The 57671-nt window shown below is 49.8% G+C and carries 54 protein-coding genes and 1 other RNA gene (2 of these 55 only partly in view); 19 read left to right on the top strand and 36 right to left on the bottom strand.

Annotation, left to right across the window (positions count from 1 at the left end; genetic code table 11):
* Together DV711_RS08410 and DV711_RS08405 are read left to right on the top strand one after the other, a co-directional pair.
* On the top strand, nt 1-719 hold the 3' portion of the coding sequence (locus DV711_RS08410) for an ATP-binding protein (protein WP_114695232.1). Its footprint begins 682 nt before the window's first position; 719 of the gene's 1401 nt are visible here — the last part of the coding sequence; its start codon lies beyond the left edge, outside the window; the stop codon is at nt 717-719.
* The gene (locus tag DV711_RS08405; protein ID WP_114695231.1) at nt 709-1437 is read left to right on the top strand and encodes a response regulator; all 729 of its coding nucleotides are present in this window, start codon (nt 709-711) and stop codon (nt 1435-1437) included. Before DV711_RS08410 ends, DV711_RS08405 begins: the two co-directional genes overlap by 11 nt.
* Before the next feature lie 84 nt (nt 1438-1521).
* Here the strand turns inward: DV711_RS08405 and DV711_RS08400 are convergent, their stop codons facing one another.
* On the bottom strand, nt 1522-2628 hold the full coding sequence (locus DV711_RS08400; RefSeq protein ID WP_114695230.1) for a GGDEF domain-containing protein: 1107 nt from the start codon (nt 2626-2628) through the stop codon (nt 1522-1524).
* Between the two features lie 375 nt (nt 2629-3003).
* On the opposite strand from DV711_RS08400, the gene DV711_RS08395 reads away from it, so the two are divergent.
* The 4 genes from DV711_RS08395 (at nt 3004) to DV711_RS08380 (ending at nt 7702) form a co-directional block, all read left to right on the top strand.
* Nucleotides 3004-4635, top strand: coding sequence for a BCCT family transporter (locus DV711_RS08395; RefSeq protein ID WP_114695229.1), 1632 nt, complete (start codon nt 3004-3006; stop codon nt 4633-4635).
* Between the two features lie 131 nt (nt 4636-4766).
* The gene (locus DV711_RS08390; protein ID WP_114695228.1) at nt 4767-6656 is read left to right on the top strand and encodes a DUF294 nucleotidyltransferase-like domain-containing protein; all 1890 of its coding nucleotides are present in this window, start codon (nt 4767-4769) and stop codon (nt 6654-6656) included.
* 14 nt (nt 6657-6670) lie between these two features.
* On the top strand, nt 6671-7411 hold the full coding sequence (locus DV711_RS08385) for a 3'-5' exonuclease (RefSeq protein WP_114695227.1): 741 nt from the start codon (nt 6671-6673) through the stop codon (nt 7409-7411).
* A 75-nt stretch (nt 7412-7486) separates the two neighbouring features.
* On the top strand, nt 7487-7702 hold the full coding sequence (locus tag DV711_RS08380) for a hypothetical protein (RefSeq protein WP_114695226.1): 216 nt from the start codon (nt 7487-7489) through the stop codon (nt 7700-7702).
* 83 nt (nt 7703-7785) lie between these two features.
* Here the strand turns inward: DV711_RS08380 and DV711_RS08375 are convergent, their stop codons facing one another.
* Nucleotides 7786-8391 (bottom strand): LysE family translocator, encoded by a 606-nt coding sequence (locus tag DV711_RS08375; protein ID WP_207802582.1) that lies wholly within the window; start codon nt 8389-8391, stop codon nt 7786-7788.
* 148 nt (nt 8392-8539) lie between these two features.
* Here DV711_RS08375 and DV711_RS08370 point away from each other — a divergent pair, with 148 nt between their 5' ends.
* A complete protein-coding gene (locus tag DV711_RS08370) occupies nt 8540-8998 on the top strand; it encodes an Lrp/AsnC family transcriptional regulator (RefSeq protein WP_207802581.1) in 459 nt (152 codons plus the stop codon).
* Nucleotides 8999-9054: 56 nt separating this feature from the next.
* Here the strand turns inward: DV711_RS08370 and DV711_RS08365 are convergent, their stop codons facing one another.
* Nucleotides 9055-10041, bottom strand: coding sequence for a DMT family transporter (locus tag DV711_RS08365; protein ID WP_114695224.1), 987 nt, complete (start codon nt 10039-10041; stop codon nt 9055-9057).
* Nucleotides 10042-10119: 78 nt separating this feature from the next.
* On the opposite strand from DV711_RS08365, the gene DV711_RS08360 reads away from it, so the two are divergent.
* The 3 genes from DV711_RS08360 to DV711_RS08350 all read left to right on the top strand — a co-directional run bounded on the left by DV711_RS08360 (nt 10120) and on the right by DV711_RS08350 (nt 12385).
* Entirely contained in the window at nt 10120-10995 is an 876-nt protein-coding gene (locus DV711_RS08360) for a LysR family transcriptional regulator (RefSeq protein WP_114695223.1), read from the top strand.
* Between the two features lie 92 nt (nt 10996-11087).
* Nucleotides 11088-11843: a phosphoribosylformimino-5-aminoimidazole carboxamide ribotide isomerase gene (gene hisA, locus DV711_RS08355; RefSeq protein ID WP_114695222.1), complete on the top strand. Its 756-nt coding sequence runs from the start codon at nt 11088-11090 to the stop codon at nt 11841-11843.
* Nucleotides 11844-11866: 23 nt separating this feature from the next.
* The gene (locus DV711_RS08350; RefSeq protein ID WP_114695221.1) at nt 11867-12385 is read left to right on the top strand and encodes a MaoC/PaaZ C-terminal domain-containing protein; all 519 of its coding nucleotides are present in this window, start codon (nt 11867-11869) and stop codon (nt 12383-12385) included.
* Here the strand turns inward: DV711_RS08350 and DV711_RS08345 are convergent.
* The 32 genes from DV711_RS08345 to galE form a co-directional block, all read right to left on the bottom strand.
* The gene (locus DV711_RS08345; protein WP_243633769.1) at nt 12375-13160 is read right to left on the bottom strand and encodes an ABC transporter ATP-binding protein; all 786 of its coding nucleotides are present in this window, start codon (nt 13158-13160) and stop codon (nt 12375-12377) included. The two genes, DV711_RS08350 and DV711_RS08345, sit on opposite strands and share 11 nt — an antisense overlap.
* Nucleotides 13161-13193: 33 nt before the next feature.
* Nucleotides 13194-13973: a substrate-binding periplasmic protein gene (locus DV711_RS08340; protein ID WP_114695220.1), complete on the bottom strand. Its 780-nt coding sequence runs from the start codon at nt 13971-13973 to the stop codon at nt 13194-13196.
* A 131-nt stretch (nt 13974-14104) separates the two neighbouring features.
* The gene (locus DV711_RS08335) at nt 14105-14440 is read right to left on the bottom strand and encodes a Rap1a/Tai family immunity protein (RefSeq protein WP_133297424.1); all 336 of its coding nucleotides are present in this window, start codon (nt 14438-14440) and stop codon (nt 14105-14107) included.
* Nucleotides 14441-14590: 150 nt separating this feature from the next.
* Nucleotides 14591-14687: signal recognition particle sRNA small type (ffs, locus tag DV711_RS08330), an RNA gene on the bottom strand.
* Nucleotides 14688-14757: 70 nt separating this feature from the next.
* On the bottom strand, nt 14758-15357 hold the full coding sequence (locus DV711_RS08325) for a TlpA disulfide reductase family protein (RefSeq protein ID WP_114695218.1): 600 nt from the start codon (nt 15355-15357) through the stop codon (nt 14758-14760).
* Between the two features lie 32 nt (nt 15358-15389).
* Nucleotides 15390-16079, bottom strand: coding sequence for a Crp/Fnr family transcriptional regulator (locus DV711_RS08320; RefSeq protein WP_114695217.1), 690 nt, complete (start codon nt 16077-16079; stop codon nt 15390-15392).
* A gap of 272 nt (nt 16080-16351) precedes the next feature.
* On the bottom strand, nt 16352-17986 hold the full coding sequence (locus tag DV711_RS08315; RefSeq protein ID WP_114695216.1) for a fatty acid--CoA ligase: 1635 nt from the start codon (nt 17984-17986) through the stop codon (nt 16352-16354).
* Nucleotides 17987-18289: 303 nt separating this feature from the next.
* Nucleotides 18290-19702 (bottom strand): mannose-1-phosphate guanylyltransferase/mannose-6-phosphate isomerase, encoded by a 1413-nt coding sequence (locus DV711_RS08310; protein WP_243633768.1) that lies wholly within the window; start codon nt 19700-19702, stop codon nt 18290-18292.
* Between the two features lie 67 nt (nt 19703-19769).
* On the bottom strand, nt 19770-21179 hold the full coding sequence (locus tag DV711_RS08305) for an undecaprenyl-phosphate glucose phosphotransferase (RefSeq protein ID WP_114695215.1): 1410 nt from the start codon (nt 21177-21179) through the stop codon (nt 19770-19772).
* Between the two features lie 517 nt (nt 21180-21696).
* Nucleotides 21697-22383, bottom strand: coding sequence for a WecB/TagA/CpsF family glycosyltransferase (locus DV711_RS08300; RefSeq protein ID WP_114695214.1), 687 nt, complete (start codon nt 22381-22383; stop codon nt 21697-21699).
* A 745-nt stretch (nt 22384-23128) separates the two neighbouring features.
* Complete coding sequence (locus tag DV711_RS19320; protein ID WP_133297423.1) at nt 23129-24301, bottom strand: hypothetical protein; 1173 nt, start codon at nt 24299-24301, stop codon at nt 23129-23131.
* Nucleotides 24302-24376: 75 nt separating this feature from the next.
* Nucleotides 24377-25390 (bottom strand): glycosyltransferase family protein, encoded by a 1014-nt coding sequence (locus DV711_RS08290; protein ID WP_165840044.1) that lies wholly within the window; start codon nt 25388-25390, stop codon nt 24377-24379.
* Nucleotides 25391-25468: 78 nt separating this feature from the next.
* A complete protein-coding gene (locus DV711_RS19315) occupies nt 25469-26611 on the bottom strand; it encodes a glycosyltransferase family protein (protein ID WP_133297422.1) in 1143 nt (380 codons plus the stop codon).
* On the bottom strand, nt 26604-28466 hold the full coding sequence (gene asnB / locus DV711_RS08285; RefSeq protein WP_114695211.1) for an asparagine synthase (glutamine-hydrolyzing): 1863 nt from the start codon (nt 28464-28466) through the stop codon (nt 26604-26606). Before asnB ends, DV711_RS19315 begins: the two co-directional genes overlap by 8 nt.
* A gap of 1 nt (nt 28467) precedes the next feature.
* On the bottom strand, nt 28468-29337 hold the full coding sequence (locus DV711_RS08280; RefSeq protein WP_114695210.1) for a nitroreductase family protein: 870 nt from the start codon (nt 29335-29337) through the stop codon (nt 28468-28470).
* The gene (locus tag DV711_RS08275; RefSeq protein WP_114695209.1) at nt 29324-30709 is read right to left on the bottom strand and encodes a hypothetical protein; all 1386 of its coding nucleotides are present in this window, start codon (nt 30707-30709) and stop codon (nt 29324-29326) included. Before DV711_RS08275 ends, DV711_RS08280 begins: the two co-directional genes overlap by 14 nt.
* 160 nt (nt 30710-30869) lie before the next feature.
* Nucleotides 30870-32366 (bottom strand): oligosaccharide flippase family protein, encoded by a 1497-nt coding sequence (locus DV711_RS08270; protein WP_133297421.1) that lies wholly within the window; start codon nt 32364-32366, stop codon nt 30870-30872.
* A gap of 22 nt (nt 32367-32388) precedes the next feature.
* Nucleotides 32389-33681 carry a BFO_1060 family glycosyltransferase gene (locus tag DV711_RS19310; RefSeq protein WP_133297420.1) on the bottom strand — a complete coding sequence of 431 codons (1293 nt, stop codon included), beginning with the start codon at nt 33679-33681 and terminating at the stop codon, nt 32389-32391.
* Complete coding sequence (locus DV711_RS08265; protein ID WP_114695207.1) at nt 33678-34349, bottom strand: PIG-L deacetylase family protein; 672 nt, start codon at nt 34347-34349, stop codon at nt 33678-33680. The genes DV711_RS19310 and DV711_RS08265 overlap by 4 nt, the downstream gene beginning before the upstream one ends.
* Nucleotides 34342-35391 (bottom strand): pseudaminic acid synthase, encoded by a 1050-nt coding sequence (pseI, locus tag DV711_RS08260; protein WP_114695206.1) that lies wholly within the window; start codon nt 35389-35391, stop codon nt 34342-34344. The genes DV711_RS08265 and pseI overlap by 8 nt, the downstream gene beginning before the upstream one ends.
* Nucleotides 35388-36092, bottom strand: a complete 705-nt coding sequence (locus DV711_RS08255; protein WP_207802580.1) for a formyl transferase — start codon at nt 36090-36092, stop codon at nt 35388-35390. The genes pseI and DV711_RS08255 overlap by 4 nt, the downstream gene beginning before the upstream one ends.
* Nucleotides 36082-36729, bottom strand: a complete 648-nt coding sequence (locus DV711_RS08250) for a formyltransferase family protein (RefSeq protein ID WP_114695205.1) — start codon at nt 36727-36729, stop codon at nt 36082-36084. Before DV711_RS08250 ends, DV711_RS08255 begins: the two co-directional genes overlap by 11 nt.
* Nucleotides 36726-37820, bottom strand: coding sequence for a UDP-2,4-diacetamido-2,4,6-trideoxy-beta-L-altropyranose hydrolase (pseG, locus tag DV711_RS08245; protein WP_114695204.1), 1095 nt, complete (start codon nt 37818-37820; stop codon nt 36726-36728). Before pseG ends, DV711_RS08250 begins: the two co-directional genes overlap by 4 nt.
* Nucleotides 37817-38518, bottom strand: a complete 702-nt coding sequence (gene pseF / locus DV711_RS08240) for a pseudaminic acid cytidylyltransferase (protein ID WP_114695203.1) — start codon at nt 38516-38518, stop codon at nt 37817-37819. The genes pseG and pseF overlap by 4 nt, the downstream gene beginning before the upstream one ends.
* Nucleotides 38515-39684: a UDP-4-amino-4,6-dideoxy-N-acetyl-beta-L-altrosamine transaminase gene (pseC, locus tag DV711_RS08235; protein ID WP_114695202.1), complete on the bottom strand. Its 1170-nt coding sequence runs from the start codon at nt 39682-39684 to the stop codon at nt 38515-38517. Before pseC ends, pseF begins: the two co-directional genes overlap by 4 nt.
* Nucleotides 39681-40694, bottom strand: coding sequence for a UDP-N-acetylglucosamine 4,6-dehydratase (inverting) (pseB, locus tag DV711_RS08230; RefSeq protein WP_114695201.1), 1014 nt, complete (start codon nt 40692-40694; stop codon nt 39681-39683). The genes pseC and pseB overlap by 4 nt, the downstream gene beginning before the upstream one ends.
* A 93-nt stretch (nt 40695-40787) precedes the next feature.
* Nucleotides 40788-41180, bottom strand: a complete 393-nt coding sequence (locus tag DV711_RS08225) for a hypothetical protein (RefSeq protein ID WP_133297419.1) — start codon at nt 41178-41180, stop codon at nt 40788-40790.
* A 296-nt stretch (nt 41181-41476) separates the two neighbouring features.
* The gene (wecC, locus tag DV711_RS08220; RefSeq protein ID WP_114695199.1) at nt 41477-42742 is read right to left on the bottom strand and encodes a UDP-N-acetyl-D-mannosamine dehydrogenase; all 1266 of its coding nucleotides are present in this window, start codon (nt 42740-42742) and stop codon (nt 41477-41479) included.
* An 82-nt stretch (nt 42743-42824) separates the two neighbouring features.
* Nucleotides 42825-43946 (bottom strand): non-hydrolyzing UDP-N-acetylglucosamine 2-epimerase, encoded by a 1122-nt coding sequence (gene wecB / locus DV711_RS08215; protein ID WP_114695198.1) that lies wholly within the window; start codon nt 43944-43946, stop codon nt 42825-42827.
* Between the two features lie 206 nt (nt 43947-44152).
* The gene (locus DV711_RS08210) at nt 44153-45184 is read right to left on the bottom strand and encodes an LPS O-antigen chain length determinant protein WzzB (protein WP_114695197.1); all 1032 of its coding nucleotides are present in this window, start codon (nt 45182-45184) and stop codon (nt 44153-44155) included.
* Between the two features lie 29 nt (nt 45185-45213).
* A complete protein-coding gene (locus tag DV711_RS08205) occupies nt 45214-45837 on the bottom strand; it encodes an L-threonylcarbamoyladenylate synthase (RefSeq protein ID WP_114695196.1) in 624 nt (207 codons plus the stop codon).
* Nucleotides 45838-45946: 109 nt separating this feature from the next.
* Nucleotides 45947-46960 (bottom strand): UDP-glucose 4-epimerase GalE, encoded by a 1014-nt coding sequence (galE, locus tag DV711_RS08200; protein WP_114695195.1) that lies wholly within the window; start codon nt 46958-46960, stop codon nt 45947-45949.
* A gap of 358 nt (nt 46961-47318) precedes the next feature.
* Here galE and DV711_RS08195 point away from each other — a divergent pair, with 358 nt between their 5' ends.
* The 9 genes from DV711_RS08195 (at nt 47319) to DV711_RS08155 (ending at nt 57379) form a co-directional block, all read left to right on the top strand.
* Entirely contained in the window at nt 47319-48116 is a 798-nt protein-coding gene (locus tag DV711_RS08195; protein ID WP_114695194.1) for a putative hydro-lyase, read from the top strand.
* A 163-nt stretch (nt 48117-48279) separates the two neighbouring features.
* On the top strand, nt 48280-49011 hold the full coding sequence (locus tag DV711_RS08190; RefSeq protein ID WP_114695193.1) for a 5-oxoprolinase subunit PxpA: 732 nt from the start codon (nt 48280-48282) through the stop codon (nt 49009-49011).
* 15 nt (nt 49012-49026) lie between these two features.
* Nucleotides 49027-49749 (top strand): 5-oxoprolinase subunit PxpB, encoded by a 723-nt coding sequence (gene pxpB, locus DV711_RS08185; RefSeq protein WP_114695192.1) that lies wholly within the window; start codon nt 49027-49029, stop codon nt 49747-49749.
* Nucleotides 49746-50717, top strand: a complete 972-nt coding sequence (locus DV711_RS08180; protein ID WP_114695191.1) for a 5-oxoprolinase subunit C family protein — start codon at nt 49746-49748, stop codon at nt 50715-50717. The genes pxpB and DV711_RS08180 overlap by 4 nt, the downstream gene beginning before the upstream one ends.
* 49 nt (nt 50718-50766) lie before the next feature.
* A complete protein-coding gene (locus DV711_RS08175) occupies nt 50767-51624 on the top strand; it encodes a DUF4392 domain-containing protein (RefSeq protein WP_114695190.1) in 858 nt (285 codons plus the stop codon).
* A gap of 171 nt (nt 51625-51795) precedes the next feature.
* On the top strand, nt 51796-52668 hold the full coding sequence (locus DV711_RS08170) for a LysR family transcriptional regulator (protein ID WP_114695189.1): 873 nt from the start codon (nt 51796-51798) through the stop codon (nt 52666-52668).
* 154 nt (nt 52669-52822) lie between these two features.
* Complete coding sequence (locus DV711_RS08165; RefSeq protein WP_114695188.1) at nt 52823-53680, top strand: D-amino acid aminotransferase; 858 nt, start codon at nt 52823-52825, stop codon at nt 53678-53680.
* Between the two features lie 194 nt (nt 53681-53874).
* Nucleotides 53875-55008: an alanine racemase gene (alr, locus tag DV711_RS08160; RefSeq protein ID WP_114695187.1), complete on the top strand. Its 1134-nt coding sequence runs from the start codon at nt 53875-53877 to the stop codon at nt 55006-55008.
* Between the two features lie 220 nt (nt 55009-55228).
* A complete protein-coding gene (locus DV711_RS08155) occupies nt 55229-57379 on the top strand; it encodes a putative bifunctional diguanylate cyclase/phosphodiesterase (protein WP_114695186.1) in 2151 nt (716 codons plus the stop codon).
* An 83-nt stretch (nt 57380-57462) separates the two neighbouring features.
* Here DV711_RS08155 and yfbR read toward each other — a convergent pair whose 3' ends face one another.
* Nucleotides 57463-57671, bottom strand: partial view of a 5'-deoxynucleotidase gene (yfbR, locus tag DV711_RS08150; protein ID WP_114695185.1) — the 3' portion only. The gene runs 415 nt beyond the window's last position; the window shows 209 of its 624 coding nt (coding positions 416-624); the start codon falls outside the window, past its right edge; its stop codon occupies nt 57463-57465.

Here is a 57671-nt window from a genome sequence, read left to right as displayed (position 1 = left end):
TCAATCAGCTCGCTACAACCCTGGAGCAGAACGAGCAGGCCCGCCGCAAATGGGTTGAGGATATCTCCCACGAACTGAAGACACCGCTGACCCTGATGCGCGGTGAGATCGAGGCGGTACAGGATGGCCTGCGGGAGATGACTCCCGCCACGCTGGAACTACTGAGCCAGGATATCGACCGGCTCAACCATCTGGTCGACGATCTCAAAGCCTTGTGGCAATCCGAACCGGACGCGCTGCAGCTGGAAACCGCACCCTGCCGGATCGACCAACTGCTGCGCCAATGCGTGGGCAAGTTCGAAACTCAGCTGTCGGCTCAACAACTCAAACTGAGCTGTGAACTCGAGTCGGACATTGAGATCATCGCCGACCAGAAGCGGCTGACCCAGGTAATCGATAACCTGCTGACCAATTCACTGCGCTATACCGATCAGCCCGGCGAGCTAAGCATCCGCCTGCAACGCGCCGACCCCGCTATTCAATTGCTGGTCGAGGATTCCGGCCCCGGCGTCGGCGACGGCGACCTGCCGCATCTGTTTGACCGACTCTACCGGGTCGAACGGTCGCGCAATCGTAGCCTGGGCGGCTTTGGTATCGGTCTGGCGATCTGCCGCAATATTATTCAGGCCCACCAGGGTCGGATCGAGGCCCATCATAGTGAACTTGGGGGCCTTAGAATCGAGATCGAATTACCGGGAGAACTCACCGATGCACGCTAAACAGATTTTGGTGGTCGAAGACGAGCAGCGAGTTGCCGAGCTGCTTCGTGACTACCTGCACCGCGAAGGCTATCAGGTGCATTGCCTGTTCAGCGGCAGCGGCGTAATCGATTGGGTCAAGCAACATCAGCCCGACCTGATTCTGCTGGACCAGATGCTGCCGGAACGCGACGGACTCTCGCTGCTGCAGGAGATGCGAACCTTCACCCCTGTGCCGGTATTGATGGCCACCGCGCGAACCGAAGAGATCGACCGTTTGCTGGGGTTGGAATCCGGCGCCGATGATTACATCTGCAAGCCCTACAGCTTTCGCGAAGTGGTCGCCCGGGTTAAAGCGGTGCTGCGACGCCAGCCCGGCAAGATGGCGGAAACCTCATCGGAAGCCGGTGCCGAAACCGACAGCACCGGAACCAACAGCAAACTGCCGTTGCAACTGGATGAAGGACGCTGCTGCGCTAAGCTCCACGATCGGGAGGTATTGCTGACCGTCATAGAATTCCGACTGCTGCAGGCGTTGCTGCAACGGCCCGGCCAGATACTGACCCGAGAACAATTAATGAACCGGATCTACCCCGACTCACGGATCGTCAGCGACCGGACCATCGACAGCCATATCCGTAAGCTCCGGGCCAAACTGGCCGACGAAGGCGGACGCCCATCGCTGATCCGCTCGGTCTACAGCGCCGGCTACCAACTCGATTTGAATGCGCTGGACTAAGATTCTCTACCGATCCCAGCACGCAACTAAAAGCCCCGAATCAACCGATTCAGGGCTTACTGGAACACTCATACGATAACGGGATCAGGACTGGTAGCGAATACAGTTTTTGCCGTCCCGTTTGGCACGATAAACACCTTCATCGGCCTCTTTGATAAAGGCATCGTAGTTGTCCATGCCCTCATGCCGGCTCGCGACTCCGACGCTGATACTGCCCTTCCAGGCCCCCTCACCAGTAGCGACGGTCAGGCCATTGACTGCTCCCAATAGCTGTTCGGCAACGATGGCGGCACCTTCGACGCCGGTATTCGGGCAGATGATGAAAAACTCATCCCCCCCCAGGCGGGCAACGACGTCATCGGTTCGAACCGAGTTTTTCAGCATGACCGCCAGCTCTTTGAGAACCTTATCGCCACAATCATGACCATAACCGTCGTTGATCTCTTTGAAGTGATCGGCATCGATCATCATGCAGCTCAGCGGCTTTGCTGATGCGATCGCTTCGTCCCAGAGAATCGACAACATCCGCATTGCATGCCGACGATTGGGAAGGCCGGTCAGCACATCGGTCAAGGCCAGCTCCTCCAACTCTTTGACGGCGTGTTGGAGTTCCACGGTCCGCTGCTGTACCAACTTTTCCAGGTTGTCGTTAAGGTGCTGCAGCTCCTCGTTTCTGCGAGAAACCTGCTCAAACAATCCGTTCAGCGCTTCCAACAGCGGCCCCAGTGCTTCATGGGACTGCAGAATACCCTTTTCGAATGCCTGGGCTGGTGTCATCCCCTGATTGATATAGCGGATCTGGCGAGCCATAAACTGATCTTCACCAAGGATGTGGAAGGCCAGCCAATGGGATAAGAAGGCCAACAGGTCTCTGGAACTTTGGGGTGAACTGTTTGGATCGGAGTTGGATAGACGCTGCACATCATCCAGAAACATTCGATGGGCCTTGAAGTGGTGATCCAGATGGCGCTGATCGAGACCCGAGTCGATCATAAAGCGCTCTTCCTCTTCAAAGTGGAAGATCGCGTAATCTTTCAGGCCACCCAACAACTCGCCCAGATCCTGTTCGCTGAGCTGATTGGCTGAAATTTTTTCTCCAAATAGATTGATGCTGTCTACGAGGTGGCGATGCTGATCATCGACGCTATCCAACCCCGTTTCAAAATGTGTATCCCAATGAAATGCTTCCATACGTTAATCCCTGGGCGAGGGAACCTGCGTCGATAAAAAGAACGTCTGACGGCAGATTCAGCCCTGTCCTGTCTCTTCACAGCAAAACGCTGAACATACCATAAAAACTGATAAAGAATGTGGGATTCGATGTCCCCGGAATTTCCGCTTTGCGGGGGATGACAGTTGGCATGCATGTTAAGCTTGTTGGCGTACCGACCTAGGCGGGTCAAGGGCTTTCCGCTGGATTCGTTTTCAACCGTCTGTTATCAGCAGCCCCTTGGCTGTTGCATAGCAGCCACTGTCAATTCAGACCAAGCCTAACGCCCTGATCCTTTTTAATAAGCTAGGGTTGTACCAGATTCTTCAGAAGACTTTTTTGCCCAGGGAGGCAACATGAGTGATGCAAAGGAGCTAATGGCTCCAGATGGGAAGGTCAACCCCATCGATACGGATTATCAGGTCGGTCAGGACAACGTCGTTGTCAACGTCGGCCCACTTGGACTGGATATCCACAACCGGGTTTTTGCTATTTCGGCCCTGCTGGTGATCGCGTTTGTGGTTCTCACCCTGGCGTTTCAGAGCCAGGTAGAACCGATGTTCAGCGGACTTCGGGGCTGGCTGACGTCCAATCTCGATTGGTTCTTTATCGCATCCGGCAATATCTTCGTGCTGGTCTGTCTGGGCTTGGCCCTGTCGCCACTGGGCAAAGTGCGACTGGGCGGCACCGAGGCGACCCCCGATTACACCTATCTGGGTTGGTTCTCGATGCTATTCGCCGCCGGGATGGGGATCGGCTTGATGTTCTTCGGGGTTTCCGAGCCGCTGTCCCACTTTAGCAGCTCACTGGGTGGCACCAGCCTGGAGAACGGTGTTCGTACCGACTGGGCTCCTCTGGGTGCGGCCGCCGGCAATGCCGAAGAAGCGGCCCGTCTGGGCATGGCCGCCACCATCTACCACTGGGGCCTGCACCCCTGGGCGATCTATGCCGTACTGGCACTGGGGCTAGCCCTGTTCTCCTTCAACAAAGGCCTGCCGCTGACCATGCGCTCGGTATTCTACCCGCTATTGGGTGAGCGGATCTGGGGCTGGCCTGGGCATATCATCGATATCTTGGCGGTTCTGGCAACCCTGTTTGGTCTGGCGACCTCGCTGGGCTTCGGCGCGGCCCAAGCCTCGTCGGGATTGAACTACCTGTTCGGCATTCCCGAAGGCGACACCACCCAGATCATTCTGGTAGTGCTGATCACCATCATTGCACTGGTCTCGGTCATCGCCGGACTGGACGCCGGGGTCAAACGCCTTTCCGAGATCAACATGGTGCTGGCATTGATGCTGTTGCTGTTTGTGATTGCCGTGGGACCGACCCTGGCGATTATCAGCGGCGTATTCAGCAACCTGGGAGCCTACCTGGAATACCTGCCGGCACTGGCCAATCCGGTCGGTCGGGAAGACGTGAACTTCTCCCAGGGTTGGACCGCGTTCTACTGGGCCTGGTGGATCTCCTGGTCACCGTTTGTCGGCATGTTTATCGCGCGGGTATCCCGGGGCCGTACCGTCCGTGAGTTTATGGTCTCGGTGCTGCTGGTTCCGTCTGCCGCCTGCGTACTCTGGATGAGCGTCTTCGGCGGTACCGCCATCAGTCAGGTGGTCAACGACGGCTATCAGGCGGTAACTCAAGCGGCCCTGCCGTTGCAGCTGTTCACCATGCTGGATGTGCTGCCGCTGGCTCAGATCACCTCCTTTATCGCCATTATTTTGGTGGTGGTGTTCTTTATCACCTCATCCGATTCCGGCTCGCTGGTGATCGATGTAATCGCCGCCGGCGGCAAGGTGGATGCACCGACGCCGCAGCGGGTGTTCTGGTGTACCTTCGAAGGTTTGGTCGCGATCGCCCTGATTCTCGGTGGTGGCCTGGTAGCCCTGCAGGCGATGTCGGTGTCGACCGGCTTCCCGTTCACCGTGGTGCTGCTGGTCGCCTGTATCGCTGTCGTCAAAGGCCTGGCTTCGGAGCCGCGCGCCAACTAATCAAACGGGCACATAGGCGCGAACACGCTGTATTTCACGGGTTCGCGCTATTAATCTGACAACAATGGTTGCCGGATTAATAGCCATCATCACAGCGCCGGTCTAACCGGTGCTGCCTAGGAGATCGGCGGATGTCGCTTCCCGAAAACCCTGAAGTCGCTCAATTTCTGCGTGAGCATATGCCCTTTTCCTCGTTGTCTGACGAGGAGTTGCAGCATGCAGCCAGCCAGATCGAAGTGGCCTACTTCAAGGCGGGAAGCGAGATTCTCAGTCTTGGTGGTCGGGTTGATGCCCTGCATGTCATTCGTAGCGGTGCGGTGGAGGTGTTTCGCCGCAATGGCAGCCTTTACAACCGGCTCAGCGAAGGCGGCATCTTTGGCGAATTCGGGTTGTTACGCAACGGGGTGGTCCGTTTCCCGGCGCGGGCGCTGGAAGACAGCCTGGTCTATCTACTCCCGGAGCCGATCTTCAACGAGCTGTTCGAGGCCAATGAAGAGTTCGCCGACTACGTCGAGGTCGAAGATCGAACCCGACTGCGTCAGGCGGTCTCACAGCGTGAAGACGCCAACGACCTGATGAACGCCCCGGTGCGCGACCTGGTAATGCGCGAACCGGTTACCGTCTCGGCTTTCGCCAGCGCCCAGGAAGCGGCCCAGAAGATGGTTGAGACCGGCATGGCTGCGCTGTTGATCACCGACACCGGCCAGGCTGAGGCCGAAGCTGTCACCCATGAGCCGCCGACTGTGGTCGGGATCGTCACCGACCGGGATCTGCGCGACCGGCTGGTCGCCGAAGGGCGCGACTACAGCACTCCGGTAGCCCAGATCATGTCACCGGCACTCTACAGTATCGAGTCCAATCAACTGGTGTTCGAAGCGATGCTGGTAATGCTGCAGCACAACGTTCACCACCTGCCGGTGATGCGCCGCGGGGTACCGTTGGGGATGGTGGATCTGACCGATATTATCCGGTACGAATCCCAGAACAGCCTGTTCGTGGTCAGCAGCATTCATCGCCAGATGGAGGTTGAGACGTTGAGCGCATTGTCTGCCGATGCCGCCGCCTGTTTTCGACGGATGGTCACCGAGGATGCCAATTCGCGGATGATCGGCAGTGCGATGGCGGTGATCGGCCGCAGCTTCAAGCAACGGCTGCTGGAGCTGGCCGAGGAGATCCTGGGACCACCGCCGGTCCCTTACTGCTTCGTCGCTCTGGGCTCGATGGCCCGTGATGAGCAAGCACTGGCCAGCGACCAGGACAATGCCCTGATTTTGGACGACAGCTATGACGAAGCTCAGCATGGCGACTACTTCGAAGCCCTGGCCAAGTTTGTCTGCGATGGACTGAACGCCTGCGGTTACAGCTATTGCAGCGGCGAAGTCATGGCCACCAATCCCCGATGGCGACAGCCGCGGCGGGTATGGCAGCGCTATTTTGACCAGTGGATCGAGCAACCCACCCCCGAGACCCTGCTCAACAGCTCGATATTTTTCGATATCAAAGGGGTCTGGGGCGAGGTGAGCTGGGCCGATCAGCTATACCGCCGGATCCTGGACAAAGCCCGGCGCAGCCCGAGGTTTCTGGCCTCCATGGCTCGTAACGCCCTGCTACGCACGCCGCCGCTGGGGTTCTTCAAAGACTTTGTGATGGAGACCGACGGACGTCACGGCAATTCGATCAATATCAAGCGTCGGGGCACCGCGCCGCTGGTCGACCTGATCCGGGTCCATGCCCTGGCGGTTGGTTCCGAAGCGCTGAATTCGTTTGAACGCCTGGACGACATTATCGCCGCCGATATCCTGCCGCGAGGCCGCGGACAGGATCTTCGCGATGCGCTGGAGTTCATCTCCCTAGTTCGAATTCGCCATCAGGCGCTGGATCTGGACGACGAGCGCGAGCCGGATAACAACATCGAGCCGGAGAACCTATCCGAATTTGAGCGCAAGCATCTCAAGGATGCGTTCCAGTTGCTCAGTGATGCTCAGAAGTACCTGCGCTTTCGCTACACCCCCGGTCGCTAACCCGGTCAACGACGATGTTTTATCTCAAACCCGATCACCTCAACAGCGATTCCCGGCCGGAGCAGGCAGTCCAAGACTGGGCGACTGAGTTTCAACGGCTGGAACAGCAGGCCAGGGATCCGCGCCTGCAACGCTACTATCGGGCGGGCATGGTCGCCGCTGACACCCCGATCAGCAAGGCTCCGCTGGTGGCGATGGATTTCGAGACCACCGGGCTGGATCCGGAGCGTGACGGTATCGTCAGTATTGGTCTGGTGCCGCTGTCCCTGGCGAGAATCCGCTGCGCCGACGCCCGTGAATGGATCCTTCGCCCCCGCGTCCCCCTTTCCTCCAGCTCCGTGGTCATCCATGGGATTACCCATTCCGAAGTTGCCGATGCCGATGACCTGAGTAGCATTATCGAGCCACTGCTCGAGGCCTTGGCCGGTCGAATCCTGGTGGTCCATTGCAGCGAGATCGAACGTAAATTCCTGGATGCCGCGCTGCGCTTTCGAACCGGCGAGGGGATCCGCTTTCCGGTCATCGATACCCTGGAGCTGGAAGCCCGCCTGCATCGCCCATTGTCGATCTGGAGCCAGCTGTTCAAACGCCAACAGGTCTCCATCGCCCTGGCCGAGAGCCGCTCCCGCTACCGACTGCCCTTCTATCGCCCCCACCACGCCCTGACCGATGCGCTGGCCTGTGCCGAACTGCTGCAGGCCCAGGTGGCCGACCGCTTCACCCCGGAGACCCCGGTAAGCGAGCTATGGTCTTAATTTCCCGCTACTGATCGCCGGTCCGCAACTACACTTCAGGCTCAATGGATCACCACAAAACACCGGAGCCAGACCATGAAACAGCTACTCCCACTCCTGCTAGCCCTGCTGCTATGCTCCCCCGCTGCCAATGCCAAGGACAGCGATAACAACCGCTGGCAAGCAGTCAGAGCCGACGACGAAGGCACCGCGGTCTGGATCCTCGACACCCGAACCGGCAAGGTCAAGCGCTGCCTGATCAGCGGCGTCAGTGGACAGGGCAAACCGGACTGCACCCCGCTGAGTGATTAATGCTCTGATAAAAGCGCTTCACCATGCAACAGGGGCCTGGCCAGACTAACGAAGGGAGATGGGAGTGTTGCGATCTCAAGCCCTCAGCCGGTCTGCACCAACATATAAACCACCGTCATCGCCAACGTCAGCCCTAGCCCTCGGTTGATCCATCGCATCTGCTGGGGTGAGCTGAGCAGCCGTTTCAATATTGCCCCGAAATAAGCCCAAGATAGGGTGCAGCCGGTCATCACAAGCAAGAACAACCCGATGATCAGGCCAATCTGGATCGAAAAATGCTCGGTCGGATCGGCAAATTGTGACAATACCGTCATCGCAGCAATCCAGGCCTTGGGATTGAGCAACTGCACCAGAGCGCCGCTGACAAATCCTGAAGGCTGAGATTCATCAGCGGCGTTCTCGTTCCGTGAAAAAGCAATGCCCCAGGACAGATACAGCAGATAGAGTGCACCGGCGACTTTCAGCAGCTGGTATAGCTCCGGATAACGATCAAACAAACTCACCAAGCCAGCAGTGGCTCCGACAAACACCACCAGTACCCCAGCGGCAGTACCGGCAACAAAAGGAAGCGCAGCAGCAAAACCGTAACGATTCGAAATACCCAGCAACGTCAGATTACCGGCTCCAGGTGTGATCGACATCGACAGCGAAAAAAACAACAACGCGACTACCGCTTGAACACTCAGCATTTCAACTCCTTCACCACTCTTGATGCGTCTCGATAGCGAAGTAGTGTATGGAATCGGGCAGGAATTAAATTGCTTTATCTATTAAGATTCATACACATTAGAGCAGAATATTTCTCAAACAGACAAAATGAAGAAAGAAAAACCCAGCATGCAGTTTGATAGCACGGATCTCACCCTGTTGAAGCATATTCAATCGGATGGGCGAATCAGCAATAGCAAACTCGCTGAGAAGGTTAATCTGAGCGAAACGCCCTGCTGGCGACGTTGGAAAAAGCTCGAGGATGAAGGCTACATCGATCAGTATCGAGCAGTGCTGAATCGCAAAAAACTTGGCTTCAACGTGGTCGGTTTTACCCAGATTACCCTCAGCAGCCACGAGGAAGAGAACACCGATCTATTCGAGCAGTTCGTCGCCCAGACCGACTGGATCCCGTTATGCCACTGCGTCACCGGCACCTTCGACTTTCTGGTCCAGGTTGTGGCCCGAGACCTGGATGAATACTACGAACGCATCCACCAACTACGCCGCGTTCAAGGTGTCAGCGCGCTACACTCCAGCGTGTCGGTCAAAGAGATCAAAAACAGCAGCCTGCTGCCGCTGGATTAATCCTGCAGCCGAGGGCAAAGCGCTTGTGGAAGTCGACATGGCCAATGCCTTGATCATCAACGAATTCGAAGATCGCCGATAGATGCCTCATTGGATAGATTTTGGTGACTGGGTTGATCAACTTGGCTAGCGCGATAGTTCGCCATCACCACTCCCATCAGCACCAGCCCGCCGCCGAATAGCACCGGCAGCAGCAAAGGCTCATCCAACAACAGAATGCCGAACAGCACTCCGAACACCGGCACAAGATTGGTATAAAGCGCCGTTCGTGCCGGTCCCAACAAGGTCACACCCTGGTAAAACCACAGGAACGGAATCACCGTCCCCCCCAGTGCCAGGTAAAGAATCGCGGTGATCGCCTCTGAACTCAGCCCGACAAACAGACTAGCCGAAGGGCTGACCAGAGAACTGCCCAGTAACAGTAGGAATCCCCACAACGAGGCGTAGGTGGTTGCCGCCAGCGGAGTCAGCCCGCGTAGAGCCTGCTTACCGATCACCGTATAGGCGGCCCAGCTCAAGACCGCGGTGATGATCGACAGCTCACCAGCTCCCAGGCCGCTGCCCAAATTGTTGATCAGCAGGCTTAATTCACCCCGACTAACCACCAACGCCACCCCCAGCAACGCCACGACAAAGCCCAGCCACTTGAGCGGTGACATCCGCTCGCCGAAACCGACCGCCATCACCAGCGCCACCACAATGGGGTTCAGGGCCACAAAGATCGCGGTGCGCGACGCCGGCAACAGGGTCAGCGCCTGCAGGAAAAACAGGTTGTACAGAAACACCCCGGTAGCCCCCAACGCCATGGTGCTAAGCAGCTGACCGCGACTCAGCCGGGGCAGTCCGCCTTCGACTTTCCAACTGATCAACAGCAGCAACAGCAGCGCAACGCCGAAACGGGCGGTCGCCCCTGGCAGCGGCTCCACACTGGCACTCAGGACTCGGCCGGCCACAAAGGTCCCGGCCCACAGCATCGCCATCAGGATCAGACGGAGATGAATTGGTAAGCAGACTAAACGCTGGATACGGTTCAAGGAGTTCATCACAGAGTTGATCGATTTAAACTGCAGGAATGATATGGTTTCACTTATGTAAACTAATAAACAAATAAGGGATTGCTCATGACCAGAGTACAACTTGAGGTATTCTCGCTGCTGGCCGAGCTTCGCGGGTTTACGCTGGTGGCCCAGCGCCTGGGTATCAGTCAGTCCGCCGTATCCCATGCCCTCAAAAGTTTGGAGACCGATCTCGGGGTCCCACTGCTCGATCGCACAACGGCTCAGATCGAGATGACCGATATCGGTGTCCGACTGCTGCCCCGCGCCCGCGAAGTTTTGGGCCTGACCCAAACCATCCGCCAGGAGGCCGACGACTACCTCGGTCTACGCCAAGGTAGCCTGCGTATCGGCTCCTTCGGCCCCACCTCAACTCTGGTGCTGCTACCACCGATTCTTGAAAAATTTCACCAGAATTACCCCGATATCGAGGTGCATATCGATGAAGGCAGCGATGCCGATGTGGTGCAATGGATCCAACAGCGGCAGGTCGATCTAGGGTTCGTCGTTCTTGATGATGAACGCTTCGAAACCTACCCATTGCTTGAAGATCAATTGGTGGCGCTGGTACCCGGTAGCGGCGAACTGGCTGATCACGACCAGATTGAATTAAGCGAGCTATGCCAGCATCGGTTCATCATGACCGAAGCCGGTTCAAGTCCATTGATTGAAAGACTTTTCAGCGATGCTGGCTTGGTACCGACCATCAGCTCGCGGACCTCGCAGGTATTGAGCACCATGGCGCTGGTTGCCAGGGATGAAGGGGTCGCCATTGTCGCCGAATCCGCCATTCCGCAAATGGTGGAGATGCCGGGATTGGCAATCCGGCCGCTATCGCCCCGTCATCACCGTCGTGTCGGCCTGGCTCTGCTCGACAGCAATAAAGCTACGCCTGCAGCCCGAGCTTTTATTGAAATCGCTCAACAATCACACAGACGCTAAGGCCCCCGGCAGGCTTCGTCGACTCGCGCGGGTACGCTATAATCCGGGCCCGGTATACCTTTAACCGCTTCGCAATCTTCGAGGACCCCAACTTGACCCAGTTCCGTCCCTGTATCGACCTGCATCAGGGCCAGGTCAAACAGATTGTCGGCGGCAGCCTGAATGACCAGGGCGCCGCAACCAATTTTGTCAGCAATCACGATTCAGGCTACTACGCTGAGCTTTATCGTCGCCACAACCTGACCGGCGGCCATGTGATCGCTCTAGGCCCGGGCAACAGGGAGCAGGCGATCAAGGCCCTGCAGGCCTGGCCTCAGGGGCTGCAGTTCGGCGGTGGCGTCAATGCCGACAATGCCGCCGAGTTTCTGGAAGCGGGCGCCTCTCACCTGATTGTCACCTCCTACCTGTTCGAAGGCGGCCAGTTCAGTTGGGAACGGTTGGAGAAGATCAAGGCCGAAGTCGGTCGCGAGCGGCTGGTTCTGGATCTGAGCTGTCGCAAAACCGACGATGGCTGGCATATCGCCACTGATCGCTGGCAGACGGTGACCGAGCTGGCCATCACCCCCGAGACCCTGGCCGAGCTGGAGAGTCACTGCGACGAGTTTCTGATCCATGCAGCCGATGTTGAGGGACTACAGGGCGGTATCGACGAAGCGCTGGTCAGCCTGCTCGGTGCCCATGGCAACATCCCTATCACCTATGCCGGTGGCGCCCGTTCTCTGGAAGACCTCAAGCAGGTTGAACAGCTCTCCAACGGTCGAGTCGACCTGACCATCGGCAGTGCGCTGGATATCTTCGGCGGTAAAGGCGTTACGCTGGAGGAGTGCATTCAGTGGAATCAGCGCTGAGTTGCTGACAGCGATCGACCAACATGAACACTGAATTCTGCCCCCTACCCGACGGCGCCCGACTCTGGTACTGGGACGATTTTGCCCCGGGGCAGTGCTATCAGCTGGGCAGTTACTACCTCTCCAAGCAGGAGATCCTGGAATTCGGTCGCCATTACGATCCACTGACTATCCATACCGATGAAGCGGGGGCGAAACAGACCCCGTTGGGCGGCCTCTGCGCCAGTGGAATCCAAACCATTGCGGTTGCCCAGAAGTTACAGATCGAACAGCTGTTCAGTAAAACCGCCATCGTCGCCGGCGCCAGCATGAATAATCTGAAGCTTCGTCGGCCGGTTTGGCCGGATCAATCGCTCAGCGCCCGGATAAAGATTCAACGCTGCTACCGTATGCCGACCAACCCCAAGCACGGCATGGTCGAATACCAGATGTGGGTACTGGATCAGCAAGGCGCCCGGGTTGCCAGTTTTGAGATCGGCATCGTGCTGCAGTGCCGGCCCGACGCTCCTACAGCTGTAGCAAACTCGACGTCTACCAACTGAGTCGATACCAGCCCCGACTTTGCTGCAGTTGAAGCTGCAGCCCGTACAGCCGACTGAGGTTTTCGCTGGTCAGCACCTCGGCTTTCGGCCCGTCGGCCAGGATCTTCCCATCCATGATCAGCACCACCCGCTCGATCTCGGGAATGATCTCCTCCACATGGTGGGTCGCCAGCAGTAGAGCCCGTTCAGACTGGCACAGCTGCCGCAAGGTTTCGAGCAACTGATATGCCGCCCCGATATCCAGTCCGGCGGAGGGTTCGTCCATGATCAACAGCTCGGGCTGGTGTATCAGCGCACGGGCCAGTAGAAAACGGCGCTGCTGACCGGTAGACATCCGCTGATACATCCGCCCTTCCAGCTTACTTACCCCCAGCGAGGCGATAGCCTCCCGAGCCAAGGCGATCTGCTGCGGGTTCGGCTGTAAATGGGTATGAGCACCGATGGCGCCGAAAAAGCCCGATAGCACCACCTCCAGTCCGGTGGAGTACGGGGTATAGTCGACCTGAAGATCGTGGGAGACCAAACCGATCTTGCGGCGAAGATCCCACAGATCGACCGTTTCGGAGCCATAAAGCCTGACATAACTGTTTGGACGGACCACCGGGTAAATCTCCCGGGAGATCAACTTCAGCAGACTACTCTTACCCGAGCCGTTGGGGCCGAGAATCGCAACCCGCTGCTGCGGTGCTAAGCAAAAAGACAGCTCATCGAAGACCTGTAGATCTTCCCGGAAAGCACTGACACTACTGATTTCAACGATCGGGTGATGGCTCAAGCGACTCCCCACTTCAACGACCTTAACAATGGCTTAGGGGGTTAGGGTACTGCCAGGGCTGACATGCTGGGCGACAAGGTTATCCACTTGGCCGCTGGCTTGCAGCTCGGTGAGACTCGCGTTAAACCGCTCCATCAGCTCCTGGGCCTGAGTGTTAGACTTGGGAATGATGAGATGATGACCGATCCTGACAAAGGGCTTAGGCAAGACCTGAAATGCCTTTCGGCCGTTCACTTGCTTGCTTTTCAAAGCCTCGGCGGTCGTCCGGTTGGTCATTACCAGATCGACACGTTTTTTGGTCAATAAGCGGAAACAGCCTTCCATATCACTGGGATGGAGTAACTCGATACGCCCATCCTGCTGGAGCTGCTTTAGGCCAAACAGGTTATAGCCCAGTGGCTTGCAGACCCGCAGGCCATCCAGATCGGAGTCGGTCTCATATTTGAGAGGCTCAGAGGCCAGTCCGATAAAAACCTCTTCCAGGTTATAAAGCGGCTTCGAAAAAACCCACGTCTTTTGGCGCTCTTCATTCTTGGAGTAGGCAAACGTACCCATGAAACGCCCCCTCAGGGTGATCTCATAACCACGCTTCCATGGCAGAAAGCTGATCTCCACCGGCTCACCCATGTTGCTGAATGCCTGGGTGATAATTTCCGTTGCCAGACCACCGGCGGGGAGATCCTTACCGGTGAACGGAGGAAACTCCCCGGTCACCAGTTGATGGTTATCGGCTTTAGCTACAGTGGCTAGTACGGCGAGCAACAGCAAAGCGACAGCTCGCAGCTTACCGACCCGTAGTTGCTTATTAACCATCGTGGGATTCAAGGAAACGACTCTCTTGCTTGCAATCCATGCAAAGCTACGCCGAAAGTTTGGGATGTTCCATTAAAAATAGACCACCGAAGCAAATCTGCCTCACATCTGCGGCTATTTTCTATTTACGACTACTTCGCCTGACAAGGGTATAACCGCTGCAGCGACTCGGTGACCGCATCAATCAGTGCCGGCGCCGCATCAGGATTAGCAACAATATCTTCGACTACGGCATTACCCAGCTGACGGTAGGAACGGTCAAAACACCACTTGGCTTCACCGCCGGTTGCCATCTGCCGCTTTAGCGTATCCCGAATAGCGGTGACATAGCCCAGGCAAAAACCGCCCTTATCCGGTGAACTCTGGCAGATCGCCATAATATCCTGCGCAGTCGGCTTAGGCGCTGCCATGACTGGCAGACTCAGCATAGCGCCAAACAGCAGCAAGGTACGCGGCTTGAATTTCATCAGCTTCCCCATACGAATCAATCAACTAACCAGCCGCTAGTATACGCCCAGCACACTTCGATACGGAACTAGAGAAAATCTGAGATGGCGGCCAGGTCGAATGGTGGAAGGGTAAGTTTGGAGAAAAGCGGCAGCCCAAAATGGAGGCGGCCCCACCAGCCACACCCCGGCACACAAATCCACCGCTGTGGCTGCTCCCTTCCGGGCCTGACCAGGTTCACGGCTTATTGTTGCGGGAGGACCAATGGGGCCACCATAATGGCGACTATCACTCGAAAAAGCTGATAGTCAGCAACAGGGGCGGGATTATCCCCGATTCATTCGGAGGGCGCAACAGGGTTTTCTGCCTTTGCTCTGCTCAAGCTGCTGTTGGCAAGGTATTCCCGGATCATCCGATCGGCGGCCGGGTCATCCCACTCGACATAGCTGCGCAGGAAACTCAGCACCCGGCCCTGCGAATCGATGAAAAAACTGGACGGGAACACGTCGACGGGAAACTCGTAACTGAACGCCAATTTGGAACCGGTATAGAGCTCTAGATGCTCGACCCCCAAACGCTGATAGTAAGCCTTGGCACCTTCGTAGCCGCTACGATCCAGCGCCACAGCCACCACTTCGAAGCGCTCAGAACCCAGCCGCTGCTGAAGTCGGTCCAGCGACGGCAGTTCACGCAGGCAGGGCGGACACCAGGTGGCCCAAAAGTTCAGCAGAACCAACTTGCCCTTAAAGTCATCCAGACTGACCGCCTCGGACGCACCGCGCACGAAGTCTACCGAGTTGATCGTCAGTGGCGGATTGATCGGGATAAAGCTGTTGACGGTGCCATCGGAAGGCTCGGACTCATCATGATGAGCCTGCACTGAAATGCTCAGTAGCAGCATGGCGAGCATCACACTGGCTCGCCACAACCTAGCCATATCCCGACTAATGCTTAGGGACAACACCCTAATCACTCAAACTGGTGCAGCTGTTCGAGACTCAGGATGGTAATTTCCCGCCCTTTGACTTCAATAACCCCTTTTTGCGCCAGGGTCGACATCAGCCGCGAGAAGGTCTCGGGCTTGACCGACAGCCGCGAGGCGATTACATGCTTGGGTGAGTTCAGATAAAACTTGCAGCCATCTTGAGCACCGGAAGGCAGCTGACTGGCAAGGAATCGCACTACCCGGTAGGTGGCGTTCTGCTGGGTCAGGTTGAAGACGTCGTTCAAGCGCGAATGCAGCCGCATGCTCAGGTCACCCATGATCCGCATACAGGCATCTACATTGTGTTGCAGCAGCTCGTAATAGACGCTGCAATCGATGCCGTAGACCCGCGAGGCCTTGAGGGCCTGGGCGCTGACCGGAAACTGCGCTCGGCGCATGAACATCACCGCCTCGGCCACGGTTTGTCCGGGTGAGACGATCTCTATTACCTTCTCATTACCGTCCGGCGCAGTGCGGAACAGTTTGACCAGCCCGTCGGCCAGCAGGAAGAAGTGATCGGCGGGCTGCTCTTGGTAGAACAGAGTCTGTTCCGCCTTGAGCTCATGCAACCGGACAGACTTAATCATCTGTTCCAGCTCAGCCTCGGAGAAGTTGGAAAACAGGAAATGACGACGAATGGCGGCCAACGCCAACTGCTGCTGTTGTGCATCCATAAAAAAAGTGATCCTGAACCCAGAATTATCAATGATTTATTGTTTTACGCGCTAACGGCGGTAGCGGCTATTGTAACGAACACTTGAACCCTTTTCTTCATCTAATGGTAGACAGCGGCTTGCCAGAACGAAACTAATCCCATTGGAATGATTAAGCGATAGAGCCGAAACGGCCCAGCTCCGGCTTGAACACTATGAAAGCATGTCCTGAGGTCAGCCCCAGCCCGTGGGCAGCGCCATCAATGAAGTACGGCTGAACCTCATAGGCACAGCTAAACCAGGGTGCGGATCACCTTCTTATCGATCTTACCCACACTCGTTTTGGGAAGTGCCTCGACCAGCACGATCCGTTCCGGCACTGCCCATTTGGCGATCTCTCCCTGATCAACAAACTGCTGCAGATGTTGCTGGATCTGCGCCAGATCCAACTCGACACCTTCAACAGGCACGATCATCGCCAAGGGCCGTTCATCCCAACGCTCGTCAGGGATACCGACCACCGCCACCTCGACCACCGCCTCGTGCTTACTGATCAGGTTTTCCAACTCGATGGTGGAGATCCACTCACCGCCGGTTTTGATCACATCCTTGATCCGATCCTTGATCTGCACCACATGGTTGGGGTCGATCGAGGCGACATCGCCGGTATGTAGCCAGCCCCCGGCCCAAAGCTCCTCACTCTTTTCCGGCTCCTTAAAGTAGCCCTGGGTCAACCAGGGCGCACGAGTGACGATCTCACCCACCGCCTCACCATCGTGCGCCACCGGATTACCGGCCAGATCGACAATCCGCAGATCCACCATCGGCACCGGTATGCCAGTCTTGATCCGCGCACCTGTCTGCTGCTCGGCCGGTAGTTGGCGCGCTTCTTCGTCCAGATTGACCATCGTCAGCAGCGGGCAGGTCTCCGACATGCCGTAGGCTGTAACAAAGTTTATCCCTCGACTGGCCATCTCGTCAGACAGCGCCTGGGTCGGCGCGGCACCGCCGGTGAGCATATTCCAGCCTTTCAGGTCGGCCGTCTTGGCCGCCTCACAGCCGAGTACCATCTGCAGTACCGTCGGTACCCCGTGGGAGAAGGTCACCCCCTCGCGCTGGTACAGTTGCACCAGTTTGTTGGGCTCGTAACGTCCCGGGTAGACTTGCTTCACCCCCAGCATAGTCGCCACATAGGGCACTCCCCAGGCGTGGACATGGAACATCGGTGTCATAGGCATGTAGACATCGTCGCTGCGCAGCATCGGCACCGAATCCATAGAGCCCAATGCCGGCGCCATTGCCAGGGTATGCAGAACCAATTGGCGGTGACTGAAGTAGACCCCTTTAGGATTGCCGGTAGTTCCGGTGGTATAGAAAGTGGTCGCGATCGAGTTCTCATCGAAATCAGGAAACTGGTAGTCCGTCGAAGCGGCAGCCAACAGCGCCTCGTACTCACCGACCACCTTCAGTCCAGTCGCCGGCGCCTCGGCGTCGGTCAGTTGGATATAACCGCGCACGGTCTGTAACGAACCAGCCACCTGCTCGATCAACGGTAGAAAATCATCATGGACCAGCACCAGATCATCCTCGGCATGATTCATGGTGTAGATGATCTGCTCCGGACTGAGCCGAACATTCACATGGTGCAGCACAGCGCCGATCATCGGCACGGCAAAGTAGGCTTCCAGATAGCGATGGCTGTCCCAATCCAACACCGCCACGGTATCACCGGGGCTAATACCGGCATCGGTCAGCACGTTTGCTAGTCGTGCGATACGCTCATTCAAGCACAGGTAGTTATAGCGGCTGATATCGCTATAGACGATTTCGCGCTCGGGGTAATAGCGCTGCCCTGACAGCAGTAGGTTCTTTATCAGCAGGGGCGAGTGATGAGCATTAGCCGCTGGTTCCAAAATCCGTGTCTTCATTGGGGCTCCTTGGATATCGCGTTTATCGGCCAGTCGGCCTATTCCAAGCGTAGCTCCAATGTGCGCAGCCGCCAGCTGAGACTTAACATCTCAAATAGATAACTATTGGTTAGAACGGAAAACGACGGCTCGAATATCAACGAGGAATCGAGTAAGGAGTAGAACCAAGAAGAAAGTCGAGCAGAAAGATATATAGCGAGCCTGTTAGCGTATGATTCCTAGAAAAATACAGCCCAACGACTATTGAATGCCTACTGAGCTGTTATCTCAACCTGAGCGGTCATAGTCTCTAGATCAAACAAGTTATCGACCGTAACGATCTTCCAGTCTGACGATATCGTCTTCACCGAGATAGCTACCGGTCTGAACTTCGATCAGATCCAGCGGGATTTTACCGGGGTTCTCTAACCGGTGAACCTCTCCGATTGGGATATAGGTGGATTGATTCTCGCTGACCAGGAAGGTCTTCGCGCCACAGGTAACACGCGCTGTACCGTTAACTACGATCCAGTGCTCGGCCCGGTGATGATGCTTCTGTAACGACAGCTGCTCACCCGGCTTGACCCGGATGTGCTTAACTTGAAACCGTTCGCCCTGATCGATCGACTCGTAACTACCCCAAGGCCGATAGACACACTTCTGATCGGTCGCCTCCGGCCGCTGCTGTTGCTTAAGCTGGCTGACAATAGCTTTGACATCCTGGACCCGGTCCTTAGCCGCCACTAACAACGCATCAGCTGTCTCAACTACTACCAGCGAATCCACCCCAACCGCCGCCACCAAGCGATCAGTACTTGAAAGATAGCTATCACTCACCTCATGGGTCAGCACATCGCCACGGCAAACATTACCCGCTGCATCCTTAGGTGAAACGTCCCACAGTGACGACCAGGAACCGACATCACTCCACCCCGCATCTAAAGGCACCATCACCGCCCGATCGGTCTTCTCCATCACCGCGTAGTCGATCGAGATATCCGGGCTTTGTTTGAATGCTTCTTCATCAAGGCGGATAAAATCGAGATCCGGGTGCTCGCTAGCCAACGCCTGACGACAAGCGTTCAGCACCTCGGGTTGGAATTTCTGCAGCTCTTCCAGATAGACCGATGCCCGGAACAGAAACATACCACTATTCCAGAAATAACAACCGGCATCGAGATAAGACTGGGCCGTCGCCCGGTCAGGTTTCTCAACAAAGGCTTTAACTTCTCGTGAAACCTCTCCCTCACCCGCTTTGATATAACCGTAGCCGGTTTCCGGGTGAGCCGGCACGATACCAAAAGTCACCAGTCCCCCTGCAACTGCTGCAAGCCTGGCTTGATCTACAGCGCGATGGAAAATCTCATGGTCCTGAATCACATGATCGGCAGCCAGTACCAGCAATAGAGGGTCGTTACCGTCCTTAACCGCATGCAACGCCGCCAATGCCACCGCCGGCGCTGTATTACGCCCAGCTGGTTCCAAGATGATCCCACTTGGCTTGTAGCCCTCTGCCCGAAATTGCTCGGCCACGAGAAAACGGTGTGACTCATTACAGATCACCAAGGGTTCAGCCAGACTTCCCAAGCCAGCCAGGCGAGCCGCGGTATCTTGAATCATTGTGGTTTCATTGACCAACGGCAGAAACTGCTTTGGGCAGTGGCCACGAGAGGCTGGCCATAGACGGGTTCCAGACCCGCCAGACATAATGACCGGCACTAATTGCTGACTATCCATTTGTTGCGCGATCCTCTGTTTTGGTTAGAAACCTACGCGCTCCAGTGTAGTCTAAAAACCACCGCCCTTAGTACGCATTCTTATGAACAAAGCCTTTGAAAATAGTCAAAAAGATTATTTTCAAATCAAACCAGAGCGACCAGTTTTCGATGTAATAAAGATCATACTCAACCCGTTTTTCCATCTTGTCCAGCGTATCCGTTTCGCCCCGCCAACCGTTTATTTGCGCCCAACCTGTAATTCCTGGCTTTACCAAGTGGCGCTTCATATAGCCCCCAATTAATCCCTTGTACTGTTCATTATGAGCCACTGCATGGGGACGGGGGCCAACAATCGACATACGCCCCTGAAGCACATTAAAAAACTGCGGTAATTCGTCTAAGGATGTACGTCTTAAAAATGCACCTAAAGGAGTGATACGAGAGTCGTGCTTCTGCGCCTGTTTTACCACAGCTCCATTATCCTGCGCAGTCATGGAGCGAAACTTGTAGACCTTGATCTCTTCACCATTGATACCGTAACGACGTTGCTTGAAGATAATAGGGCCAGGAGAGGTCAACTTTATCGCCCCGGCTATCACTGCCAAAATCGGACTAATCAACAGCAGAATTATTAGCGACAAAACTCGGTCTTCTATCCCCTTTAGTACACGACTTATTCCATCCATCGGTGATGCAGAGAGATCGATTACCGGAAGACCTGCAATTTCGGACACGGAATGATTGATCAACTGGAAGCCAAAAATATCTGGTACAAAGCGTAGATCAACAGGGACATCATCTAACGATTCGAAAAGAGCCCGCATCCGCTGCTCATCTTCAAGAGGAAGACAGATCCAGACCTGATCAACTTTGTGTTGACGTACATAATCCGGACAGGAATCTAGATTCCCAAGTACCGAGAGGCCATTAAGAAAAGTGTTCAGTGTAGGCTGAGGGTCATCGGTGAAAAAACCTGCAACCTGTAGTCCGGTCCAATTCTCGGACAGCAAGGTTGTTGCCACCCGCTGTCCGAGCTCATCAGATCCGACGATAACTATCCTACGACTATTCAGCCCGTTTTCCCGTATGTAGCCCAAAAACCCACGCATCAGGAAACGGGACACCACAAGCCAGGCTAAACCCACTGAATACCACAGCCCAAACCAAAGTCGCGAGTACTCTTCTGATGTTTTGGTGAGTACAGCCAGCATGGCCAGCACTGCAAATAGCGAAGTCCAGCCCAAAAACAAAGCTCGCGCCTCCTCCATCTTGGTTGCGCCGCGCCATGTCCTGTATATGGAAAAGAATGGGTAAACAGTAAAAGAGGCAAAAGAAGCAACTACAACTGCTACGGTGTAGGCATGGTGAAAGGTACTGGTTCCAATTGCCCAACTCATAGCAACCCAGCAACTGAGCACAAGCACCAACCAATCTAGACCACGCAGGGTCCACATCAAAGTGTGAGAGTGCTCCTTAAGGAAGCCGCTGTATTTCATGCCAGAGATAAATCCATTTGATTAAGCAGCGGCCATTATGCCTTAGCCGAAGAAAACTCCATAGTGCCGCATAAGAGTGAAGCACCCAGGAAATTCGCTCATCCCCCGCTCTACCGTTCTAACGATGTTGAGCAGGTCTGTATAACGCTCAGCTAAGCCTTACACAGAAGAACCCTAGTTCATCCGTCACGATCTTTGTTGCTTGTGATCCAGTGCTGCAAACAGATGTTATCTTCCCCTTCAGAGCTTCCCACCATGGGAGCCTGGAAGAGGGAACCAACTGATTGAGATTGTGCGTTGTAGAAGAACTGAGTATAACCTAAGGAACATGAGATTAAGTCCCTCAGCATGAGACAATCCACGCTCTGATGTACAGAGGGCTATCCATGGATCACCAACTCTCCTTCGCTGACAGTAAGTTTAACAACAAGCACCGCCAAGCCCGCAAAGAAAAATTTCTTTGGAAGGGGTAACTATCTGACGCTCACATTACGATGATTGTAGTTATAAATAACTCTTATCTTTTATATTTATAAAAATCATAGAGCAATAACGTTATGTTTTTTGGATAGTCAATTAAATAACGTCTAATAAGCTTTGGCTCATCATACATCCTATATAGCCATCTTAAATTCAATCTATCAATCCAATAAGGATAATAATCAATATTCTTTGAAGATGCTGTTTGATGAAAAAATCCACCACAAGTAAAACCAACACCTCTCCAGCCAAGCTCCCATAAATCCGCCAAAAACCGCTCCTGTAACGGGCTCCCCATTCCGACCACGACAACAGCGGGAGACTCGATTACTAACTGTTGTAAAAACGTCTCTCTATCGCCTTTTGAAAAATATCCATTTCTTACTATGGATAACTTGAGACCTTCAAACTGTGCTGATATTTTACCAGAGGCAGAACATATTTCGTTGTCGCCAGAGCCAACCAGACAAACATCTAATCCGCGCGAAGCAGCTTCAGTAAAAACTTGAGGAGCCAAGGATGTCATATCAAAGGATTTTCTAGAAACCCTAAGACCTAGTAAGCGTAGAACCCAAACCAAGCCAATACCATCCACAAAGACCCCGGTTGATTTATCAAAACTAAATTTAGATTCCCTTAAAACACCATAAGAGTAAGGGTTAACAAAAGTATAAATTGCAGGTGAGGTTAAGGAAAACTGCGAACATAGACGATTAAAAAACATTATAAAATCAACTCATATGCAAGGAACTTTGACACAATAACGATAGCAACTAAATATCCAAACTTTTCAATATCTAGCCTCCCTCGAACTAGACTCCCAAGTGCGAAACTCCCCTAAAGTAGTTAAATAACTATCGGCAAAGCCGGCGGCTTATCTAAGGCACATGCTAACAAGTACTGCTTCTTAAGCAACTTCGCAGCTCTTGCAGTAATAGACGCCTAAATCAGCCAATTTAAGGTCATGTTCGCCAGATTTGTTCTTAGCATAGCTTACTCCTTCAATGATAATTACTTCCAGCAAAGTCCCTTTTTTATCAATACACGGGATCGAGAGCCAAGAGCAGAGCTCCTCGATTATCTTGCGGGCTAACCATAATTATCCAGCAGGTGGCGAAAGTTCATAATAATTATGGTGCTATTCGCAATTGCTCCGTCGATCGATAGTTCTGCAAACAAACGCATGGAAGCAATTTCGTGGTGCATATTTGACATCGCTGAATCACTCATGCAGTACCAATTCAGATACTCAGCATCTTTGACAGGGATACCGGCGGCGACTGTTACCGACTCGGGGTAGTAAGGCTCGATCACTTACTTCAACCACTGTCAGGGGATCAACGATTCCCCCCCCCCCCCCCCAGGAAGATCACTTTGCGAGTCTGAGGCGCTTGTTATGGTATTAGCTGCAGGAGAAGGAAAGCTGATAATCCATCGACAACTCTTCTTGGTTAAAGCCGAGGATTGTATCAAGCTGGGGACTTAAGCGCAGATTTTCTAAAAAACACGCTACTATCTCCAGACTTAGAGTAATAACCGAACGCGATAGCTAATGAAATAGCAGAAAAAACGCTATTAAAAGATGAAACAGACAGCGCACTTGCCAGCAGGACTCCCCAAACAAATAGGACACTTCTAAATTTCAAGCCAGAGATAAGCACCCCGCAAGCAGAGAAGGCCAAAAGAAATACAAGCCCAAGAACCCCATGATCAAACACAACACGCAAAATATACGAGTGTAATATTACCGAATAGCATGAACCATCACCAGAAAAACTAAACAAACTAGACCAATAGCTAAGGGTAGAGCAAGACTCACTGCTCAGCGGTGTTAAACTAGCATTTCCGATTAAATAACGCCACCATTCCCAACTTGAAGTCTCATAAAGCCAAATCGAGAGAAATTTAAAACGGTCAATATTATAAAATTGTCCGTCTGTCCTTACCATAAAAAAATACAACACAAAACCGAAAAGAATTAGCAGGCCGATACTACTTGTTATAATACCAAGCAAATTAAACCTAAAATAACTAAAATAGAAGGAGACAAGCAAAATTCCTAAGCCGCTTCTAGACCCAGACATGATAACAACCAAGGCGAAAAGAGCAAAAAATATATTTTTGTATTTTATATTATCTAAAGTTGCAAAATAATATAAAAAAGCAAGAAATACTAATTCAAAATTATTTTCAGCAAACAAACCTGGTCTAGACCCCATTCTATCTGTAAAGTTAAAAGCGATTGAATAACTATATTTAGTTAAAAACAACAATAAGATCGTTATATACAAAAAACGAACAAAGTCAGAATGGAAAATATTTTTCCCAAAAAAAGGAAGCAACACAAGAACATAGAAAAAGGCTTTATACGCCTGAATAAAATCCAAATAATTCACATCATAATATAATGCTAGTGCCGAAGAAAAGAGGATATATAAAAAAGAAAATAACGAAAAAACAACTCCCAATAAGCTCAATTTTGAAATAAAAAGAAGTGACAAGACAATCAATATTACTTCAAATATTGTAACTACTGGCAAAACATTACTTTCATATAAAGAAAAAACACCAACCACTGCTAAAGCCGTTAAAGTTACCCACAATGTCTTTAACGTAGAACTACCACAAAAAACTTTAGACAACGACACGGATACCATTTCTTATACCAAACATATTAATTTATACAACTAGCACATATAACTGAAAATAGCCCTGATTTATCCCTCCCCCTGCAATCTGTAAACATCATCAAAAAAAGACAGCCGCTTTCCTTCAGTATGCTCTAAAGAGAAAAAATACTTATCTTCCTCTGAGACTACAAAGTCCTTAGACTTAGAACAGAAAACGTCTAATTCTTTTGCTATATGAGCTAAGCTATCACCTTTGAAATCAACCTTTTTAAACCAAGAATAATTCATCCCAGAATCAATAATACTTGTATCTTCATACCCTACGACGACGGGAAAACCTAACGCTATATATTCTCTAACTTTCAAAGGACTTCCTTCATCCATGCCGTTCCTAAACAACGCTAAAGAACCAATACAAATATGACAATTTTCAAGCAGTTTCATATACTTATCTGATTTTAAATAACCATGATAGTGGACATTATTCAGCCCCTCACCCTCTAACCCAACAATATGAAACTCAATATGAGGTAACTCTTTTGCTAAAGCTTCTATCAAATCTACGCCATGCCAAGGCTGGTTAGGGCTTCCCATAAAAAATAGCTGGGTAGAACTATCCGTACTAGGCCTCTTTAACGTTTTATATTTAGTCGTATTTATACCATTCGGAATCCCTATAACATGTTTATTATAGAGCTTATTACTGTCAGCAATAGCCATTTGATGCGTTACTGTCACCAGACCTTTACTTTTTAGAATAATAATTGGCCGTAAATACTTGTTAGCTAGCCAAAGAAGGAAAAACTTAATCCTTTTATATTTTTTAAATAACCCCCAGAACTCTTCAACTTCAAATGTATTCGCCTCACCAATACATTTATACTGAGAAAGAATTTTCAGTAACGTAAAACCAAATGCAGAGTACCTAAAATAAACAATATCCGGACCAAAACTACTTAGATCTTTAACAATATCTCTACGGATAAAAAACCGCCCAAAATCCGAATAACATTTAAAACCATAATCTGACTTATTACCACTAAAGTTAGTACAAAATATCTCAACGACATGCCCTTTCTGCCGCCAAAAATCAACCTGCATAGTTACTTTCTTTGTAACACCGTCTTGCTTTGATAAGTCGTGATTTACTATATACGCAATCTTCATAAGAGCAACAACTTAAACTTCATTTAGTATTTCAATTAAGCCATCTATTTTTGATGACATAGACCAGCTTTTTCTAGAGCGCAAAATATTTTCGTTTATTATCAACAGTTCGCTCTGGTTAGAACTAATATATTGTAATTTATTTTTTAAATCATTGATGGAATTAGGTAATGCTACATAGCCAAAGTTGTTATCATTGACGATATCTCGAGCTTCCCCTCTGGGTAAAAAACCAAATATAGGAACTCCCAAATTTATATATTCGTAAATTTTAGAGGGTATACAAGCACCAAAATAATCGTATCCAAGAGAAACAAAACCAAAGTCATAGCTATCAACAACTTTTTCTAAAAACTGCTCTCGTGGTATTGAATTATAAAAACTAATATTACTTTTTATCTTAATTTTTGAACCTGAATGACCATAAACATCAAGAGATACGCCCTTACAACTAGAAAAGAAATTGCTAACTAAACCTGGGTTCTGGTATTTCTCTAGTGTTCCTCCATAAAAAGCAGTCAATAATTTTTTTTCTTTTCTCTTTGAAAAATCACAAGGGATAACTGTAGAGTCTATATAGCCAAAGTGATTTGTAACGACTTTAGAGCCGGTCCAAGTATCTAGATAAGCCTTATATGAATTACAGCTTGTAACAATCACATCTACATTATCTAAATACTTTGAAAAAACCTTATTCCTAGAAAAGTTTGTATACTTCCCCAGCCTTTCTCCATAATAAGAGGTATAGGAGACAGGGTCTCTAAAATTGGCAATGAATTTTGACCCAACTTCATCTTTGACAGCAGAACCAACCATTAATGAGGCGAGATCACCTCCTGTTGAACAAAAAATTATATCGTTAGACCTCACATGCCCTATTAAGTACTTAGCAGCCTTGTTAGCCCAACTAGCTAAATAATCTGGCAACAAGTTAATTCTCTGCAGATTACGACGAATTTTTTCAGGGATTCGGCCAGGGTATATTGAAATAAAATCATCTGAAAAAACTTCACTGTCTAAGCTGGCTGCTACGGTTACAACAATAACGTTAAAGCCACGTTGTCTTAGTAAATTCACAGCTCCTTCACGCATGATGGCGCCACCCGAAAAGGAAGTATGCGTATAGCTTCTCGTTATATAATATATATTATTCATCAAAACATACCTCAAACTCTTGAATCCATAATGCAACAGTATAAATTCTAAATATTTTATTAAAATTTACACCTTTTTGATTTATGAATTCGCTTTTGAGTTTTTTAATATATTTTTTATTAAAAACTTGTGTCTTTAAAGACAAAATAAAATCAAATTGTTCGCATATATCTTCAAACAACGGCCCCATCATGTATTTATGTTGGGGTGAGATAAATCCAGTTTTATCCTTTCTTTCCAAAACCGCAGGGCTAACAAATTGTGATTTTTTTGCGAATAATCGTAAAGGCTGCTTTGCGACACCTGCACTAACCCTTATAGCGTTATCGATTTTCAATGCTGAAAGAACAAGCCTATAATCCAAAAATGGCAGCCTAGCTTCTATCCCATGAGCCATAGAATTTCTATCTTCGTAACGAAGATATTCGGGTAGTGCGGACTTAGAAATATTATAAATCAATCTACCAGATAAGTTAGTCGGAGCCTTAGCTTTCGTACATGGCCTGTTAAGGATTCGTGGCAATAATAAGTGCCAGAGTTTAGGAGTCGTCTCTTGCAGTATAAATAAAGGCAACTGGGAAAGTGTCTTAATAAGACTATCGCCACGGATCTTACTATAAGCGTTCAATTCGTAGATAAAGGTATCAAACTTACCTGATTTTAAGATATCTATAAGGTTACAAAGGATATGTTCATGATAGCCTGAAAATATCTCATCCGCCCCTTGCCCATTTAAAACAACTCGTATATCAGTGCTATTTTTTATACGGCTATACAATTGATACTGGTAAATAGGAGCCAAGCTCCTCAAAGGCGAGTCCTGGATATAAACTTGTTTACGCACGTTTTTAGAAAGTTGACTTAGATCTGGTTTGTTATAGCTAACATCAACATCAAGATATGATTCCGTTTTTTTAATATAAGATTCTTCAGAAAACTTAGGATCGTCGAACACCGAGGAAAAAGCATGAAATGATCCAGAAAGCTGTTTTGTTGCACCAGCTATAATAGACGAATCAATTCCTCCGCTTAAAAGGCCACCAACTTCCACATCAGATCTATTACGTAACTTTATTGAATCCAACAAAAGTTCAGAATAATTAACTGAAGAATCTGTTTTATTAAGTTCTTCAGACACATCAAAATACGAAGTTTTTATGATATTTAGCTGATTATCAATTTCATAGTAAGTTGACGGTTCGACCTGTAGAATACCATCAAATAAGGTTTCTGAATCATCATCAATTAAATTATATTCTAGAAATTTAGCCAGCGAGTTAATATTAACTTTTTTCTTAGATAAGCTTTTGATCTCTGACGACACTACCAAGCCATTATCTATTTGATAATATAAAGGCTTGATTCCAAACCGATCGCGTGAAAGAAAAACACGATTCGTTTTTTTATCGTAAATACAAATAGCCCACATACCATTAAATCGTTTAAAACAGTCTGTTCCCCAATATTGAAATGATTTTAAAACGACTTCAGTATCTGTTGCTGTTTCGAATGAACAACCCAATTCAATTAATGTTTGCCTGAGCTCTATATAATTGAATATTTCACCATTAAATACCAAAGAAAAATCTTTATCTACAAATGGCTGCAAACCATCATCTGACAAATCGATGATACCAAGGCGCTTATGACCCATAGCAGTATCATAATGAGCGGGCTCAATATTATTTACTATCTCACCTAGCTTATTCGACTTATATAAAAAGTTTTGTTTACCTAGTGTAAAATAAACACCTTCACCGTCTGGTCCTCTGTGGCTGATTCTGTCAAAAAGCTCAAGAAAATCCAAAGCACTGTCACTTCCAGAATTGAAGAACTTGCAGAAAACACCACACATATCAACTTCTCTTAACCAAACTTACAATATTTTTTAATTCACGCCGTGGCGGTTTCATCGCATCCTCTAAAGGGTAGCCAACAACAATACTTAAAAAACAATAATATTCACGACCAAAATTAAAGAGCTCTCTATAATACTTTTGTGATGAATCAATATGTTCTGACGCATAACAACAGCAACTAGACAGCCCTATTTCATTCGCTTTTAAAATAAAATTTTGAGCGAACATGCCTACATCGATACTATCTGCAAACTTTTCGCTGTAATTCGATCTATTTGAAAATATAAAGATACGGTAAGGGGATTTCTCAAACAAACTTGCATTATTTGCTTGCCCAACATCATACTCTTTGTCGTTCTGAAGAATCCCGACCTTAAAGGCTTGTCGATTACAAGACGCGGGAGCTTTTTGGGCAACGTTAATGCAACTTTCTATCATTTCTAAAGGAGGTATTTCTGGTTTAAAAAATCGAACTGATTTAATATCAAAAATAGATTCACCAGGATCAGCAGCAGCTGTTAAGAACTTGACCTGCTTTGCTTCATCAGCCAGCCACTGATTATAATTATCTAAAACAGATTCAGCCCAAATTAATATATTTTCTTCAGTTGAATTTCTATCTCTTAATTCTTTAATCAGACTTATTACAACATTGCACCTTTCTGTACCTCGATCTGAAAAATCATTTTTTATACATTTTTCTAAAAGATGTGCTTCATGCTTCAAACGAACAATCACATAGTCATCAGATTGTTTAGACAACATAAAAATAGAGTTAATCTTAAATACAATCGGATTTAGAGTACAAAACTGTAAACTATTTTTAATTGAGGAAAAAACACCTCTTAATGATTTAACTAATTTCATTACATCTCCATATCATCACAACCGCATATAACTCAAGGCCTGTTGAAGTTGGAACTCTAAACTTACAGAGTACAGCCATATTATCACCAATTAAATCAGTGAGCTTAACAGGTATAAAACCAAAAAACCTACTACTCCCCACATATGGCCTTAAATAAATCTTATGTTCATTAATAAAAAAGGAACACGAAGGATCATCACCAACATTAATGCTATAGCGCTTGCCAAATAAGCCATATAGATATCCAAATTTAGAGTAAAGAAATGAAAATATCTTATGAAATATTTTATTTTTAATCTTTTGAAAAGGGCTATCAAATGGCGTTATTGCATTACTAAAGTAAGGCACAAATGATATCTCACGCTCAGGCGTTATCATGGCCTGCAACTTAATTTTATACCGATGATCATTCGGATATATTTTTGATTGATAAGGTATAGAATTGGTCAACTTAACTAACTTAGCATCATTTGATATTGCTTCAAATTGGAAGTAATTCTCAAAATTTATATCCACGTATTTAAACAGGAAAGGTTTAAAATGACCTTTTTCGACCAATAAATATCTAGAGAGAAAGAAACTAGCATACACATGCTGATACATATAACTATCGCAAGCAACGCGTCCATTACTGGCGGCTATGTTAAGCCCTACACAATCGCCGGTAATTATATAATTCGTCAATATTCTTTCAATATCGTCTTTATGCAACTCAATTTTTTTCTTTAATACTTCATCATTAACTTCAAGTGTGCAAAGTATATAGTATAAACTTGCATACCCGTAGGCTGAATTTTGAGAACGGCCAAAGAATAACCCTCCACTTCCCTCAGAAATAATTGACAATATGAAGGAAACTCCTCGGTTAATAATATCCTTAAGCTCGGGAATATCAGCTTTTATCAAAATCTCTATATTTCGGCAATGATATACTAAATCAGGCACCCCTAAACCATTTATTCCGACTGAGTCAAAAACCAGGCCTGATTTTTTATCATAGAATACTTCTTTGTTTATATTGTCAAATTGACCATTGTTAATAAAATACAGATATTTATAATCCATAGCTGCATATTTAGGTAACTTATAAGAACAACTACCCTGTATTCTATCTATAAGCTTTAATATTCGAGTTTCTTTTTTATATTCATAAGCGATCGTTAAAGACTCTATTACAAAATCAGAAGTTCCATATTTAACTAGCGAATTTACCTGCTGATCAATCAAAAAAAGCCACTTTTCAATCGGCTTATTAAGCAGAACTGCACTTAATAAAAGACAACCATAGTGATATTGATGATCTAAACCATCTCCCTTTATAGAGTCAATGCTTGAATTTAAATTCTCATATATAGCATCGACATTTAGCATTAGCCCCCCTTAACTTTTAAAAAACAATCTTAAATTTCAAAAAATAATTAATGCGACTGTAGAAAAATAAAGCAACAAGAACAAAGCGGATCTCTAAGATATGAAACAAAAATAGAAGGCCATTAGTGTGAATCCACAAATTATTTATTGCTGATTATTATTAGCTTTTTTTCGACCTATTTCTGAATCGATGAGTAAGATCTTTTTTAAAGCTACTACTTACCGAAAGCGACATTGTACAAATAAGAATCAAAGAAAGAGCTATAACCTTTATAGACAAAAGCAAAGTACCAACTTCAAATGTATTTTCTAATAATTTTATTAACAACAAAAACACAAAAGCAAGCACAATTAATTCAAATATCCCTTTATAATCTAGCGAAATCTTATCTAGCTTTTGTGACGAATAAAATATGAACGCCGTATAGGCTATCATACTAAACAGCGTACTGTATGCTGCAGCATACATACCAAAATCAGGAATAAATATAAAATTAAACGCCACATTAACAATAGCTTGAATGAAGGCAGCGACACTTATTATCCACGTTTTGTTATGAAAAGAGACAATATTAGTAAATACTCTATATATACCACTAAAAATATAAACGGCACCTAAAATTGGAACTAACAAATATGCTTCAAAATAATCAACAGTAGTAAAATAAAACAACAGCTCTTTAGAAAACAACACTAAAGACAAATAGAAGGCTATGCAAAATGCCAAATAAGCAATAACAAAATTTGACATGTTTTTCTTTGCTTCAGTTTTATCATCAACCAACCCAGACATTGCGATCGGCCCTTGTACCTTGGTTATTGCATCATTAACAACATACATTAACATTGCAACTTGAGCAGCAATAGAATAGACACCAACCTCTCCCAGTTTTCCAAAATGCGCTAATATAATCCTATCAGAAAACATAGCAATCCAACCTGCTGCTATATTAGGCACTAAAGGTAAGGAAAACTTCAAACTCCTTGATAAGATTGTGAAATCAATGTGAAATGATAACCATTTATTTTTTATTGCAAAATATAACAAAACCAAAAACTGAAAAAGAGCCATACCTCCAAGTGCATATATTCTTGCTTCCCAACCATAATGCTCAACGACTAATAGATATATTGTTATGAAAAGCGCTATAAGCGACATTAATATTTGAAAGATCGCTAGTCTTTTCGCTAGTAAGTTAGCACTCCAAATTAACGTAACCATTATCGCTAGTTGATTTAGAAGTTGTGTAAAAACAACTACAGAAAATGTAGCTAACGTCACACTTGGTAGGTCACTAGTAAGATAAGGAAATAAAGCTAATGTAAGCAGACATACAGCGATGCCCCAAAATGATATAAACCAAAAATGAGAACTGAATAAAGATCTTACTTTATTCTCAGATATATTCCTTTCTGTATAATAAAATCTATTAAAAGCTGAATCTAGATATATAGATATAAATATAGGAAGGATTCGTCCTAGAGACTCTAATGTTGAAAGTGTTCCAAACTCCTCTACTGACAAATAGGCCGTGAATATTGGGAGGAGAATAAACCCCATTGCTTTGGTGGTAAGACTACTTAATAGATACCAAGGAGTATTTTTAAGGTACTTCTGGAAATGCCTGCCAGCATGTACTTTTATTTTATCAGTCATATACAATTATTATTTTATATATTTATTTGGCATTTTTATATGCTGTAATAATCCTCTCTATTTGATATTGATCTGTCAACCTTATCCCTCTAATCTTACTAAGCAGATTAATATTTCTAAGAGCACTACGAATTATTTCAGTTACTCCGACGAATTTTAAAATTGACATATTGCTATAGTTTGGAGAGGATGATGTTTTTATTACAGGTCTAATTTCACTTACGGCTCGTAAATAGTTTTTCCCATCATCAAATCCGATAACCCCTGAAATAATATTTTTACGTTGTGAAGTTACATTATTTGATTCATTAATAACATTGATAATTTCTTCTGTACTGTTTACAACCATATTCAATGAACTAAAATCAGATATTTGATAGCTTCCCCTGGCTGTAATATCTCGATTAAAATCACCTCCACTAGGATTAATTAAAAATGTTTCTTTGCCTAACAGCCAGGCCTCCAGACAAGTAGTTGTTTCATACCCCCCCCAAAGGTCAGAAACTGATATTAAATCACTAACAGAGTATGGACATTCCCTAGGTTTTGAATAATATACATTGGATAAATTAATTGATTGTTTAAATTCATCATAGAAATAATCAGTTAGTCCTGGATGCGGCCGTAAAATAAAAAGCACATCCGGATTATTGGAAATAGCCTCATATATCACTTTTTGAAGCAAAATAAAATCATTTTGATGGAGTTCCTTTTGGCCTTTTTTAAAATTTGCTAGTATTGATTTCTCATTTTTAAAGAAAAAATCAGTATCATGGACACGATCAAAACCCCATCCAGCCAATCCAATGATTTTTCTATAATCAACCCCATGACCAACTTTACTTAAAAAAGTTTTTTTATCTAAAAAACGTAAACGCTTATATCGATCAAAAGCAACACCGCCAACTACTGATGTTCTCCCCTGCAATTGAGGGTAATATTTATGCATAAGCGATTCTGAGCGATAACTCCATAAAAGCATTTTTTCAATATAAAGAAATTTTTCTTTATTATTCCCCCAAGTCATTTCTTCTATTGCTGTTTCTCTAGTATTTCCTTCTGCTATCAAAGTAACAATTTTTATATTTAGGAAGTTAGCTAGCTTACATAAATTATGATTTATTAAAGCACCTTGGAAATTACTTAATAGCAAAACCTTAGGTCTATATTTCATCAAATAATATATATATGAAAAAATATCACCTGTAACACAAACAATGTTTCTTTTACGAAGTTCTAGGATAACCGGAGCAACAGCATGAGCATCACGCTCATTATTCGGCCACTCCAGGTTTAGGACATCAATATTTTTCATTCAGCTAAAATTCTTTCAACTGTAAAGGCTTCTGCTTTATTAAACCCATGCGAAGCACCTCGTAATATAGCTAACGCTTCTACACACTTATAACTACGGCTATGGGGAAATTTTCTCATCTCATCATCATAACATTTTAAAGCTGCTAATTTTTTATTCCAAAAATCAGAAATGTCGACAATATAATTAGGGAAGAATTGTTCAATACTAGATGAATTCCACTCGGTACTGGACAGGACTTCAAAAGACAATATTTTTTTGATACTTGACCATGATAATGGTCGGCAAGCGGTCATGACTGCCGAATGTGTAACGCGGTGATCTACATTCAAATCTAAGGCAAAGTGCGTGTAGACAATTTCAGGCTTTATATCATCTATTACTATTTCAATATGTTTTACAACATCAAGTAACGGAACACTATCCATTTTATTATCAGGAAAATTTAATTGACGGACATCGCTAACACCTAATGCAGTCATTGCTTGATTAGATGCTGTTTTCCTTCGTGAAGAATCGTCAGAATTATTGTTTCGTGAAGAGACACCATCAGTCATAAACATTACTGTAACAGAGTCTCCTTGTGAAACATGCATGGCGATAGTACCACCACACCCTAATGTCTCATCATCCGCATGGGCTGCAACTACTAATACCCTCTTAGTCATCAATCAGCTCCCAAGAAGTGGCTGTTCCACGTACCACATCCGCAGTAATTCGCTTGCCAATCAGTTGATCGTAAAACTTCGGTGCCAAACCATATCCAGGTCTAATACGGCGAATATTCTCCGGAGTAATGATGTCTCCAGCTTTCATATCTGTAATGAAATAAAGAGATCGGCGGAATTTAAGGCTGGCATGCTCCACTGGCTTGCGCTCATACCCTGCTTTACCGATTGCCTGCCATGCGGCTTCGGTTTGCTGACAAAGACTAGTCAACTCATCGGGCTCTAAGGAAAACTCGCTGTCAGGCCCTTTATCTTCTCGGCTTAAGGTAACGTGTTTCTCAATCAAACAGGCTCCCATCGGGATCGATGTGACCGAAACGGCTGTGCCCAAGGTGTGGTCTGACAGCCCGACAACACAATCAAACCGCTGTTCGATATCGGCAATGGTCGAAAGGTTCGCTTGATCAACAGGCGACGGGTAACCGCTAATGCAATGAAGTAATACCAGCTCTTTACAGCCACCTTCACGAGCAGCCTCTACGGCATCAGTAATCTCATCGAGATCCGCCATACCGGTAGAGATAATCATCGGCTTACCCGTCTGAGCTACTCGCTTAATGAGTGGCAGATCAGTCGCTTCAAATGAGGCAATTTTATAAGCGGGTGCATCTAAAGACTCCAAAAGGTCTACTGCACTCTCATCAAAAGGAGTAGAAAATACCGTTATGCCTAACTCCTTGGCTTTTTGAAACATCGCCTCATGCCATTCAAATGGGGTGTGCGCCCACTGATACAGATCGTAGAGTTTGTAGCCATCCCAAAGGCCACCTTCGATCTGAAAATCTTCACGATCACAATCTATGGTCATCGTATCAGCGGTATAGGTCTGAAGCTTGATAGCATCTGCTCCCGACTTTGCCGCCATCTCGATGGTTTCCAAAGCCCGTTCTAAAGACCCATTATGATTGGCCGAAAGCTCAGCAATAATGTAGGGCTTGTGTTGATGACCAATCTTTCGGCCATCGATTGAAATATCCTTCATTGTTTCAATTTCCTAGTTATAGTTACCTGAGCACTCAAAACCCCATCTTCCAGCTCAGCATGACTAAATTGGAGCTGAAAATCTCCATGATCCAGAAAAGCTTTGGGATAGCCCTCTGCATCTAACATCCGAATGTGATCATAGATAGCCTCGACTTCCCCATGCTCAGGCAGCACAGATAGATCAGGAGTACGGCGAGGAAAACAAACTGGCTCTCCAGACTGGGGAACCGGCTGCGGCTCTTGCTCTACTATGTTGCGTATATGGTCGTAACAAAGCGTTGCAACCCGCTTAAAGATCTCTTCTGCTCTCCCCTCCAAACTAAAGGGTATCTTTCCGTAGACGGGCCCGGCATCAAGTTCATTGACCATTCTAAGCGCGGTCAACTGAGTGGAAGTGTGACCTCTGGCTATCAGGTTTTGTAACGGGCTCCCCCCTCTTCCATAAGGAACATCTGTCATATGAAAACAAACACATTCAAACCGATTCAGAATTGCTTCAGGAACAATCCAGCTCCAATGTGGAAAGAAAATATATCTGGGGTTGATCTCTTCCAGACGTTCAAGGTTCAGCTCTTCACGAGTCTTTAACAGCATCCATTCACCAGGCAACTCTTGAATAAAAGAATCAAATGCTTGGTGATTCCAACTTTTTATAGTCGCAACCACATACTTGGTTTGCGCTTGAGGCTTATTCATCATGATAAATTTTTAGCCGGTACTTCCGCCCCCTATGGGTAAAAAATGCAGGGTAACGTTCGTTGTCTACAACCCTCAGCAAATCAAATTGCTCTACAATGGTTTTGTTAGGATCCAGTTCGCTATCAGTGCTGGAGCGACGGGCATAGAAACTTTCGGTTCCATGCTGTGGCTTAGGGGATATATCTTCAAAAAGGTCAATACAGTCAATGCAGAGAGAAACGGTCTTATCACCTTGTGCCGCTCGCCAATCAGCACAAAGCTCCCACCCTTCGAGTGAGATCTCGCCTTTGATCCATATAGGTCCAGCATCTACCTCAGCCGTAGCCTCAATGACGCATATCGGAATCTGATGCTTGCCCTCAAGGATTTGCCAAGTCATCGGGGCGAACCCTTTTCCCTGTGGAAGGTCGCTCTCATGGACGACCAAATTGTGCGTATTCTTGGCTAAGTTTTCCGATGAGACTATCCGGGTACAACCCAGCATAAAACAGATATCACCTTCAACGATGGCTTGTTGTTCACAAGCAAATACTGCCTTAATTCCTCTTTGATCAAGCTCCTTGCACAGTTTCTCTGCAAAGGGCAATATCCAGGAATCGTTATCAACCAGCACCGTAACCTTGTTAACTTTCTTCATGGAGTCAGCATTACCTCAGAGGTCCGGAGAGCTCCACGCCCGTCGCATATAGAAATAGCCGCTGATACAGCACCTTCATAGGCTTCTCGATCCGTCATCCAAGGCAACAGCTCCGCCTTCATCGAAGAGTCACTTATAGGCCTTATTAATTCAACGATGGCTCCTGTCGCCTTTAAACGGGAAATAATCGTTTTTTGATTGGCTGCGGTAATTACTGCAGCGGTAGGCAAACCCATTGCGCAGCGCTCCCAGGAAGTAGCACCCGCAGCTCCTATCGCCAAGTCATGTTCTCTCATCAGCTGGGCCATATTTTCTGCCCCAACCAAGATCTGCGCTTGTAAAAGAGAAGCTTTGGCTCTGAGGCTATTCAGATGGGGATTCGCCTGCCCGACAATGACCGTTATCTTCCCTAACTCTGATCGCCAGCTCACTAGTGCATCAAGCACCTCACCAGTCACGTTATCTGGGTCCCCTCCCCCCAAAGAAACCAATAGATCTCTGGGAGGCCAACGCCTGCTCGTGGCGGGCTCAAAGTCATGCTTATGAAGATCAAACTCATCTCTTAATAAAGCAAAGCCAGCTCCAGCCAATACTCTGGCCACCTCTGGGACTAGCCCCTTATATCTAGCCTCAGTTTCTCCAAATGTCTGATCGAGGAGCAAGTCACAGTCATACTGCCTATCAGCCAAATCATCGATTACCATCAATTGCTTGGTATTAGAGCGAACAATACGATGCCATTCAGCGTCAGTCCCGTAATGATCCACAATCAGCCAATCAGCCCCTTCAGGCCACTGCTGCAGAATAGTCCTTCGAGTTGCATGACTATCTTCTGATAGAGTTCCACCAAGCCAACGCGCATGCTGTTCCAATGCTTGGTTATCCAATACTTGATCATCAACTGGCAGCGTAACAACCCGGTAGCCTTTCTTATTGATAAACTCAATCAGGTTACCCCGGTGATCTCGACACACAAAAATCGCATCAAGGCTTATACACTTTGACTGCAAATACTCAAGCAAGGTCAGGCAACGCATGACATGGCCGACCCCCATAGCTACGCCAGAATCGGCACGCACAACTACCTTCACTGCTCGACCTCTTGGTTCTTTATCAGCTCAAATAGCAGCTCGGCGCATGTCCAATCTTCTAAGGTATCGATATCCTGAACCCTATGACGGGGTAGCAGAACTGGGACGGTTCCTGGTTGGAAGAATGTTTTCTCTCCCAACCAGGCTTCACGCCTTCCCCAATAAAACTGCCCGGCGTCATGGTATGCTTCTTCAAGATCTTGAGAGCGGGTCATAAAATGCTCAGGCTGAAACATTCTTACACGCCCTTGAACATCAATTTTTATCGCTCTCTGAATAGGGAAAGGAAAACTGGTTACCGAAAATGCGTAATCGCAAGATTCATTTTGCAAAGACTCCAAACCGCGAGATAAGTCTTCAGAACGAATAAAAGGAGCCGTTGCATAGATACAGCAAATGTCTTCGGCCTTATAACCCTGGCTATCCAGCCACTCAACGGCATGCTTAATGACCGGAATCGTTCCTGTAAAATCGTCCGACAGCTCTTTTGGCCGAACGAAAGGCACCTCTGCACCCCAAGCCTGGGCAACTTCCGCTATTTCATCATCGTCAGTAGAAACAATAATACGGTCAAAACAGCCACTGGCTTTAGCCGCCTCGATTGACCAAGCGATCATCGGCTTGCCACAAAACTCTTTAATATTTTTGCGCGGAATGCGTTTGCTGCCACCGCGTGCCGGTATTACAGCAACTCTCATTGCAGTACCTTCGTCAACACTTCAATCACCCGGTCCTGATCTGCTTCACTGAGCAGCGGAAACATCGGCAAGCTAATCGCCTCGCTATAATAGCTCTCGGCTTGCGGGTAATCCCCTTGTTTGAAGCCCAGTTGCTTGTAATAAGGCTGAGTGTGCACAGGGATATAGTGCAGGTTTACGCCAATCCCTGCCTCACGAAGCTCGTCAAAAATTTCACGATGAGAACGCTTCAACTGCTCTGTTTTCAGCCGGACAACATACAGGTGCAACCCGGAGTAACCATTCGCAAGTTGATAAGGGGTGATGACCGGCAGCTCGGACAACAGCTGATCATAGCGTGTAGCCAGTTGGTGACGCTTGGCGACAAACTGATCCAAACGCTGCATCTGACTGACACCCAACGCGGCCTGCAGTTCGGTCATCCGATAGTTGAAACCAAGTTCGACCTGCTGGTAATACCAGCCACCATCAGGTTTATGGGTCATCAGTGCAGGATCACGAGTGATTCCGTGGCTGCGCAGCAGTTCCATCTTCTCAGCCAGAGCCTTATCGTTAGTCACTACCATGCCGCCTTCGGCAGTGGTAACGATCTTGACCGGATGAAAACTGAAGATGGTGATATCGGAATAGCGGCCATTGCCGATCGGCTTGTCTTGGTAGCGCCCACCGATCGCATGCGAGGCGTCCTCGATAATCCGGAACCCATAACGCTGTGACAACCGATGAATCTTCTCCATCTCGCAGGGCTGTCCACACAGATGTACAGCAACCACCACTTTAGGCTGGCAGTCATTTGCTTGAGCGACGATAAGTTTTTGCTCAAGGGCATCTGCGCAAAGGTTATATGTGCGTGGATTTATATCGATAAAGTCGACCTGCGCTCCGCAATACAAGCCGCAGTTGGCCGAGGCGACAAAGGTGATCGGCGTAGTCCACAACCAGTCACCCTCTCCTAGCCCTAGAGCCAAACAGGCGATATGCAGCGCTGAGGTTGCGCTGTTAACCGCAAGCGCATGCTTCGCGCCACAATAATCGGCAACAGCCTTTTCAAAGGCCGGCACCTGAGGCCCCTGGGTCAAGAAATCTGACTTGAGCACCGCAACGACCGCATCGATATCGTCCTGAGAAATATCCTGCTTACCGTAGGGAATCACTGAACTACTCACACTTCAAAATTTGGATCTACATGCTCACGGATCAGGTCGCGCAGCCCCTCTACCGTCTCCCACTCGGTGTTGGTACCCGAATTGTACTTGAACCCGAAAGGAACCTTGGTAGCCTGATGGTGATCGATATATTCGTCTTCACTGTAGGTGAATGAAACCGAGGGCAGGATCGCGTAATAACGGCCCAGATCAATAGTATTGAGCGAATCTGTATCGGTGATCATCTCCTCGTGCAGTTTCTCGCCCGGACGAATACCAACAACCTTCAGTTCACACTCAGGTGCAACCGCCTTGGCGACATCCAGAATTTTGTAAGAAGGGATCTTGGGAACGAAAATCTCACCACCCAGATGGTGCTCAATCGCGAACATTACCAGATCGACACCGTCCTGCAGCGAGATATTAAAGCGAGTCATCTTTTCATGAGTGATCGGCAGCACCCCTTCAGGCCTGCGACTGATGAAGAAGGGAATCACCGAACCGCGTGAGCCCATCACATTGCCGTAACGCACGACACTAAAGCGAATATTCTTCGAGCCCTTGATATTGTTTGCAGCAGTAAACAGCTTATCAGAAGCCAGCTTAGTCGCACCGTAGAGGTTGATCGGCGCACAGGCCTTGTCTGTCGACAGCGCAACAACATCATGAACGCCGCATTGCAGTGCTGCATGAATCACATTCTCCGCACCATCTACATTAGTACGGATACACTCGGTCGGGTTGTATTCTGCGGTATCAACCTGTTTGATAGCCGCAGCATGAATAATCACATCTACGCCTTCACAGGCTTGAATCATCCGCTCCCGATCACGAACATCGCCGATAAAGAAACGTAGCTGAGGGTATTCATGAGCAGGGTATCTTTGTTTAAGTTCAAACTGCTTCAGCTCATCGCGCGAGTAGATAATAATCTTCTTAACATCTGGGTAACGAGCCAGTATCGTCTTGACGAACTGTTTACCAAAAGAACCGGTGCCTCCGGTAATTAAAACTGTCTTGTCATTGAGCATTCTTGAATTACCTTTATCTTTAAAAAAGATACAAAGATCCGCCAACTACCTCTTACCAATAAAGAGAAATCTTTGCCGGATTTTAAAATAAAATCAAAATATATGGCCTGTTTCAAAAAACAGGCCATAAGGTCTTATAAAACCAACTTGTTTTACCAATAATGACGTACTAAACGCCAATACCAAAGCCATGGCGACCTGCATTAATCCAGTGTTCAGATCAAGCAACCACAAGACCAGTAAAAACACGGCAAGAGTAATCACATAATCCAAAAAAACCAGCGTTCTTGATTTCAGGGCATACAATCCGTAGTGCGGAAAATAAGAGATAACTAGAAACACATGCACAACTAATAGCCACCAAAAAATCGGCAGGTATTCCAGGTATCCCGGCTTACTAAGAAATTCTAAAACCCATCCATCCAACAGCATCAAATCTCCGACACAGACAATCACGCAGCCATCACCTAAAGCATCAAACAGCAAAGGTAACTGCGATTAAGTACCGCCTTCAGAGCCTCACTGCCGTTAGGCCACAATAGCTGCTTAAATGACCAGTTATTGACCTTTACTACCCGCCTGCATGCTGGAAAATTGGCATGCAAACGATAGCGAACGGCCATAAATAGCCTGCCTTAAGCAGTTACTCCGAAATAAACGGTGAAATGGCTCATGAAACAGGACTTGTTCGTAGGTTCCCTAGTTACACATCCTATTAATAATTCAACGTCCAAAATGACGCCATCCCGACAAATCGAAGCCGCCAGTAATTAGCAATTTCATCATACCCAGATACCCCGCGTATCGATAACGAGCTTATCGCTGAGCAATTCATTACTAATGAGTTTAAATTCTTTATGATCAACCAACAGGACTATGATGTCAGCCTGTTGCATCGCATCATCAAGACCTGACAGCTGCGCCCCACCCTCGATCTGATGGGGTATCCGTTCAATATTGGGTTCGACCGCTAGGCAGCATTGTGGAAAGAGCTCCACCAACTGCTCGGTGATTTCCATCGCGGGACTCTCGCGAAGATCATCGATATCTGCTTTAAACGCTAAGCCCAAGCACGCGACCGTCACATCTTTAACGGTTTTTTCTGGGTTTGCGATCAACCAATCAGCCACAGCCGCTTTGACCTTCTCTACTACCCAGCTAGGCTTACTGTCATTGATCGTGCGCGCTGTATGAATCAGGCGAGCCTCCTCAGGTGCAGAGCTGACAATAAACCACGGATCCACGGCTATGCAGTGCCCGCCAACCCCCGGCCCCGGCTGCAAGATGTTGACACGGGGATGGCGATTAGCCAGCGATATTAACTCCCATACATTGATATCCAGCTTATCGCAGATAACTGAGAGTTCGTTGGCAAAAGCAATGCCGACATCACGTGACGCATTTTCGGTCAGCTTAGCCATCTCCGCAGTGCGGGCATTAGTGATTACACACTCACCCGTCACAAAAGTCTCGTATAGCTCTACACTTTGCGCAGAGCATCGAGGTGTCATACCACCAATCACCCGGTCATTCTCGACCAACTCTCGTACAACATGACCCGGCAATACCCGTTCAGGGCAATGTGCGACATTCACATCGGCACTATCACCTACCTGCTGAGGAAAGCTCAGATCTGGACGAGCCACGGCCAGCCATTCGGCTAGCTGTTCAGTAGCACCGACCGGTGAGGTCGATTCCAAAATCACCAAATTGCCCTTAGCCAGTACCGGAGCAATCGATTTAGCAGCCGCTTCGATGTAACGCAGATCGGGCTCATAATCGCCTTTGAATGGAGTAGGAACAGCAATTAGAAACGCATCGGCCGGCTCTGGTGTTGTCGTTGCACGTAGATAGCCTTCGTTCACTGCCGCATGGACAATCATATCCAGATCGGGCTCAACGATATGAATCTTGCCCTGATTAATGGTGCTCACAGCCGACTCATTTACATCTACGCCAATAACGCTTTTTTTACGCGAGGCGAACATCGCGGCGGTCGGCAATCCAATATAACCCAACCCAACCACTGAAATTGTTTCAAAAGACATTCATTACTCCCTACTAATTCTATCAATTCGGACCGATCTTTGAGCGCGGGGATCAGTACGGGATTACATTTAATAAAATGGGCTATTGGCTGGCAATCAACCCATCAATAATGCGCTGGCAGGCCTTGCCATCGCCATAGGGATTATGGGCAAAGCTCATACTGTTATAGGCTTCTTGATCGGTCAACAACTGCCCCACTTCAGCAACGATCTTATCGGCATCTGTACCCACCAGCTTCACCGTCCCAGCCTCGACGGCTTCAGGTCGTTCGGTAGTATCACGCATCACCAACACCGGTTTGCCCAGTGACGGCGCTTCTTCTTGAATACCGCCAGAGTCCGTCAGAATAACGCTTGCGTGGTTCATCAAGTACACAAAGGGCAAGTAGTCCTGCGGCTCAATCAACACAACGTTATCGGATGAACTTAGCAGTCTGTTTACCGGTTCTTGAACATTAGGATTGAGGTGGACCGGATAGCAAAACTGAACATTTTGAAATTCATCCGCCAATAAGCGAATTGCCTGACAGATCCGCTCAAAGCCGCCACCAAAACTTTCACGCCGATGGCCCGTAATAAGCACCAAGCGTTTATCTGCTTCAAGGAATGGGAAGCGTTCAACCAGTGAAGCATTCAACGATTCATCGGATTTCAGCTTCTCTTTTACCTGCAGCAACGCATCGATCACGGTATTACCGGTGACAACAATCGACTCATCCGTTACCCCTTCATTAAGCAGGTTCTGGCGTGAGCCATCCGTGGGTGCAAAGTGAATGGCCGCCAACGCGCCGGTGAGTTTCCGGTTAGCTTCTTCCGGCCAGGGTGAATAGAGGTTACCAGTTCGCAGTCCAGCCTCTACATGCCCAACCTTGATCCGCTGATAATACGACGCCAGCGTAGTGGCAAAAGTGGTTGCCGTATCACCATGAACCAACACGTAGTCCGGCTTAAACTCTTCCAGTATCGGTTTCAATCCCTGTAGGATGCCGCAGGTGACATCGGTCAGATCTTGCCCTGGGCGCATCAGATTCAGGTCGTACTCGGGTTGAATCTCAAACAGCTCCAGTACCTGATCGAGCATCTCCCGGTGCTGCGCGGTGACACAAACATGAGACTCAAAACGTTCATCGACTGCCAATGCGTGGACCAGCGGAGCCATCTTGATCGCTTCTGGCCGGGTACCAAAAACAGTTAAAACTCGCATATAAATTCTTACTATAATTTCTGTAAACACTAATAATTATCAGCACATCGTCTCAAATAACGCGTACGTGTTGAGACAAAGGCTGTTACGAATGAGACTTCGTCCAAGGAGCTACTATTAGTTAAAGACCTTTACTGACAAGGGACTCCGTTCTCGTCGACCATATCCCCGTCAAGTATTCAGTCTTCATATCAGCGCGATGCATTTCAAGCTTCTTTTCTAGCAGGCACCACAAGCGCCAAAATCAGCCCAAGCACGCCGCCCAACACAATAGAGATGGCTACAATCAGCCGTTTCTTAGGTTTGATCGGCTTTTCAGGTTCAAAGGCTTGAGCATCTATTTGTACAGGATGAATAGACTGGCTATCGATACTAATCGCTTTTAGAGCGGCAACCTGCTCTTGTAGGTCTCGTAAGCCTTCGATAAAAGGATCGTCCGATTTACGGTTCTCCAATTGCATTATTTCAGCACTAAGAACTGTGGTACCACGCATAAACAAACTGCTATGATCAACAATATTGATCGTTGATTTTAAATTAAAACCAGCAGTTCCTGGTGCGGTCATTCCAATAGCATCTGCCACTTCATAGGCTTCTCGTAATTGTGCTATTCGATCCTGACGCCGCCGCTTGGCTAGGCTTCGCTTACTAGCAATCTGTTGCTCTAGTAGTTCTATCTGCTGGTCCTGAGTTCTAAGTAAATTGGAAATTTGATCAGACACAACCTTCTCTTGAACATAAGTAACAAAAGCATTAAGCATAGGAGCAACACTTTGCTTATCAAAGGAATCCAAGCTGATACTGGTAAATACAATACTACCTTTCCTTGGCTTTTGTATTTTTAAAGCCCTATCAAACTGCTGGAAATCTATCCCTTTACCAGCTTTTGAATTACTGAACAGACCGCCCTGCTTCTCCTGATCAAAGAAAATTCGGCGCTGTTGCTTTGAACCTAGCTCATTCAATACTTGATCGTAAACCACACTAGGCTCTAAGCGGCGTTCAGAGACATTCAAGGACTGTAAATCCGCTGCTTTTGGTGGCATCAGATGTACCTTGGCTTGATAGACCGGCTTGGCAAAAAAAAGGAAAATCAGTGCCAAAGCAACAGCAACTACCGTTGTCAAGAGGACCCACAGTTTGCGATTCCAAATCTTTGTAAAGAGTTCGGCAAGGTCGATTTCATCATCCCTGTGATGACTCATTCCGTTCTCACGGGAGGCTTCCGGTCCGCTCATTCTGATCTATGCCTTATCTGGAATCTGAATTAATTTTGAAAGGGGGTTGCATCCCCCGCCCCTTCACGGAATACAAACCACTCATCATCGACCATATTGACCACAGTGGTCGCTTCCATGCCGCAATAACCACCATCAATCACCAGATCAACCTGGTTCTGCAACAGATCACGGATATCGTATGGGTCTGTTAAAGGTTCTTTGTCGCCAGGCATGATCAGTGAGCTGCTCATGATCGGCTCGCCCAGTTCTTCGGTCAGCGCCAAGGCGATGGCGTTGTCGGGAACTCGCAGACCAATCTGACGGCGCTTGGGGTGCAATAAACGGCGTGGAACTTCCGGCGTGGCTTTCAGAATAAAGGTGTAAGCACCGGGAGTATTCTGTTTCAGCAGCCGGTAAGCGCTGTTGTCGACCTTGGCGTAGGTCGCCAGCTCCGACAGATCACGACAGACCAGGGTAAAATTGTGTTTATCATCGAGACGGCGGATCGCTTTGATCCGGTCCAGCGCCCGCTTATCCCCTATGTGACAACCTATTGCGTAGGCACAGTCAGTCGGGTAAACCACCACCCCACCTTGGCGAATAATCTCAACCGCTTGGCGAATCAGTCGTTGCTGCGGATTTTCCGGATGGATCTGAAAAAACTGACTCAATCTGAATACCTGCTTCGTTATCAGCCCGAACTCGAGGCGCCCTATAATACAGTTCAGCCTTTAGCTTGTAAGAAAAGTGTGACACCGCACTTAAAAATAGGAATTTTTCCTAGACGCCATAGCCGTCAGGGTTGCTTGACTGCCAGCGCCAGGCATCGGCCATCATCTGCTGCAATCCCCGCTGGGCCTGCCAGCCGAGCATCTGGGCCGCAAAAGCCGGGTCGGCATAACACTCGGCGATATCCCCCGGTCGTCGGTCAACAATCTGATACGCAACGGGCCGTTCAGATGCCTGTTCAAAGGCACGCACCATCTCCAACACACTGTATCCCTGCCCGGTACCCAGATTACAAGTAATGAGTCCGCCTTTGAGCTGAAGCGTACTCAGCGCCTTGAGGTGCCCGTCGGCCAGGTCGACCACATGAATATAATCACGCACCCCGGTACCGTCCGGCGTCGGATAGTCGCCACCGAATACCGATAGCTGCTCCAACTTACCGACAGCAACCTGGGAAATGTAGGGCAGCAGGTTGTTGGGTATGCCGTTGGGGTCTTCACCGATCAGCCCTGACTCGTGGGCACCCACCGGATTGAAATAACGCAGTCGTGCGATTCGCCATTCAGGATCAGCTTTATAGAGGTCACCCAACATCTCTTCGATCATCAATTTCGATTGACCGTAAGGATTGGTCGCCGACGTTGGAAAGTCTTCTCGAATCGGAACCGAAGCCGGATCCCCGTAAACTGTCGCCGAGGAACTGAATACCAGGCTTTTAACCCCGGCCGCCGCCATCGCTTCGCACAGCGTCAGGGTGCCGGCGACATTATTCTGGTAGTAGCGCAGTGGTTGTTGGCAAGACTCCCCCACCGCTTTCAAACCGGCAAAATGAATCACCGATTCAATCGAATGCTGTTTAAACAACCGATCAAGACAATCTCTATCGCGAATATCGCCCTGCACAAAGGGCACGGCTTGGCCGGTGATCTGTTCTACCCGCCGCAACGACGCCTGACTACTGTTACTCAGGTTATCGAGCACCAGAATCTGATAGCCGGCTTCCAGCAACTGCACGCAGGTATGGCTACCGATATAGCCCGCGCCTCCTGTTACCAGTACGGTCATGGTTCCCAACTCCCTTTTATTGACTATGCTAACTATCCGGCAACGGGGCCGTGTCGATAATTCTGCCGAAACCGGATGAAGTCGCTGCGTCTCCTCACCCCAGCAACACTAAGCTCGTCATTGTACTTCGACTAAGGCTGCTCACTCCAACCGTCTAGACTGAGCTGCGTCAATATCAGGCAAGAAAGGGCGGCTTTATCGAACTCAGATAAAAAATATTTATCAGAGACTGCAATGAATATCGATTGGACACCCCCCCCTAGATCACCACAGAATGATTTGATAGGCCAACGTGCCCCCAGCACGAAACAGGCTCAATCGATAAACCCTCGAACCAACAACATTTCGCGAGGCCCCTATGACCACCGCACCTGCCGACATCACCCCCTACAACCTGCGTCAACGGATTCGTGCCGGGGAGCATACCGGCAACACTTCCGGTTACAGTCAGGGCTTTGTTCAGGGCAACCTGGTGATTCTGCCCAAAGACTGGGCCAATGAGTTCCTGCAGTTCTGCCAGCGCAACCCCAAGCCCTGCCCGCTGGTAGGAATGTCCTCGGGTCCGGGTAAATATCTGCTGCCTGATCTGGGTGAGAACCTGGATATCCGTAGTGACCTGCCCAGCTACCGGATCTTCCGTAACGGCGAAATGGTCGAAGAGGTCACCGATATCTCTGACTACTGGCAGGATGATCTGGTCACCTTCGTGCTCGGCTGTTCGTTCTCGTTCGAAGAAGCCCTGATCGCCGATGGACTGGAAGTTCGCAACGTCACCGAAGGCGTCAACGTACCGATGTACCGTACCAATATCGACTGCAAGCCGGCTGGCAGCTTCAGCGGCCAGATGGTCGTCAGCATGCGCCCGTTCAAGGCCGCCGATGCAATTCGCTCGGTCCAGATCTGCACCCGCTTCCCGTCGGTCCACGGTGCCCCGGTCCACCTGGGTGATCCGTCACTGATCGGCATCGAAGATATCAACCGTACCGATTTCGGTGACCCGGTGACCATCAACAGCGATGAACTGCCGGTATTCTGGGCCTGCGGCGTTACACCTCAGGTGGCACTGGAACAAGCCAAACCACCTTTCTGCATCACCCATAGCCCGGGCTGCATGCTGGTGACGGATGTGCCCAACAGCAAACTGGCGGTCCTATAAAGTAGCAAGCTAATTGCACCAGGGCGTCGATAAAGATGCACTCAAAATGCTCATTTGCACGACAGCAAACTGCGCTTTTTCGTTCATCTTTGCCTAACCCCGGCACAATTAACTCACTACTAAACTAATGAGATTTCGATAACGAATAACAACAGGTGACACGATGAGCCTCAAACTGAACTGCGATCTCGGCGAAAGCTTCGGCTCTTGGACCATGGGGATGGACGCTGAAGTCATGCCCCATATCGATCAGGCCAACATCGCCTGTGGTTTCCACGCCGGCGATCCGCTGGTGATGAAGAAGACCCTGGCACTGGCCAAAGCCAACAACGTGACTGTCGGCGCCCACCCGGGTTATCCGGATCTGGTCGGTTTCGGCCGTCGCACCATGAACTGTCAGCCCGATGAAGTCGCGGCGCTGCTGCAATACCAGATCGCCGCCATCGATGGCATGGCCCAGTCACAAGGGCTGGAGCTTAACTATGTCAAACCCCACGGCGCGCTCTACAACGACATGATGAAGAACACCGAGCTACGCCAGGTGATCATGCAGGCGATTGCCGACTACCACAAACCACTGGCGCTGATGCTGCAATCCACCCCCGATGCGGCCGCCCACAAGGCCGAAGCCGAACAGGCCGGTATCAGCCTGCTGCTCGAAGCCTTCGCCGATCGCTGCTATGACGACGACGGCAAGCTGCTGGCACGGACCAAGCCGGGTGCCGTACACACCAAAGAGAAGATGCTGGCCCAGGTCGAGCAACTCAAAGCAACCGGCACCGTCACCACCGTCAGCGGCAACACCCTGAAGCTGGATGTCGACAGCCTCTGCGTCCACGGCGACAACATGGCGGGGGTTCAGGCCATCGCCGAGATTCGCGCCCTGATCAGCTAAACCCGGAGCCCCGATATGCAAATTTCCGTTGCCGGTGAAAACGCGCTGATCATCTATTTCGGTGAGCAGACCAGCCCTGAGGTATCGGCCAAGGTGCAGCAGGCGGTAGAGATTATCCGTCGCGATCTGCACGAGCTGATCGTCGATCTGGTGCCGTCCTATGCCTCGCTGCTGGTGATTTACGATCTGATGAAGACCGATCATCACCATGTCCGCAACCACCTGCGCCAGTCCCTCAGCGGTCTGGACAACGCTCATAGTGCCGAAGGCCGCCTGGTCACCCTGCCGGCCTACTACAGCACCGAATCCGGACCGGACCTGCAGCAGCTGGCCGACAATGCCGGACTCAGCGTCGACGAGGTGATCGAGATCCACCAGCAGCAGGAATACCGGGTCTATGCGATCGGTTTTGCGCCCGGTTTTGCCTACCTGGGCGAGGTCGATCCGCGTATCGCTGCGCCGCGACTCTCCACCCCCCGGTTGAAGGTGCCCCGTGGCGCCGTTGCTATCGCCGACCGCCAGACCGCCGTCTACCCGGCGGAGTCGCCCGGAGGCTGGAATCTGATCGGCCTCTGCCCGACCCGGATGTTCAACCCCGACGCCGACCCGACCATGCCGGTTCAAGCCGGCGATCGCGTCCGTTTCGAAGCGATCAGCCGTGAACAATTTATCGAGCTTGGCGGCGAGCTGCCCGAGCAACCTGATCCTTCTGAACAGCTGGGAGGGCCCCTGACATGAGCACCACAACAACCGGCTTCAAAGTGATCCAGCCCGGCATCCTGACGCTGATTCAGGATGCCGGCCGTTTCGGCCAACACGGCATCGGCCTGACCACCGGCGGTCCACTCGACCCGCTGGCATTTAACTGGGCCAACCGTCTTTGCGGTAATGCTTCTGGCACCAACAGCTCGGGCGTCAGTGCACTGGAGGTCAGCATCGGCGGTCTGGTGCTCGAAGCCCAGATCGAAACCCGCCTTTGCGTCGCCGGCGCGGCGATGCCATTGAAGATCAATGGCGAAGAGCGCGAGCTCTGGCGCTCCCACCCGGTTATGGCGGGCGACCGGATCGAATTGGGCTTTGCCAGCGACGGCGCCCGCGCCTATCTGGCAGTAGCCGGTGGCTTCGATATCGCACCCAGCTTCGGTTCCAGCGCCACCGTTACCCGGGAGGGGATCGGTGGAATCAATGGCACCAAGCTCCAGGCAGGCGAGCTGTTACCGGCCAATCCGGCCAAACGCGATGGCTGCCTGGTACTGCCGGAGAGCTACCGTCCCGAATACGGTAAGCATGCCAATCTGCGGGTGATCCCCGGCTACCAGCAGCATGCATTCAGCCGACTGCAGCAGCGGATTTTCTTCAGCAACGACTACAAAGTCTCCGATCGCTGCGACCGGATGGGTTTCAGACTCGAAGGCCCCGAAATCAAGCCCAGCATCGATGGCATCCTGTCCGAAGGTATCTGCCACGGCGCCATCCAGGTGCCGGCCGACGGCCAACCGATCGTGCTGTTGAACGACCGCCAGACCATCGGGGGTTACCCCAAGATCGGTTCGGTGCTGTCACTGGATACCGCGGCATTGGCGCAACTGATGCCCGGCTCCACGGTGTCTTTCGAACCGATCACGATGGAAGACGCCCATAATATTCACTGTCTGGCCGCCAGCTACTTTGAACGGGTCAAAGCTCAGCCCTGCGACCCGCAATAAGTTTCAAGATTGATCGCTCCAAGAGCAGACATAACAATAAGGTAATGCCATGAATTCCGCCTCTCTCAACGATGCCCAGCTGCAGCTGAGCCAACAGATCGAAAACGCCCTGGTCGACCGCAACCTGCGCGGCATGAAGAAAATCCAGCCGGCATTGGATCCGGGCTACTACCTGCGCGCTGCCCAGATGCTGCGCGATATCAAGGGTACCGTTCTGATCGGCACCGGTTTCCCGGTGGTCGATACTTTCGAAACCGACGGTCCGGTCGGTGCCATCGCCCTGTACGATGCCCTCGAATACCTCGGTGCCGAGCCGGTTATCGTCTGCGGTCCGCCGATGTCCGCCGCCCTGTCCGCCGATTACCGGGTTCACGAAATCAAAGTCGGTCCGCAGGGTAAATGTGAGATCGAAGCCCAGCAGGCGCTGGATCAGCTCAAGCCATCACTGGTGCTGTCGATCGAACGCCCCGGTCAGGCTGAGGATGGCCATTACTACAACATGCGTGGCGAAGATATCAGCCCCCGGGCCGCCTGCTTCGATACGTTCGTGAAGCAATGCGATTGCCCCACCATCGCGATCGGTGACGGCGGCAACGAAATCGGCATGGGTAACGTCAAGGAAGCGCTGCGTGATCTGGATATCACCGCCGCTGCCACCGAGTGCGACGAGCTGCTGATCGCCGACGTTTCCAACTGGGGCGCCTACGGTCTGATCGCACTGCTGGGATTGTGGCGTAACGAAGATCTGCTGGCGCGGATCGAACCACTGAAAATCCTCGATTACCTGTCTCGACTGGGCAGTGTCGACGGCGTCACTCGGTTGAACGAGCTAACCGAGGATGGCCTATCGCCGGACGAAGGCGAAGCGGTTCTGCTGCAGCTGCGCAAGCTGGTCGGGATAGCCTAACCGCACAGCCTTCCCACCCACAGCCGCCGATATCACACATCTATCGGCGGCTGTCACCTTAGCCACTGCTCTCCTTCTCTCTTTCTCTCCGCCCTTTGTTTCTCGCACTCCCCTTTTCTACCTCCGGATTCTGGGCCATCATGATCAAAATGTTTGATCAGATCTTCCCCCATGCGCATCCGTAATCTTGAAACCTTTGTCAAAGTCGCCCGCCTGGGTAGCTTCCATGCTGCCAGCGAGCAGCTCAACACCTCCCAGCCGGCGGTCTCGGCCCGAATCAACGCGCTGGAAGACGAACTCGACGTCAAACTGTTCGACCGCGACAAAGGCGGCACCCGACTGACCCCGCGGGGACGCCAGACCCTGCCCTACGCCGAAAAGCTATTGGCCCTGTGCCAGGAGATGAAACAGCAGCTCCGCCAGGACACCCCGGAGCAGGGCGTGTTGCGGATCGGTATCAGCGACACCCTGGCCAGCCTGTGGCTGGCGCAACTGCTGCGCCAATGGGGGGAACGCTTCCCGTTGGTCGAGTTCGAGATCAGTGTGGATGTCAGTGCCGTGCTAAACCGCCAGCTGCGCGAATATCAGCTGGACCTGACCCTGACCGTGGCCGAAGAGGGCTGCGACCAGCTGATCTCCGAACCGCTATGCCGCTACCCAATGCGCTGGTTTGCCGCTTCGTCGCTAGTGGGTACGGACGACAGTTCCGTGCCCTTGGGGAGCCACCCGGTACTCAGTTTTCCGCGCCAGACCCGCCCCTGGCAGTACTTGCAGCAACTGTTTGCCCCGCTGGGCGAGCAACGCCCCCAGCTTCACACCTGTAGTTCGGTCGCCAGCCTGCTCGAGCTGGCCGAACAGGGAGTCGGCATTGCACTTCTTCCCGAACCCCTGGTCCAACGGGGTATCGATGCGGGTCGACTACGCCAGGTCGAGATCGATTCCCAGCCTCCAGCACTGGAATTCAGCTGTAACTGGCACCTGAATGACGACCGTCTGCTGCCTCGCTTACTGGCAGACTGTGCCAGAGAGATCACCAACAACTAGCACCCAAACAACAGGATTTATCAAAAAAATACCATTTACTCAGAAATAAAAACCAAAATTCTCGAAATTATGGGATATATCAATTTCAACCTGTTGATAAAATGACCGGCCCTAGACCTATAACGAACATAACTAAAAATCGGAGGTGATGACCATGAGCATCGTTTACTTGAACGGATCCTACCTGCCTATTGAAGAGGCCAAGATCTCCCCGCTGGACCGTGGTTTTCTGTTTGGCGACGGCATTTATGAGGTAATCCCCTCCTACGAAGGCAAGATGGTTGGTTTTGGCCCTCACATCGATCGTATGATCGACGGCCTGGCCGCTCTGGACATCCAGCTGGGCTGGGGTCACGAGCAGTGGAAAGATCTGTGCGATGCGTTGGTCGACAAAAACGGTGGCGGCAACCTGGGTATCTACCTGCATGTCAGCCGTGGTGCCGACACCAAGCGCTTCCATGCGTTCCCGGAAGGTGTTGAGCCGACCGTATTCTGCATGACCTTCGAAATCCCGCTACCGCAGCAGGCCGACCGCAACACCGCCGGCGCTTACAAAGTCGCTACCGGCGAAGATCTGCGCTGGAAGCGCTGCAACATCAAGTCCACCGCCCTGCTGGGTAACGTACTACACTTCCAGGAAGGCTACGCCGCTGGCAACAACGAAATCCTGCTGTTCAACGCCGAAGGCAACCTGACCGAAGCCGGTGCCTGCAACGTCTTCACTGTCAAAGATGGTGTCGTTGCTACCCCGAAACTGGACAACCAGATCCTGCCGGGCATCACCCGCATGCTGATCCTGAGCATCCTGCGCAAAGACGGTTCCATCACCGTCGAAGAGCGTGACATCAGCAAGCAGGAAGTGCTGAGCGCAGACGAAGTCTGGATCACCAGCTCCTCCAAAGAGATGGCCCCGGTTATCGAAATCGACGGCCAGCCGGTCGGTGACGGCAAAGTAGGCGAAGTTTGGGAAGCAGCAACCAAGCTCTATGCTGCCAACAAGTTCGACTACTAAGACCCCGTCGTCCTTCTAAAGAACCTCGCTCCGGCGAGGTTTTTTATCGATATCGCCCGCTTTCCGGCACGACGCCGATATCCGCCAATCTATTAACCTACGGTGGATTCACTAACCTCAACCCATTGAGGGGCATCGTCGTGGCCGCAGCTAACGGCGTACAATAACCCTATTGGATTAAGCAGGAGAGCATCATGTTTTATCGGGACACCTGGGTCGAGATCGATCTTGACCGGATCTACCACAATGTCTCGCATATCAAAGCCTTCTCCGGCTTCGAGCACCTGTTCGCGGTGGTTAAGGCAAACGCCTACGGCCACGGCGATGTCGAGGTTGCTCGCGTAGCCCTCGAGGCCGGTGCCAGCCATCTGGCCGTGGCCTTTTTGGACGAAGCCCTGGCACTGCGCAAGCAGTTCCCGCAGACCAAGATTCTGGTCATGGGCCCCATCCGGCCTACCGACCTACAGCATGCCGCCGAACAGCAGATCACGGTAACCGCCCACGATCTGGCCTGGATCGAAGCGATCAGCGATTATCGCGGCCCTCGTGCCAATATCCATCTGAAACTGGATACCGGGATGAACCGGATCGGACTGATCGGCCCGGAGCAGCTGGATCAAGCGCTGAAGCAGTTGCGCCAACACCCGGCCGTCAATCTGTGCGGCCTGTTCACCCACTTCGCCACCGCCGACTGCATTGATGACTACTATAAGCAGCAGAGCCGAGCGTTCGATGCCTTGGTCGAAGGGATCGATCTATCCCAGTTTGAGATCGTGCATCAGTCCAACAGTGCCGCGATGCTCCGACACGGCAAGCAGCAGCACAGCAATGGCGGACGGCTGGGTATTGCCATGTACGGCTTGCCACCCAGTGATGATCTGGAGCTGCCGTTTGAACTGCAGCAGGCCTTCTCGCTTCACGCCCGTATCACCCAACTCAAAACAATCCAGAGTGGCACCAAAGTCGGCTACGCTGCCAGCTACGAAGCCCCTCGTGAGGAACGGATTGCCACCCTGCCGCTGGGCTATGCCGACGGCTGGCTACGCTACCATCAAGGCCGCAAAGTCGAAATCGATGGTCGCCGCTTTCCGATCGTAGGCCGGGTCTGTATGGATCAGTGCATGATCCGCGTCGATGACGAAGTACAGCTGGGCGATCAGGTCACCCTGCTGGGTGATCTGATCACTGTCACCGATGCCGCCGATGACCTCAACACCATCAACTACGAGATCGTCTGCTCTATCTCCGATCGAGTCCCTCGGCTGTACAAGCGAGGAGGCCAAACGGTCGGCGAGCGCTATGACCGCTATGACGGCCGTACCGATTAGGTCGTAAGACTGACTTAGCGCAGGTCGGGACCTAAGGGTTCGACCTGCCCTCATTCCCTCTTCACCTGTTTAAATTCAACCACTTTTCGGCAACTCCACCCCCTGCCGTCTCAATACGGTTGACCTAAATCAACACCTTTCCTGATCAATTCTGACTATTCTAAGTAGCAAAATCACAACCAGCTCCACGACTGGTCTTTTCAACAACTCAGGCGACGCCATGATTGACGATAAAGTGCGAAGTATCGTGCGGACCCTCTCCGAGGCCAAAGGAAGGCATTTTTTCGAAAGCATCGTACCGGCACTATCCAATGCTATCGATGCCGACTATGCCTATGTTGCTGAACTGAACGATACGCTCGACCATGCCACCACCCTCGCACTAACCGCCGGCGGAGAACTGATCGACAATATTAACTACAGTTTGAAGGATACACCCTGCGCCAACGTGGCCGATGACAGTGTCTGCGTCCATGAGTGCAAAATCCAAAACCTCTACCCCCAAGACCAGCTGCTGGTCGAGATGGGGATTGAAGCCTATGTCGGCACCCCGCTGTTTGACAGCGATGGGAAGGTCATCGGCCTGGTCGTCGCCCTCTACAAGCAACCGCTCACTAACAGCGGGCCGATCGAGTCTCTATTTCTACTGTTTGCCGGGCTGATCTCCGGCGAGCTTGAAAAACGCAACAAGAATCAACAGCTGCAGTTGTCGCAACGGGTTCTGGACACCTCCTACGATGCCATCGTGGTCTGTGATCAGAACAAACTGATCAACTATGTGAATCCGGCATTTGAGCAGATCACCGGCTACCGGCTCGAGGAAGTTCTGGGCAGAAATCCCAAGTTGCTCAATTCCGGACGCCAACAGGATGAGTTTTACACCCAGATGTGGCGCTCGATCGACGAGCATGGCAGTTGGTCCGGCGAAATATGGAATCGCCGCAAAGACGGCCGAGTTTACCCCAGTTGGCTGACGATCTCGTCGGTACTCAACAGCCAGGGAGAGGCAACCCATTACACCGGCATCGCCCATGACATAAGCGCCCAAAAAGCGTTCGAGGAAAAAATCCTATTCCAGGCAACCCACGATCTGCTGACCGGGCTCCCCAACCGGGCGCTGTTTCTGGAAAAGCTGCAGGAAATTCTCGATCGCAACGCCGAAACAGGTCAACCAATCGGGGTTATGATCTTTAATATTGACCACTTCAAGCTGGTCAATCACACCCTTGGGCACCATAACGGCAACCAATTACTCTGCCGCCTAGCCGAACGGATCAGCCAAGCCCAGGGCCAGGACGGTCTGGTAGGTCGAACCGGCGGTGACGAGTTCGCCCTGTTACTGCAACAACGCAATGGCGAACCAAGGCTTCAACAGCAGGCCCAGAATCTTCAGGAGCTATTGCGCACCCCGCTATCCCTGCACGGCCAGAACCATCAGCTCACGGCTAGCATCGGTCTATCTATTTTCGACGCCAACAGTAGTAACGCCGATGAACTGATCTCCCATGCCACCAGCGCGATGGAAGCTGCCCGTAACAGCGGCCGCAACCGCCTGCGACTGTTTGATCCGCAATTACGCCAGCAATTGGAACAACGGATCCAACTGCGCCAACGACTCCATGACGCCATTGAAAATGAGCGTTTTGAGGTCCACTACCAGCCGATCATCGATCTAAGCAGCAGCAAGGTAATCAAGTGTGAAGCGCTCATCCGCTGGTTTGACGAACATCGGCAGCCGGTCCCACCCGATAGGTTTATCCCGATCGCCGAAGAGTTCGGCTATATGCCGGCAATCGGGCAGCAGGTCTTGGAAACAGCCTGCCGGGATCTAAGCCATCTGCAGCAGCGATACGAACAGCCTCTTCAGTTGGCCATCAACCGCTCGATCCAGGAATTTCCATTCGACCATAACCGCATCGACCGATGGCTGGACACGATCGCTGCCCACCAACTCGACTGCGGTTCGATCGAGTTCGAAATCACCGAAAGCCTGCTGGCACCGGAACACGATAGTTACCTGCAGGCACTAAACCGGCTCAAGCAGGCTGGCTGCCACATCGCCATCGATGATTTTGGCACTGGCTATTCGTCGCTGTCCTATCTGCAACGCTTTCCGGTCGATCTACTCAAGATCGACCGTGCTTTCGTTAATGCGCTGCCGGATGATCATCAGGCCCACTCGCTGGTTGCTGCGATTATCGCGATGGCCAAGGCGTTGAATATCAAAGTCGTTGCTGAAGGAATAGAAACCCCGGAACAGCGTCATGCGCTGGTGGAGATGGGTTGTGAATACGGTCAGGGGTTTCAGATCGCCCGACCGATGAATCTGGAAAAATTAGAGGCGTTTCTCGACTCGTATCTGGAAGGCTAAGCGGCATCTTAGCCTCGTAACCCTAGCCAAACAGCGTACTGCCTAACTCTGACCGAGCCGCTTCAGCCTGTTACTGACGGGGATCAGTTCACCTCTTTGAGAACCGGCGCGGTTTCAACCCCCGGGGCCAGAATCTCGTCCAGGGTCAGGTCATAACTGGGGGCGAACACCCGTAAAAAGTAATCGATCTCCGGTTGCTCGTAGCTCTTCAACCGCTCGCCGATCGATTCGGCCGCCTTCGAGAATTGCATATTGCCGTTCTTCAACTCCATCTGGCATTTCAGATAGGCGG

Origin of the sequence: Motiliproteus coralliicola (assembly GCF_003345655.1) — a bacterium.
GTDB lineage: Bacteria > Pseudomonadota > Gammaproteobacteria > Pseudomonadales > Balneatricaceae > Motiliproteus > Motiliproteus coralliicola.
Note: the sequence above shows the minus strand (reverse complement) of the source record. Positions and strands in the feature narration are given on the sequence as shown.

Coding starts and splice junctions, on each gene's coding strand:
- DV711_RS08405 (WP_114695231.1), top strand. CDS start 709: ATGCACGCTAAACAGATTTTGGTGGTCGAAGACGAGCAGCGAGTTGCC.
- DV711_RS08400 (WP_114695230.1), bottom strand. CDS start 2,628: ATGGAAGCATTTCATTGGGATACACATTTTGAAACGGGGTTGGATAGC.
- DV711_RS08395 (WP_114695229.1), top strand. CDS start 3,004: ATGAGTGATGCAAAGGAGCTAATGGCTCCAGATGGGAAGGTCAACCCC.
- DV711_RS08390 (WP_114695228.1), top strand. CDS start 4,767: ATGTCGCTTCCCGAAAACCCTGAAGTCGCTCAATTTCTGCGTGAGCAT.
- DV711_RS08385 (WP_114695227.1), top strand. CDS start 6,671: ATGTTTTATCTCAAACCCGATCACCTCAACAGCGATTCCCGGCCGGAG.
- DV711_RS08380 (WP_114695226.1), top strand. CDS start 7,487: ATGAAACAGCTACTCCCACTCCTGCTAGCCCTGCTGCTATGCTCCCCC.
- DV711_RS08375 (WP_207802582.1), bottom strand. CDS start 8,391: ATGCTGAGTGTTCAAGCGGTAGTCGCGTTGTTGTTTTTTTCGCTGTCG.
- DV711_RS08370 (WP_207802581.1), top strand. CDS start 8,540: ATGCAGTTTGATAGCACGGATCTCACCCTGTTGAAGCATATTCAATCG.
- DV711_RS08365 (WP_114695224.1), bottom strand. CDS start 10,041: ATGAACTCCTTGAACCGTATCCAGCGTTTAGTCTGCTTACCAATTCAT.
- DV711_RS08360 (WP_114695223.1), top strand. CDS start 10,120: ATGACCAGAGTACAACTTGAGGTATTCTCGCTGCTGGCCGAGCTTCGC.
- DV711_RS08350 (WP_114695221.1), top strand. CDS start 11,867: ATGAACACTGAATTCTGCCCCCTACCCGACGGCGCCCGACTCTGGTAC.
- DV711_RS08340 (WP_114695220.1), bottom strand. CDS start 13,973: ATGGTTAATAAGCAACTACGGGTCGGTAAGCTGCGAGCTGTCGCTTTG.
- DV711_RS08335 (WP_133297424.1), bottom strand. CDS start 14,440: ATGAAATTCAAGCCGCGTACCTTGCTGCTGTTTGGCGCTATGCTGAGT.
- DV711_RS08325 (WP_114695218.1), bottom strand. CDS start 15,357: ATGGCTAGGTTGTGGCGAGCCAGTGTGATGCTCGCCATGCTGCTACTG.
- DV711_RS08320 (WP_114695217.1), bottom strand. CDS start 16,079: ATGGATGCACAACAGCAGCAGTTGGCGTTGGCCGCCATTCGTCGTCAT.
- DV711_RS08315 (WP_114695216.1), bottom strand. CDS start 17,986: ATGAAGACACGGATTTTGGAACCAGCGGCTAATGCTCATCACTCGCCC.
- DV711_RS08310 (WP_243633768.1), bottom strand. CDS start 19,702: ATGGATAGTCAGCAATTAGTGCCGGTCATTATGTCTGGCGGGTCTGGA.
- DV711_RS08305 (WP_114695215.1), bottom strand. CDS start 21,179: ATGAAATACAGCGGCTTCCTTAAGGAGCACTCTCACACTTTGATGTGG.
- DV711_RS08300 (WP_114695214.1), bottom strand. CDS start 22,383: ATGTTTTTTAATCGTCTATGTTCGCAGTTTTCCTTAACCTCACCTGCA.
- DV711_RS08290 (WP_165840044.1), bottom strand. CDS start 25,390: ATGCAGGTTGATTTTTGGCGGCAGAAAGGGCATGTCGTTGAGATATTT.
- DV711_RS19315 (WP_133297422.1), bottom strand. CDS start 26,611: ATGAATAATATATATTATATAACGAGAAGCTATACGCATACTTCCTTT.
- asnB (WP_114695211.1), bottom strand. CDS start 28,466: ATGTGTGGTGTTTTCTGCAAGTTCTTCAATTCTGGAAGTGACAGTGCT.
- DV711_RS08280 (WP_114695210.1), bottom strand. CDS start 29,337: ATGAAATTAGTTAAATCATTAAGAGGTGTTTTTTCCTCAATTAAAAAT.
- DV711_RS08275 (WP_114695209.1), bottom strand. CDS start 30,709: ATGCTAAATGTCGATGCTATATATGAGAATTTAAATTCAAGCATTGAC.
- DV711_RS08270 (WP_133297421.1), bottom strand. CDS start 32,366: ATGACTGATAAAATAAAAGTACATGCTGGCAGGCATTTCCAGAAGTAC.
- DV711_RS19310 (WP_133297420.1), bottom strand. CDS start 33,681: ATGAAAAATATTGATGTCCTAAACCTGGAGTGGCCGAATAATGAGCGT.
- DV711_RS08265 (WP_114695207.1), bottom strand. CDS start 34,349: ATGACTAAGAGGGTATTAGTAGTTGCAGCCCATGCGGATGATGAGACA.
- pseI (WP_114695206.1), bottom strand. CDS start 35,391: ATGAAGGATATTTCAATCGATGGCCGAAAGATTGGTCATCAACACAAG.
- DV711_RS08255 (WP_207802580.1), bottom strand. CDS start 36,092: ATGATGAATAAGCCTCAAGCGCAAACCAAGTATGTGGTTGCGACTATA.
- DV711_RS08250 (WP_114695205.1), bottom strand. CDS start 36,729: ATGAAGAAAGTTAACAAGGTTACGGTGCTGGTTGATAACGATTCCTGG.
- pseF (WP_114695203.1), bottom strand. CDS start 38,518: ATGAGAGTTGCTGTAATACCGGCACGCGGTGGCAGCAAACGCATTCCG.
- pseB (WP_114695201.1), bottom strand. CDS start 40,694: ATGCTCAATGACAAGACAGTTTTAATTACCGGAGGCACCGGTTCTTTT.
- wecC (WP_114695199.1), bottom strand. CDS start 42,742: ATGTCTTTTGAAACAATTTCAGTGGTTGGGTTGGGTTATATTGGATTG.
- wecB (WP_114695198.1), bottom strand. CDS start 43,946: ATGCGAGTTTTAACTGTTTTTGGTACCCGGCCAGAAGCGATCAAGATG.
- DV711_RS08210 (WP_114695197.1), bottom strand. CDS start 45,184: ATGAGCGGACCGGAAGCCTCCCGTGAGAACGGAATGAGTCATCACAGG.
- galE (WP_114695195.1), bottom strand. CDS start 46,960: ATGACCGTACTGGTAACAGGAGGCGCGGGCTATATCGGTAGCCATACC.
- DV711_RS08195 (WP_114695194.1), top strand. CDS start 47,319: ATGACCACCGCACCTGCCGACATCACCCCCTACAACCTGCGTCAACGG.
- DV711_RS08190 (WP_114695193.1), top strand. CDS start 48,280: ATGAGCCTCAAACTGAACTGCGATCTCGGCGAAAGCTTCGGCTCTTGG.
- pxpB (WP_114695192.1), top strand. CDS start 49,027: ATGCAAATTTCCGTTGCCGGTGAAAACGCGCTGATCATCTATTTCGGT.
- DV711_RS08180 (WP_114695191.1), top strand. CDS start 49,746: ATGAGCACCACAACAACCGGCTTCAAAGTGATCCAGCCCGGCATCCTG.
- DV711_RS08175 (WP_114695190.1), top strand. CDS start 50,767: ATGAATTCCGCCTCTCTCAACGATGCCCAGCTGCAGCTGAGCCAACAG.
- DV711_RS08170 (WP_114695189.1), top strand. CDS start 51,796: ATGCGCATCCGTAATCTTGAAACCTTTGTCAAAGTCGCCCGCCTGGGT.
- DV711_RS08165 (WP_114695188.1), top strand. CDS start 52,823: ATGAGCATCGTTTACTTGAACGGATCCTACCTGCCTATTGAAGAGGCC.
- alr (WP_114695187.1), top strand. CDS start 53,875: ATGTTTTATCGGGACACCTGGGTCGAGATCGATCTTGACCGGATCTAC.
- DV711_RS08155 (WP_114695186.1), top strand. CDS start 55,229: ATGATTGACGATAAAGTGCGAAGTATCGTGCGGACCCTCTCCGAGGCC.